51 protein-coding genes and 2 pseudogenes (1 of these 53 running past the window's edge) are annotated in these 57671 nt (G+C 60.7%); 21 read left to right on the top strand and 32 right to left on the bottom strand.

What is annotated here, in order from left to right; genetic code table 11:
- From AC1DUR_RS22345 to AC1DUR_RS22280, 14 genes are all read right to left on the bottom strand, one after another.
- Positions 1–477, bottom strand: the 5' portion of a protein-coding gene (locus tag AC1DUR_RS22345) for a type II secretion system F family protein (RefSeq protein WP_477718161.1). Its footprint begins 501 nt before the window's first position; 477 of the gene's 978 nt are visible here — the first part of the coding sequence; its start codon is at positions 475–477; the stop codon falls past the left edge of the window.
- A gap of 20 nt (positions 478–497) precedes the next feature.
- Entirely contained in the window at positions 498–1895 is a 1398-nt protein-coding gene (locus AC1DUR_RS22340; RefSeq protein ID WP_477718162.1) for a CpaF family protein, read from the bottom strand.
- Positions 1896–1936: 41 nt separating this feature from the next.
- Positions 1937–3100 (bottom strand): CpaE/TadZ family protein, encoded by a 1164-nt coding sequence (locus AC1DUR_RS22335; protein ID WP_477718163.1) that lies wholly within the window; start codon positions 3098–3100, stop codon positions 1937–1939.
- Positions 3101–3142: 42 nt separating this feature from the next.
- Positions 3143–3679 (bottom strand): TadE/TadG family type IV pilus assembly protein, encoded by a 537-nt coding sequence (locus AC1DUR_RS22330; RefSeq protein WP_477718164.1) that lies wholly within the window; start codon positions 3677–3679, stop codon positions 3143–3145.
- 11 nt (positions 3680–3690) lie between these two features.
- Positions 3691–4176, bottom strand: a complete 486-nt coding sequence (locus AC1DUR_RS22325) for a TadE/TadG family type IV pilus assembly protein (RefSeq protein WP_477718165.1) — start codon at positions 4174–4176, stop codon at positions 3691–3693.
- Between the two features lie 5 nt (positions 4177–4181).
- Complete coding sequence (locus tag AC1DUR_RS22320) at positions 4182–5663, bottom strand: pilus assembly protein TadG-related protein (RefSeq protein ID WP_477718166.1); 1482 nt, start codon at positions 5661–5663, stop codon at positions 4182–4184.
- A gap of 36 nt (positions 5664–5699) precedes the next feature.
- Positions 5700–5984: a pilus assembly protein gene (locus AC1DUR_RS22315; RefSeq protein ID WP_477718167.1), complete on the bottom strand. Its 285-nt coding sequence runs from the start codon at positions 5982–5984 to the stop codon at positions 5700–5702.
- Positions 5985–5994: 10 nt separating this feature from the next.
- Positions 5995–7539, bottom strand: a complete 1545-nt coding sequence (locus AC1DUR_RS22310; RefSeq protein ID WP_477718168.1) for a type II and III secretion system protein family protein — start codon at positions 7537–7539, stop codon at positions 5995–5997.
- A 22-nt stretch (positions 7540–7561) separates the two neighbouring features.
- Complete coding sequence (gene cpaB, locus AC1DUR_RS22305) at positions 7562–8416, bottom strand: Flp pilus assembly protein CpaB (RefSeq protein ID WP_477718169.1); 855 nt, start codon at positions 8414–8416, stop codon at positions 7562–7564.
- A 127-nt stretch (positions 8417–8543) separates the two neighbouring features.
- Positions 8544–9869: an ATP-binding protein gene (locus AC1DUR_RS22300; RefSeq protein WP_477718170.1), complete on the bottom strand. Its 1326-nt coding sequence runs from the start codon at positions 9867–9869 to the stop codon at positions 8544–8546.
- A gap of 64 nt (positions 9870–9933) precedes the next feature.
- Positions 9934–10686 carry a methyltransferase family protein gene (locus AC1DUR_RS22295; RefSeq protein ID WP_477718171.1) on the bottom strand — a complete coding sequence of 251 codons (753 nt, stop codon included), beginning with the start codon at positions 10684–10686 and terminating at the stop codon, positions 9934–9936.
- Positions 10683–11288, bottom strand: coding sequence for an A24 family peptidase (locus tag AC1DUR_RS22290; protein WP_477718172.1), 606 nt, complete (start codon positions 11286–11288; stop codon positions 10683–10685). The genes AC1DUR_RS22295 and AC1DUR_RS22290 overlap by 4 nt, the downstream gene beginning before the upstream one ends.
- A gap of 9 nt (positions 11289–11297) precedes the next feature.
- Entirely contained in the window at positions 11298–11480 is a 183-nt protein-coding gene (locus AC1DUR_RS22285) for a Flp family type IVb pilin (RefSeq protein WP_477718173.1), read from the bottom strand.
- Positions 11481–11579: 99 nt separating this feature from the next.
- Positions 11580–11747, bottom strand: coding sequence for a Flp family type IVb pilin (locus tag AC1DUR_RS22280; protein WP_477718174.1), 168 nt, complete (start codon positions 11745–11747; stop codon positions 11580–11582).
- A 723-nt stretch (positions 11748–12470) separates the two neighbouring features.
- Between AC1DUR_RS22280 and AC1DUR_RS22275 the strand changes: the two genes are divergently transcribed.
- Positions 12471–13151 (top strand): LuxR C-terminal-related transcriptional regulator, encoded by a 681-nt coding sequence (locus tag AC1DUR_RS22275; protein WP_477718175.1) that lies wholly within the window; start codon positions 12471–12473, stop codon positions 13149–13151.
- A gap of 8 nt (positions 13152–13159) precedes the next feature.
- Positions 13160–14545 (top strand): sensor histidine kinase, encoded by a 1386-nt coding sequence (locus AC1DUR_RS22270; RefSeq protein WP_477718176.1) that lies wholly within the window; start codon positions 13160–13162, stop codon positions 14543–14545.
- A gap of 70 nt (positions 14546–14615) precedes the next feature.
- Here AC1DUR_RS22270 and AC1DUR_RS22265 read toward each other — a convergent pair whose 3' ends face one another.
- From AC1DUR_RS22265 to AC1DUR_RS22255, 3 genes are all read right to left on the bottom strand, one after another.
- Entirely contained in the window at positions 14616–15377 is a 762-nt protein-coding gene (locus AC1DUR_RS22265; protein WP_477718177.1) for a DUF1223 domain-containing protein, read from the bottom strand.
- 382 nt (positions 15378–15759) lie between these two features.
- The gene (locus AC1DUR_RS22260) at positions 15760–17331 is read right to left on the bottom strand and encodes a hypothetical protein (protein ID WP_477718178.1); all 1572 of its coding nucleotides are present in this window, start codon (positions 17329–17331) and stop codon (positions 15760–15762) included.
- A gap of 588 nt (positions 17332–17919) precedes the next feature.
- Positions 17920–18441 carry a hypothetical protein gene (locus AC1DUR_RS22255; RefSeq protein WP_477718179.1) on the bottom strand — a complete coding sequence of 174 codons (522 nt, stop codon included), beginning with the start codon at positions 18439–18441 and terminating at the stop codon, positions 17920–17922.
- A 223-nt stretch (positions 18442–18664) separates the two neighbouring features.
- Between AC1DUR_RS22255 and AC1DUR_RS22250 the strand changes: the two genes are divergently transcribed.
- The 6 genes from AC1DUR_RS22250 (at position 18665) to argE (ending at position 29249) form a co-directional block, all read left to right on the top strand.
- Positions 18665–21031, top strand: a complete 2367-nt coding sequence (locus tag AC1DUR_RS22250) for a Tex family protein (protein WP_477718222.1) — start codon at positions 18665–18667, stop codon at positions 21029–21031.
- A gap of 276 nt (positions 21032–21307) precedes the next feature.
- Complete coding sequence (locus tag AC1DUR_RS22245) at positions 21308–22744, top strand: O-antigen ligase family protein (RefSeq protein ID WP_477718180.1); 1437 nt, start codon at positions 21308–21310, stop codon at positions 22742–22744.
- 560 nt (positions 22745–23304) lie between these two features.
- The gene (locus tag AC1DUR_RS22240) at positions 23305–24192 is read left to right on the top strand and encodes a phosphatase PAP2 family protein (RefSeq protein ID WP_477718181.1); all 888 of its coding nucleotides are present in this window, start codon (positions 23305–23307) and stop codon (positions 24190–24192) included.
- Positions 24189–26477, top strand: a complete 2289-nt coding sequence (locus AC1DUR_RS22235; RefSeq protein WP_477718182.1) for a spermine/spermidine synthase domain-containing protein — start codon at positions 24189–24191, stop codon at positions 26475–26477. Before AC1DUR_RS22240 ends, AC1DUR_RS22235 begins: the two co-directional genes overlap by 4 nt.
- Before the next feature lie 202 nt (positions 26478–26679).
- On the top strand, positions 26680–27816 hold the full coding sequence (locus AC1DUR_RS22230) for a phospholipase (RefSeq protein ID WP_477718183.1): 1137 nt from the start codon (positions 26680–26682) through the stop codon (positions 27814–27816).
- A 215-nt stretch (positions 27817–28031) separates the two neighbouring features.
- Positions 28032–29249, top strand: a complete 1218-nt coding sequence (argE, locus tag AC1DUR_RS22225) for an acetylornithine deacetylase (protein ID WP_477718184.1) — start codon at positions 28032–28034, stop codon at positions 29247–29249.
- Between the two features lie 68 nt (positions 29250–29317).
- Here argE and AC1DUR_RS22220 read toward each other — a convergent pair whose 3' ends face one another.
- Positions 29318–30454 (bottom strand): iron-containing alcohol dehydrogenase, encoded by a 1137-nt coding sequence (locus AC1DUR_RS22220; protein ID WP_477718185.1) that lies wholly within the window; start codon positions 30452–30454, stop codon positions 29318–29320.
- 96 nt (positions 30455–30550) lie between these two features.
- Between AC1DUR_RS22220 and AC1DUR_RS22215 the strand changes: the two genes are divergently transcribed.
- The 4 genes from AC1DUR_RS22215 to AC1DUR_RS22200 all read left to right on the top strand — a co-directional run bounded on the left by AC1DUR_RS22215 (position 30551) and on the right by AC1DUR_RS22200 (position 33616).
- The gene (locus tag AC1DUR_RS22215; RefSeq protein WP_477718186.1) at positions 30551–31417 is read left to right on the top strand and encodes a 2-keto-4-pentenoate hydratase; all 867 of its coding nucleotides are present in this window, start codon (positions 30551–30553) and stop codon (positions 31415–31417) included.
- Complete coding sequence (locus AC1DUR_RS22210; RefSeq protein WP_477718187.1) at positions 31417–32379, top strand: alpha/beta hydrolase; 963 nt, start codon at positions 31417–31419, stop codon at positions 32377–32379. The genes AC1DUR_RS22215 and AC1DUR_RS22210 overlap by 1 nt, the downstream gene beginning before the upstream one ends.
- A gap of 26 nt (positions 32380–32405) precedes the next feature.
- Positions 32406–33263: a YbgC/FadM family acyl-CoA thioesterase gene (locus AC1DUR_RS22205; RefSeq protein ID WP_477718188.1), complete on the top strand. Its 858-nt coding sequence runs from the start codon at positions 32406–32408 to the stop codon at positions 33261–33263.
- A gap of 158 nt (positions 33264–33421) precedes the next feature.
- The gene (locus AC1DUR_RS22200; protein ID WP_477718189.1) at positions 33422–33616 is read left to right on the top strand and encodes a hypothetical protein; all 195 of its coding nucleotides are present in this window, start codon (positions 33422–33424) and stop codon (positions 33614–33616) included.
- Positions 33617–33652: 36 nt separating this feature from the next.
- Here AC1DUR_RS22200 and AC1DUR_RS22195 read toward each other — a convergent pair whose 3' ends face one another.
- Complete coding sequence (locus AC1DUR_RS22195) at positions 33653–34576, bottom strand: NRDE family protein (RefSeq protein ID WP_477718190.1); 924 nt, start codon at positions 34574–34576, stop codon at positions 33653–33655.
- Positions 34577–34617: 41 nt separating this feature from the next.
- A complete protein-coding gene (ygfZ, locus tag AC1DUR_RS22190) occupies positions 34618–35571 on the bottom strand; it encodes a CAF17-like 4Fe-4S cluster assembly/insertion protein YgfZ (protein ID WP_477718191.1) in 954 nt (317 codons plus the stop codon).
- An 86-nt stretch (positions 35572–35657) separates the two neighbouring features.
- Here ygfZ and mltG point away from each other — a divergent pair, with 86 nt between their 5' ends.
- The 6 genes from mltG to AC1DUR_RS22160 all read left to right on the top strand — a co-directional run bounded on the left by mltG (position 35658) and on the right by AC1DUR_RS22160 (position 40612).
- Entirely contained in the window at positions 35658–36665 is a 1008-nt protein-coding gene (gene mltG, locus AC1DUR_RS22185; protein WP_477718192.1) for an endolytic transglycosylase MltG, read from the top strand.
- 2 nt (positions 36666–36667) lie between these two features.
- The gene (gene tmk, locus AC1DUR_RS22180; protein ID WP_477718193.1) at positions 36668–37345 is read left to right on the top strand and encodes a dTMP kinase; all 678 of its coding nucleotides are present in this window, start codon (positions 36668–36670) and stop codon (positions 37343–37345) included.
- Positions 37342–38502, top strand: coding sequence for a DNA polymerase III subunit delta' (locus AC1DUR_RS22175; RefSeq protein ID WP_477718194.1), 1161 nt, complete (start codon positions 37342–37344; stop codon positions 38500–38502). The genes tmk and AC1DUR_RS22175 overlap by 4 nt, the downstream gene beginning before the upstream one ends.
- 125 nt (positions 38503–38627) lie before the next feature.
- Entirely contained in the window at positions 38628–39008 is a 381-nt protein-coding gene (locus AC1DUR_RS22170; protein WP_477718195.1) for a PilZ domain-containing protein, read from the top strand.
- 138 nt (positions 39009–39146) lie between these two features.
- A complete protein-coding gene (locus tag AC1DUR_RS22165; RefSeq protein WP_477718196.1) occupies positions 39147–39944 on the top strand; it encodes a TatD family hydrolase in 798 nt (265 codons plus the stop codon).
- Positions 39941–40612 carry an ankyrin repeat domain-containing protein gene (locus tag AC1DUR_RS22160; RefSeq protein ID WP_477718197.1) on the top strand — a complete coding sequence of 224 codons (672 nt, stop codon included), beginning with the start codon at positions 39941–39943 and terminating at the stop codon, positions 40610–40612. The genes AC1DUR_RS22165 and AC1DUR_RS22160 overlap by 4 nt, the downstream gene beginning before the upstream one ends.
- A gap of 179 nt (positions 40613–40791) precedes the next feature.
- On the opposite strand, the gene AC1DUR_RS22155 is transcribed toward AC1DUR_RS22160, so the two are convergent.
- The 6 genes from AC1DUR_RS22155 to AC1DUR_RS22130 form a co-directional block, all read right to left on the bottom strand.
- Positions 40792–41775 carry a Bug family tripartite tricarboxylate transporter substrate binding protein gene (locus AC1DUR_RS22155; RefSeq protein ID WP_477718198.1) on the bottom strand — a complete coding sequence of 328 codons (984 nt, stop codon included), beginning with the start codon at positions 41773–41775 and terminating at the stop codon, positions 40792–40794.
- Positions 41776–41911: 136 nt separating this feature from the next.
- Entirely contained in the window at positions 41912–42511 is a 600-nt protein-coding gene (locus AC1DUR_RS22150; protein ID WP_477718199.1) for a malonic semialdehyde reductase, read from the bottom strand.
- A gap of 32 nt (positions 42512–42543) precedes the next feature.
- Positions 42544–43494, bottom strand: a complete 951-nt coding sequence (locus AC1DUR_RS22145; protein WP_477718200.1) for a Bug family tripartite tricarboxylate transporter substrate binding protein — start codon at positions 43492–43494, stop codon at positions 42544–42546.
- Complete coding sequence (locus AC1DUR_RS22140; RefSeq protein WP_477718201.1) at positions 43491–44297, bottom strand: citryl-CoA lyase; 807 nt, start codon at positions 44295–44297, stop codon at positions 43491–43493. Before AC1DUR_RS22140 ends, AC1DUR_RS22145 begins: the two co-directional genes overlap by 4 nt.
- Positions 44298–44310: 13 nt before the next feature.
- Complete coding sequence (locus tag AC1DUR_RS22135; protein ID WP_477718202.1) at positions 44311–45204, bottom strand: dioxygenase family protein; 894 nt, start codon at positions 45202–45204, stop codon at positions 44311–44313.
- 35 nt (positions 45205–45239) lie between these two features.
- Positions 45240–46391: a CaiB/BaiF CoA transferase family protein gene (locus tag AC1DUR_RS22130; RefSeq protein ID WP_477718203.1), complete on the bottom strand. Its 1152-nt coding sequence runs from the start codon at positions 46389–46391 to the stop codon at positions 45240–45242.
- A gap of 149 nt (positions 46392–46540) precedes the next feature.
- On the opposite strand from AC1DUR_RS22130, the gene AC1DUR_RS22125 reads away from it, so the two are divergent.
- The 3 genes and pseudogenes from AC1DUR_RS22125 to AC1DUR_RS22115 all read left to right on the top strand — a co-directional run.
- A complete protein-coding gene (locus tag AC1DUR_RS22125; RefSeq protein WP_477718204.1) occupies positions 46541–47455 on the top strand; it encodes a LysR substrate-binding domain-containing protein in 915 nt (304 codons plus the stop codon).
- Between the two features lie 789 nt (positions 47456–48244).
- Positions 48245–48508 (top strand): hypothetical protein, encoded by a 264-nt coding sequence (locus AC1DUR_RS22120; RefSeq protein WP_477718205.1) that lies wholly within the window; start codon positions 48245–48247, stop codon positions 48506–48508.
- A gap of 53 nt (positions 48509–48561) precedes the next feature.
- A pseudogene (locus tag AC1DUR_RS22115) lies at positions 48562–48765 on the top strand (hypothetical protein); the annotation flags it as partial.
- Between the two features lie 109 nt (positions 48766–48874).
- On the opposite strand, the gene AC1DUR_RS22110 reads toward AC1DUR_RS22115, so the two are convergent.
- The 6 genes and pseudogenes from AC1DUR_RS22110 to AC1DUR_RS22085 all read right to left on the bottom strand — a co-directional run.
- Complete coding sequence (locus tag AC1DUR_RS22110; protein ID WP_477718206.1) at positions 48875–49312, bottom strand: YciI family protein; 438 nt, start codon at positions 49310–49312, stop codon at positions 48875–48877.
- A gap of 211 nt (positions 49313–49523) precedes the next feature.
- Positions 49524–50744: an EAL domain-containing response regulator gene (locus tag AC1DUR_RS22105; protein ID WP_477718207.1), complete on the bottom strand. Its 1221-nt coding sequence runs from the start codon at positions 50742–50744 to the stop codon at positions 49524–49526.
- A 54-nt stretch (positions 50745–50798) separates the two neighbouring features.
- A complete protein-coding gene (locus AC1DUR_RS22100) occupies positions 50799–53945 on the bottom strand; it encodes a response regulator (protein WP_477718208.1) in 3147 nt (1048 codons plus the stop codon).
- A gap of 4 nt (positions 53946–53949) precedes the next feature.
- Complete coding sequence (gene cheB / locus AC1DUR_RS22095) at positions 53950–55041, bottom strand: chemotaxis-specific protein-glutamate methyltransferase CheB (protein ID WP_477718209.1); 1092 nt, start codon at positions 55039–55041, stop codon at positions 53950–53952.
- Positions 55042–55056: 15 nt separating this feature from the next.
- Positions 55057–57363, bottom strand: coding sequence for a hybrid sensor histidine kinase/response regulator (locus AC1DUR_RS22090; protein ID WP_477718210.1), 2307 nt, complete (start codon positions 57361–57363; stop codon positions 55057–55059).
- A 14-nt stretch (positions 57364–57377) separates the two neighbouring features.
- Positions 57378–57671, bottom strand: a pseudogene (locus AC1DUR_RS22085) (chemotaxis protein); the annotation flags it as partial.

Here is a 57671-nt window from a genome sequence, read left to right as displayed (position 1 = left end):
ATCCAGTGCATCGGGAAGTTGATGCTCGATGCGATCCAGGCGCTTGCGCTTTGCTCTCGTCACATAAAGAAATGGGAGAAAGGCAGCAGCGCCCGCCAGCGCCAGCCGCAGCAGCCAGGGCATGGCGAGGTAACTACAGGCGAAGAAAACAACCAGGAACGCCAGCAGCGCCATGCCGAAGAACTCGCCCACGCTCCAGGACAGCCCCGATTGCTGTAGCAGACGGTCCAGCCTGCCAACACGCGGAATCTCCAGTAAAAGGCGCTGCATGAACGGCGTTCCGCTCAGCAGCCGCTCCTTGGTGATGGAAATGCTTGGCGCATCGCCATGTCCGCCTGCCGACATGACGCGAAGGCGACGCGCCACGCGCTCGGCTTCAGGCCCTTTGGCAGAGTTCCAGCTGAGGTAGAGGCCCTCAACCAGAAGGACCACCGCAATGAAAATCAGCGTGGCAAAAAGGTAGTAAAGGTAGTCCATGGCCGTTCAGTAGTGCTGCCTCAGTGGTATTGCCGTGTGGGGTCAAACAGTTTTTCGGATATCGAGATACCGAACGCCTGCAGTCTCTCCAGAAATCGCGGGCGGACCCCGGTGGCGCAGAAATAACCGATAACGGCGCCGTTTTCGCCTAGCCCCGTCTGCTTGAAGGTAAAGATTTCCTGCATGGTGATAACCTCGCCTTCCATGCCGGTGATCTCCTGGATGGAAATCACCTTGCGCTTGCCGTCGGTCAGCCGTGCCACCTGCACCACCACGCTGATCGCGGAGCTGATTTGCTGGCGCATGGCTTTGGTGGGCAAGGTCGCAACGGCCATGCTGACCATGTTCTCCAGCCGGGTGAGCGCGTCGCGCGAGGTGTTGGCGTGTATGGTTGCCATCGATCCTTCATGGCCGGTATTCATGGCCTGCAGCATGTCAAGCGCCTCGCCGCCACGCACCTCGCCCAGAATGATCCGGTCCGGGCGCATGCGCAGCGCGTTGCGCACCAGTGCCCGCTGGGTCACCTCGCCCTTGCCCTCTATGTTTGGCGGGCGTGTTTCCAGGCGCACGATGTGCGGCTGCTGAAGTTGGAGTTCGGCGGCGTCTTCCACCGTCACGATGCGTTCGGCCATGCTGATAAAACCCGAGATTACATTGAGCATGGTGGTCTTGCCACTGCCCGTGCCACCCGAGATCAGGATGTTGACCTTGGCCTTGCCCAGCCCCTGCAGGATTTCCGCCATTTCAGCCGTAAGGCTCTTGTATTCCACCAGATCGACCAGGCGCAGCGGTTTGGCGGCAAAACGGCGAATCGACATGATGGGCCCGTCAATGGCCAGAGGCGGGATGATGGCATTGACGCGGGAGCCGTCAGGCAGGCGCGCGTCCACCATGGGGCTGGACTCATCAATGCGGCGGCCGACGCGCGAGACGATCTTGTCGATGATCTTCATCAGGTGCGCGTCATCGGAGAATGTCACGTCGGTCAGTTCAAGCTTGCCATACCGCTCCACGTAAACCTGCTTGTAGGTGTTGACCAGTATGTCGGATATGCTGGGGTCGGCCAGCAGCGTTTCCAGCGGGCCAAAACCGAGCATCTCGTTCTGAATGTCGCGCGTCAGGTTCTTTCGCTCGGTCTCGTTGATGACGACGACTTCCTCTTCGAGCAGGCGTTCCACGAGCATCCTCAGCTCATCCCGAATCTGCCCCTGCGAAAGGCGCTGCATGCTTTCCAGGTCGACCCGGTCAAGCAGGGTTTGGTGGATGTGATGCTTCAGTTCCTGATAGGCACGGTTGTCGATGCCGCCCGGACGCTGGCCGGAAAATGGCGCGTTATTGGTCTGAGTGCCGTTGACATTGCCGCCACCACCGTTACCGGTACCCAGACGTTCCCGAATTGAGATGTTCTCTGCATTCATGGCGATATCTCCGTTGACTGGCTAATCCTGAACTCCGTACATCAAGCGCGTTGAAAAACCCGCGAGAACCATCCCTGCGATGCCTGGTCTTCTTCTCCCGCCAGCCATTTGGCAAATTCCTGCAGGGACTTTGAAATCGGGCTGTTTTTCGCGAGCTTTAATATGGGTACTCCCTGGTTGACTGAAGCCGCCGCGGCTTCGTAGTGGTTGGGGATGCTTCTGAAGACCTCCATACCGTAGGCGGCCTCCAGATCCTGCCGCCTGATTTCGCCGCTTTTCTCGTGGCGGTTCACGATCAGATGAATTTTGTCCTTGCGGTAATCGAGAGAGCGAAAGACGTTCAGGAGCCGCTTGCCATCCCGTATGAAGGGCAGGGTGGTTTGCAGAATTGGAAAAATCATGTCGGCCTGGTCCAGCGCGCGAATGCTCACCGCGTCCAGGCTCCGCCCCATGTCAAGCAGGATGAAGTCGTAATGGCGCCTCGCGAGCTTGAGGATCACGTCGATATGCTCGGGCTTCACGTAGCTCGCGTGTGTCGGGTCCTCGGGGGCCGCCAGCACGCCATAGTTCGGATCGATGTTGAGCATGCTCGAGGCAAGAAACGAAGGATCCAGCCTGTGTATTTGCTGGCAGACTTCTGAAAGGGTTACCTGTGGTTTTTGATCAGAGACGAACAGCGAGGCGTCACCGAACTGCAGGTTCAAGTCAATAAGCGCAACCCGCTTTTTTTCCTGCACGGCCAATGTGTAACCCAGGTTGGTCGCCAGGAAGGTCGCGCCGCTGCCTCCCTTGCAGGAAACGAATGCCAGCACTTTGCCGTGGGCTTGGGCGCGACTTTCGATCTTTTCTTCAATGCGTTGAATGGCTGCGACCAGGTCGCCAGCGTTCACGGGCGACGACAAGACCTCGCGCACCCCGGCGCGCATGGCCTGAAGGAGAAACTCGGGCGTATGCTGCTGGCAAAGAAGAATGAATGCCATGCGCGGATACAGGTGGCTCAGGCGCTCAAGCCGCTCCAGGTCACCGCCTTCTACCGATGGTTGGTCCAGCACCAGTACGTCCGGCGACGAAAGGTCGGCGATACCGGCCAGCTTTTCCAGTGTGCCGGAAACGACATCCACTCCGTCCGAGGAGTTACGCTCGCGGAGCAGCCTGGCTATCTCCGTGAGATGTTTGTCGTTCCGGGAGACAACTGCGATTTTCAATTCAAGTCCTTGGCTGTGTAGGCGGGTTGTAATGCATGTCTGCTAGTTAAGTTCAAATCCCATGCTTTCTGCATGCATGATGACAACAGAGGTCGGGAGCCCGATATTCAGAAAACTGAACAGGCTGACCATTGGGCTGTATGTCACGTTGTCTATCGAGACACGCACGCTGTAAATGCAACTGGCTGCTCGGGTGGCGTCTCCACAGGCGGAGAAGTTGTCGCTGGGATCGGTCGGGAATGGGTTGACCACTGCGCCGGTCTTTGTCAGGTAGGTGACGGTGATGTTGGAATCCGCGACTTCATCACCGGCCGGAAGCGATGTACCACCGAACAAGGCGATGTTTTTAATCGCCGGTACCTGGTCAATCCAGCGAACCACAGCCGCGCGTGCGCCACGCCGGGTCACTTCCTGCATGGTGTTGTAAACGTAAAGCATCCGCCCGAACTCGAGGATGGCAAAAAGTATGGTGAAAAAGAGCAGGGAAATGATGGCGAATTCGACAGCGGCAACACCCCCTTGCCGCGTGAATGGGGATGGATGCGCTGATGGATGTGCTGGTGAATGTAAGGTTCGCATTTTTTCACTCCTCACAGCATGTAGCGCATGGTGGTGTGCGGTGAGAGGTTTGCCGTGTACGAAGAACTTCCGCCAAGCAGGAAAGGAATGAACTGACCGATGGTCATGGAGTAGCCAATGATCTGAACCCGCACGCCGCCCGGTGCGGTGCCGTTGGTGCAAGAGGCATCAGCAAAAGTCGCATCGAGGCAAGTCACACTGACGTTTGCAGTCGTGAAATTGGGCACGCCCGCATCTGTCACTGCATTAGCTACTAGTGTTTTTGCATTCGCGACGCCTGGCGTGTCGATAGTGGCCTTGTCTGTGACCGACATCAGGCGCGCGCCATCCCGCGTGGCCTTGGTCAGCGCATCGTAGTACCAGAACGCGCGGCCAAATTCAAAAATTCCGGCGAGGATACTGATCAGCAACGCAAGAATGAGGGCGAATTCCACGGCGGCACCACCCTGCTGGCTGTTGGGTTGCCGTCTCGCTGGAATGGGTTTTGCGGGGATCATTTGGTTCACCGGTACAGCTTGATGTCTGAAATGGGGATCGGCTCCACGAGACCGGCAAATTCACCGTAAACCTTCTTCGGGTTTCCCGTCAGATCCGCCCGCGACTGAAGAAAAAACCGGCCTATTCCTTTAACTGGCAAAGTTGCGCAAGACAAGCCACCACCGCCGATGCCTGCGCAATCGACAATCACCAGTTTCATCAGGCGACGGTTTCGCGTGCCGGGAGGATGTGTGGGGGGGGGCTGGAAGTATCTAAAAGTCGAGCCGGAGGCTGTCTCGTTGTACGGGGAAGCCGAAGTTCCCACGGGGAAAGGCGGAATCGCCGCCGAGGTGGGATAGCCCGCCGTGGCGGAAAGCCCTGGGTTGTAGAGCGTTGGCCAATCAGCTGGTGAAAAGGGCGCTCCCACTGTAAAAGTGGGCGTTGCACCGGCTGCCTGTACCGCGTGGGAGTGCGACCATAAAACGCCAAAGTTGGCTGCGGTTGGTGGATTCCCCGGAAAACCCACCGGTTTTTGCGTGATCGGATCCACGCTGATCGATTGCTGGGTGGGCGCTGGACTCATCCAGTCGGCTGGAGCACTCGGTGGCGACACGGTTGGCGGCAGTGTGTAATCGTATTGTTTGACATTGATGTCTGGCGGCGAAGTCGCCGGGTCGCAGGCAGACCCACCTGGGAACTCATCAAGGCGCGAATTGAATGCTTTTTCAATGGCGCCCGCCGAATAGCCGGTATTCGCATAGACCTGCAAAGTAGAGCCCACAATTGTTGAACTGCCCTGGCAGATAAAAGGCGCGGTAAAGTTTGCGCTGGAATGGCTGGGGTCGCAAGCTGCGGGTGGGCTGTCTACCGGATTGAGCAGCATCGGCACACCGCTTGCGCCCAATGGGCCCAGTTCAGGAATGTTGTAGGTGATGCCACGTCGAAACCCCAGTTCCACCAGTTCGTTGGTACCGGGCATAACGTTTGTCAGGTTCACCGGATCCAGGGCGCAGACACCCAGGGGGGTCACATCAACCACAAAATAGCCAGCAACAGCAAGACCCGATGTACTCACTGTGTCGACGCCTGCGACGCGCATCAGATAAGTGCCAAGCACTTTGAGCCCGGTATCTACCTTGATGAAAGTCTTGCCTTGCGGGGCAGCCTGTGCCGCGGCAACGCTGGACCAGGGGCCGTCCGGGCTGGGACCAAATTCAATGTTCGCCAAGGCCAAGGTCACGTCGGTAGCAAAGTTGTACTTGTTTTTCGCCGATATGGCTTGCGCCTTGCTGACCGCACCGTTGATGCCGGCAGTGGTTTCGTTGAGGTCCTTCGCACCGGCCAGCGCTGCGGCATCGGCGGCGTTCTGCAATTCCGCTTTGGCGATATAGAGATGGCCGAGGTCAAGAACAACGCCGCCCATCGCAAACAGGACGACAACGGTCAGGCCGAAGACGATGGCAACGGCGCCACGTTCACTTTTTCGATATTCCGATGTCGTTTTCATTGCCTTCACCTCCCCAGCGGGGTTTAACACAACGCCCTATTTCCCTACGGTGATGCTCAAAGGGGTGAGCGGTGCAGGCGCCTGATATGACTTCTGGTATTCGTCATAACCGCTCTTGGCTGCCTTGCCGTTCATCCCTTGGACTGGATCGGTATTGCGCGACGCCTCAGGGTTGAGTATTTGCTGCACTTTGAGCAGAGAGACAGACTTGCCAAAATCATGGTCCAGGCGCGGCGTTGGCGACACGCAGCCTGTGACTGCGAGCAAGATTCCGAATAACCCGCAAAAGGTGCAGGCGGTAGAGAGGTGAGTGCGTTTCATGATGGCTCTCCTATTTGACTTCAAAGCCGGTTGCAGAACCATCCGGTTTCTTGTCTTCCGGTGGCGCGGCGCCTTCCATTTTTCCGCCCAGGAAGAACTCGGAGCGGCTGGGCTCGACGTACGGGTCGGTCGGCAGTTTGTAATCTGACGGCAACGGCTTGACCAGGTGCGGGGTCACAATGAAGACCAATTCAGACCTGTCGGTCTGAAAATCGCTGCTGCGAAAGAGCGCGCCAAGCACAGGTACTTCCCCGAGCAGCGGGAAGGCATTGATGTTGGCTGTGACGTTGTTCTTGATCAGGCCGCCGATGGCGAAGCTTTGGCCATCGAATAGCTGGACGGTGGTGCTTGCGCGGCGTGTGGTGAAGGAAGGCAAAATTGCCGTGGTGCTCGAACCAGTGGCCGAAATGCCAACGCCCTGGCGGTTCAAATCCGACACCTCGGGTGCGACCTTGAGGTTGATGCGGCCGCCTTCCAGTACGGTGGGCAGGAACTTCACCGAAACGCCGAATTCTTTCTCTTCCAGCGAGATTTCACCGTTGTTGCCAGTCTTGACCGGGATGAAGATTTTTCCACCTGCCAGAAAGCTGGCTTCCTGGCCACTGATGGCCATGATCGTGGGTTCAGCCAATATCTTGAGCAGGCCATCACCTTTTTGTGCATCAATGGTCAAAAAATTCCCGCTGTTCTTGAAGGCTCCGACACTGCTGGCGGCGCCGGTGAGCAGGTTGGACAGCAAGGTGTAGGTCCAGCTTCCGGTTGTTTTGCGGCCGCCGATGCTGGCTCCCAACTGGTCTGCCAGCGTCTTGGAGACCTCGGCCACCTTGACTTCCAGCATGACCTGCTGCGGCGCAGCGATGGAGAGCATGTTGACGACCTTGACATTGTCGGACTGCTGGCCACCCGTCGAACCTCCCGATGCGCCGCCAGTCTGGCCGCCGCGCGAGCTGCGCTGCACGTAGGCATTGGCGACCGAAAGGATCTGGTCAGCCTTGACCACATCGGAAACCATGCCGGAGAGGATCAGGGTGTCGGCGGCCGTCGTGATCCTGAGATCTTTTTCGCTGGCGAACATCTGATCGAGCCGCGAGCGCAGCGCCACGGTGTCCATGCCGACGGCGATGTCGATGATGGTCGCATCGTTGGCTTTGTTCCAGAGGATGAGGTTGGTGGAGCCAACAGATTTGCCGAGCATGTACAGCTCGCTGGGGTTGAGCAAAATCACGTCGGCGATTCGCGCGTCACCCACGGAAAGCCGTGTTGCCGGGGAGGGCAGGCGCATCAGGGTGGATTTGCCCTCCGAGAGGGTGATTTGCGGCGCCAATTCGACCTTGCCGGTGATCGGAGCCCTCGCTTGAGTGACCACGGCCTTGGGCTGGGCGGTTGCGGCTTGTTTCCCTGGCCCGGAAGTGGCTGTCGGGGGATTTTTCGCCGCGAGATTGCCTGCCTCGATAGCGACCTGGCCATGCGCCAGTGTTGAAGCCGCCATCACGCCTGTTACGGCAAATGCCATGCGAATTAAAGCCGGCCTTGCCTGGGTGCGGAGTGTGCTCATCAAATACCTCCTTCGGGTTTTCTTAAAATTGTTGGGTGCTGCGTTCCAGACCTTTGATCACCTCAACGCGGTCTGGAGTAGTGGGGGCAGGCGCGGCCACCCGCTTTGCTACGGGTCTCACTGCGACCTTCGGCGCGGATGCGGGCCGGACTTCGGGCGCTGGAGCCTTGACATCAAGCAATGTTGTCTTGGTCGCACCTTTTGTATTCACCGGGTTCGGATCGATCTGGTTCCTCAGCACCAGCGAGAGGGAGCCAACGCTGCGTGCCAAATCCAGTTTTTCAGCTTGATCGGGCGTCAACTCGAGGGTGACAGCATTGACGACCTTGGGCTTGGTTTCATCGCGGCTTGATTCCTGGGCAATGGCCAGCACCAGAATGCGTTCCAGCACGATCTTCGAGATGGTCAGGTCCTTGCCTCCGCCGCCTTTTCCTGCTTCGTCCTGGGTATTGACGAGAATGTCCACGAAATTGCCGGGCAGGGCAAACCCGGCTACGCCGACGACGTCATTGACGCGTACCGTCATGGCACGTTTTCCATCGGCAACCACGGCAGAAAGGCCACCTTGTGTACCGGGCGGCGCAAGCTTGCCCTCCATGATGGGTTCGCCGCGCTGGATGCTGGTGCGCGTGACGCGGGTTTCGACCTGTTTGGCATCGGTGATGGCGCCGGGCGGCATGGCACTCGCCGGCCAATCGACCATGCGGACCATCTCCGGGCTCAGCCTGGCGCCGAGACTGATGTCAACAGTGGCAACCGCAACCTTGCTGGTGTCTGCTGAGGCTTGGGCACTGATCCAGCGGGCAGCCACGACGACTGCTCCAAATGCGAGGACGACCGCCACGGCGATCATCACCAATGCACGTGTGTTTCTCATTTCTCACCCCCTCTGTTTAGTCCAACATAGTCCAACATGGTCCATCACCTCTTCATTACCTATTCATTACCTATTCATCACTGCTGTTGATGATTCCGGTATGAGTTCTTTTTTCAGAGCGTTAGCGTCACGAACCCACAAAGTAGTTATTCCAGGCCCAGTCCAACACCCCGGCATCGAGAACAGGCGCCTTTCCGTCATACCGCGCCAGATCGCGAACCTGCGCGAGGATGTCACGCGGATAGCAGGCAAGCAGTGGACGCATTTCCTTGTAATGAAGCTCATTCAGCAGGTAATGGAAGGCCTCTGCTGTGTAGGGCACGTGGAACTCCTCACACACCTGGCGGAATATTTGTTCATATTGCAGCTCTGTCAGCGATCCGACGTGGATCTTGTAGCCCAGCCGCCGCAGGAATGCGCCATCAGCCAGTTGCTCGGGCGGCATGTTTGAAGAGAACACCACAATCACATCGAAGGGAATCTGAAACTTGTAGCCGGTGTGCAGCGAGAGATAGTCCACACGTCGATCCATCGGAACAATCCAGCGGTTCATCAACTCGACTGGCGAACAACGCTGACGGCCCAGATCGTCAATAACGAAAATGCCGTTGTTGGCCTTGAGATGGGGTGGCGCCTGGTAAAAACGCGTGCCATGGTCAAACTGCAGATCCAGCATCTCTAGGGAGAGCTCACCGCCAGTGACCACTGCCGGACGCATGGCACGGACCCAGCGGGTGTCAAGCGGAGTGCGTTTGTCGAGTCCACTTGATTTTTCTGACGCGTCGTTCACGGGCCTGTGCACGATCGGGTCGTAGATCTGCACGACTTCACCATCGACCACAATGGCATAAGGCACCGATATGTTGCCCTTCAAAAGGCCGGTCATGCGTTCGGCCAGGTAGGTCTTTCCGGCGCCGGCAGGACCGTGAATAAAAATAGCCCGCCCGGAGTTGACGGCGGCACCCAGTTGTTCCAGCAAAATGGGACTCACCACAACACCGGTGAAGTCATTGGCCATGTCCTCGCGGGTGATGCACATCTGCGCAACGCTTTGTGCATTGATCTGCGCGTTGTACGCGGCCAGGGTGACGGGAGCGGGGCCGGTATAGGCGTTGCGGCTCAAAAATTCCGCAGCCCTGGCGCGACCAAGGTCGGTGAGGTTGTAGGTGAGGTCCGCATCGGTACCGCTGTCGCCCCGGCGCGTGACTTCACACAGCTTCTCGGCGCGCAGGAACACGATCAGCGGGTCCAGTACGCTGACGGAAAGCTTGAGGTGGGCAGAAAGCTCGACCAGGCGAACCTGCCCGCGCACAAAAAGCATTTTGGCGACAAGCTCGACCAGAAACAAAAAAGGCAGGCCGGTTTCTTCCGGCGTGCGCGGCGCACGGGGCAAGGGAGCAACGGCCGATTCGAGGTTGATCACGGTGTGTTCCGTATTGGCTTCAGCAAGCATTTTTTACTACTCCCTGTTTTTTTGTTGGCACGATTTTTTTGATCGAAAAAAGTATCAACAATTATCAAAATACATATGGAATTACGCGAAAGCGCACTCGCTTCGCATACTCGGCATAAACGGGATCTACGGCAAGGTGTTTTTCTTCCCGGACCAGGCGGACAAACAGGAACCCCAGCGACATCATGTAAAGAAGGAGGTTCCACCACGTGGTGTTTGAAAGGATGTATCCGGTGAATAGCACCAGGTAACTCGCGTACATGGGATGACGCACAAATCTGTACATTCCCTTTGTTTTGATCTTTCGCTTGGCAGCAACGAGCGCATAGCTGCGATTGAGCGAGAGCAAGCCGAAAATCTGCAGGGCGGTGCCGAGGACAACAAGGTACTTGGCTGCTGGCAGCAGTCCCCACGATGCAGGTATGAATAAAAGCGGCGTGAACGTGCCGGCCAGCGCAAAAAACCAGTCCAACGGATCCGTTGAAACGGTGACCGGGGCGCTGCGAAAAACGAAAAGTGCGGCCGACAGCATTTCCGAAACAGAGATCACCACATAAATCCATTCCCCACTGTTTTGAAACGCCAGCATGTGGCGATAGGCAAACAATCCCCACAGCGCGGCCATGACAAATCCGGCCAGCAAGTTAACGACCTTCGAATCGAGCAACTGCTGTGGCTGCCTGGTCCCAAGCCGGTTCGCGGGCGACGCCTGGTCTGAACGAGACACTGGCGCGTCATCACCAGCAAAAGAGATTACTGGCTCTTTGGGATTCATGGTGCGCAACATCAGGTGCGCTGATTTTGTGTTTGTGTTCATACAAAGAGCGCATGCCCGCTGTGCGCCAAAACAAGGTGAATAAAAGTCCCGGCTGCTATGGCAACCGCATAGGGAAGGTTGCCCGCTAAGGTTGGTAGCGCATCTATTCGCGCGCTGCCGCCATGCAAGGCCTTGAACATCGTGTCCACCATCAGGAAGCGAACATTTGCCAGGGTGTGCCGTAAAGCGCCGCTCCACAGTGCGACCGCAATGGCAAGAACGCCTCCAGCGACGAGGGTCGTCAGGACGACATCAACGGCTGCGGCGGGACCGAGAAACCCGCCAACCACGGCCATGAGCTTGACGTCGCCGGCGCCCATGGCGCGCACCATATAAAGGGGAAGAAACAGCCCGAATCCGGCCAGGGCACCCAAGCCCCAGACAGAGGCACTGCCATTGCTAAACAGGAGTTGAATGCCAAGGCTTGCAATGAGGCCGGTCAGCACCAGCCAGTTGGGGATTCGCCTCGACTTGATGTCGAACCAGGCCGCAACGCCGAGCAGGGTCATCAAGGTGACCACGTTGACCTCAGTAAACAGGTCGCCGAACAGGGATAGCGCTTGCGGGGTCATGATGGTCCCTGAGTTAGTGAGGGTGTTCACATGGTGTTTTCAGGGGCAACTGCCGCCGCTGGTTGCCGCCGCCTCAACGCACCTTGAAACCATGTCCCACAAGCCAAGCGTTTTGCTGCCAACCAGTGCTACCGCACTCAAAATGACAACGGTGATCAATGCGCCCAAAAGGGCGTATTCAATGGTCGTGACCGCATCCTCCAGCGGCACCAAGTCGCTCATGAGATGAGTTCTCATTGTTTCGCTCGACCTTTATTATTGAAAAATGCTCCCGGTACCGACTCTCGCCAGGAGCATTTTCAAACGACAACATGAAACCGCTTAACTCGAAGCCAATGCGGTTCCGATAGAACCGAATACTTTCGCAAGCTGGGTTCCGACAATCGTCACGCTGGCAATGATGACCACAGCGATAAGTGCAGCAATCAGGCCATACTCAATGGCCGTTACGCCGTCTTCTTCGCGAATGAATTTCTTGATGAAGTTCATGATGATTTCCTTTTCAGATCAAAGAGTTAACGTTTCCCAAGGTTTGCCGCAAACACGCCTCAGTGGAAGGGCCTGGATGAGCGACATTACTGGCGACCGCCTCGCAGACTTCTCGGTTGTCTTACACCCTGTCCCATCGCCGTGGCGAGGAATGAGGCTTAGATAACCCCCTGAGCGACACCGCTTGCGTAAGAAGCGCGCCTGATGGGCTTACTTCACACTTTGGCGTTGTCTGGGGTCAGTTTGCGCGTTACAAGCAGTTGCGCCAATAGCTTTAATTGGGTACCCTGTTCCCTAGTGTTTTCAGCAATATTTTTTGGACTATGAAGTCAGCATCCATGGCTAGCCGGGCTTGATCTGCTATCAAATTAGGAGGGAAGTAAAGGGATGAAATCGGTAGTAACAAAACGTATCAAATAGACTAAAAAGCAACAATTTTTGTAGGACAGCACGAAATTTCTTTTAATCTTTTCCAGAAACGTAAAAAAATCACACCCATAAAAAAGGCTTTTGCGTTCAAATGGCTGTGTGAAATAGTCACTTCAGTAACAAGACGTATTCTTGACATGAGCCTTGCTGTTTGAGTCAACAGCCGGGCCAAACGGTGAAAGCGAGGGACTTATGGACAACTCAAGCAGGGGCGGCTCCACGTTATCGCCCACACTTGGTGGAGCCTACGGTCAGCCCCAGGCTGCACGCTCATCGCAGGAGGCTACTCCCTCGATGTGGCCCGCTTTTCTGGCAGGCCAGCCTGGCAAGCCGGTACGTGTTGTGCTGATTGATGATGATGTGCACATGCGCAGGGTGATCTCTCATGAGCTGCTGGGTGATTTGCGTACCGATCTGGTGGCCCAGGCTACCAGCATGCGCGAGGGCCGCCGGCTGATCTCGCAGCACGAGTTCGACGTCATGCTGGTTGACCTGAATCTGGGTGACGGCAACGGCCTGGACCTGATCGATCACATGAAAACCGTTCGCCCCCTGGCAGAAGCCGTGGTGATCTCGGCCATGGAAGACGAGCAGCACGCGCTGCGCGCATTTGAGCTGGGTGCCACCGGCTACCTTGTCAAGAACTCCTGGTTCGGAAACTTTCCCCAGGCCGTACTGCAGGTGGTCAACGGCGGCGCGTCAATCACTCCCAACCTTGCACGCAGGCTGCTGCATCGGCTGGAGCACACACAGGAAGCGGTCCGCCAGACTGCGGAGCAGAAAGACAAGCTCTCCGATCGCGAAAAAGAAGTGCTCAAGGCGGTTGCGGCGGGTTACACCAGCGGTGAGATTGGTTTGCGGCTGATGATCAGTTGCCAGACGGTCAACACCCACATCAAAAACATCTACCGCAAGCTGCAGGTTCGCAGCCGGGCGCAGGCCGTCAACTTTGCGGCCCATCGCGGTCTTTTGTAAAGCCCATCATGTTCAACGCGGCGCAACAGGGTCTGGCGCTGGCAGCTGCCGCGATCGGCATACCGCTGGCGTCTTTGGCGCTCAGCGGCTCGCGTAAAGCCTGGCGCCACCATCACAACCCTGTTGATCTGGCCATGGGTACGGCGGCGGGTCTATGGCTGGTGCATTTGCTGGTGACCACGTCCCTCGATTTCGTGGCCGGCAACTTTCCTTCTGTCGAGGTTCCCTCGATTTATGTGGCGCGGCTGGGCTATCAGGCGCTCATGATCGGCGTTGGTTTTTTTCTGTTAACCAGTGCCGGCGTGGCCAGTGTACGGGTGTACCTGTTGCTGGTCGTGCAGGGTGTGGCAGGCGTGGTGGCGCTGCACTGGCCTCATTGGACCGGGGGCGCGCCAGCGCCTGCTTACGAGGCCTGGCTTGCCATCAACCTCCTGTCTGCCATGCTGCTGAGCGCGGCAGTGGCCTGGCGTGTGTACCTGAGCCGCAGTTACGCCGCTTGGCTGGCACTGGCGGGCTGCGTGATTGGCCTGGGCTTGTGCATTGACCAGATAACGCTGGCTGACAATGCTCGGCGCTTTGCAACGATGTCGGATGACTTATATGCGGCTTTTTTGATGGTGATATGGCACTTGATGACGCAGCGCGTGGGATCACCTGAAACGCGCTCGGCCTCGATGCATGATTTTCAGCACAGCACCGGCTTTGAACCTCTCACAGGTTTTGGACCGGCGCACGATGCAGCCGTGGTGGCCCTGGAGCGCCGCCGCATTGCGCAGGACCTGCATGATGGTGTGGGCTCTCAAATCGTGAATATCCTGTCGTCGCTTGACAGCCATGCACCGCAACAGCAGGCCGTGGCGCTGGCGCTGGAGCAATGCCTGGTCGACCTGAAGATGACGGTAGACGCCATTGACAGCGCCGACGACAACGTGCTGGAGGCGCTGGGCCGTTTGCGCTACCGGATCCAGCACACCCTGGACAAGCTCGGCATTCGCATGGTCTGGAAGGTGGATGTCTGCGACGAGCTGGAAGCCGTGCGGGGGGTGCAGGCACAGCAACTGCTGCGGATTGCGCAGGAGAGTCTGTCCAATGTCATGCGCCATGCCCATGCCTCGGTGGTCGAGGTTGTGTGCCGCTTTGTGCCGGAAACGCAGCAGCTGGTGCTGGAAGTGCGCGACAACGGCGAGGGCATTGCCCGTGGCAAGGACGGGCGCCCATCCGGCAAGGGCCTGGAAGGCATGCGCCGCCGCGCCCAATGCATTGGCGGTGAATTGGTGATTTCAAGCAAAACTGGCAGGGGCACCCGTGTGCGCCTTGTCCTGCCGCTGGCAGGAGACCGGATCTTGCCCAAGCCCCAGCCCCTCGCTGTGCGGGATAGCGCGCACGCCCACTGAAGGCCACTGACGCCCCTGACGCCTACTGACAAAGCGGGCAATAGCGAGGGTAATCTCAAGTGTTCAAGTGTCAGCTCGCGCACTGCAGGCTGACAGCCTGCATCGTGTTTCCGGTTTTCGTGTCGAACACCACCAGGTTCACCTGCCGTGCGTGGCCTGGCGCAGGTGCAATGCTGCGAAAGGTCAGCTTTTGCGGCGCCGCGCTGCCAGCCTTGTAGTCGCCGGCCCGCGCGTACTGGCGCACCACAAAATCATGCTTGAGGAATTCACCGGCGTTCTCACCGGCTTGCACCCTGGAGCTATGGCCATGCTCGGTGATGGTCCAGTAGGCGGACCAACTGGCGATCGGTTGCTGTCCGGGGATGTTTGCGGGGAGGTTTGTAACGGGTGTCACGCTGGCTTCGAACTGGTCTGCACCCAGTTGTTGCACGGTGATGCTGGCGCGAGCAGGTTCCCTGGCACTGGGCTGGTTAAGCCAGGCGGACGAGTTGGACCAATTGGGCCAGTCGCGGCCATTGAGCACGACTTGAGGTGTGTAGATGTTGCGCAGATTGTTTCGGGCTGCCACCTCGCGCTGGCGGTTCGTGTAAGCCGGCGCGGCAAAGCGATCGACCCAGCCTATGTAGTCCCAGTAGCCGACATGAAAGGCCTGGATCACCACGCCCTTGTCTTTGAGGCTCGATGCCCATCTATCGGCGGGTGGGCAAGAGCTGCAGCCTTCGGACGTGTAGAGCTCAATCACCGGTGTGATGGTGGCGCCGGAGCTTGCGGCGCATTGGTATTGTGCTGAAAAAGTACTGGAGGCCACCATCAACAGGGCAGTGGTCGTCATGAGTTTTGTAGCGGCCGGCAGCATGGTTTACTCCGTGGTTGAGCTACGCGCCAAACCGAACCTGGCAGAAACCCGTGACCAGCGGCGGTAGCCCTTATTGGTCGCTCATCAAGCCGCTTTCTTACTCCTTCCCGCCTTTGGGGGAAGGTAGGGATGGGGGCTCTGTGGACTTCTTTCAGGCAAAGCATGTGCGCTTGCTGTGCCTTTCGCCCCGTTTTGCGTCGGCTGACAAATGCTTGCCTCGTCTGCCCCCATCCCAACCTTCCCCCAGAGGGTGAAGGAGCCACGAGAGGTTCATCGGCGGTAAAGCCACTCAAGTTTCAAATTCCAATGAAAAAATTGGCTCAAGAGATTGAGTTTTATTGGCGTTAGCAAGGAAGGTTCATTCCTTCTTTAGTGAATTGGAATTAGCTTGAGAAGAACTTGCCTTACTTGAAACTGTACCTGGGTCGACAAGGGTTCTTACATGAACCACGGCCATTTCGTCGGCATAAAGGCGGCGCCAATTGGGAAGGTGATCAAGCAAGGCAACCGCTGGGCTACCAGGCTGTAACAGGGTCCACCCTATCTTGTACTTGGCCAGTAGATCTTCCAGGCCAGCCGACTTTGTCAGGGCGAGCGCATCCAGATACTCCTTAAGAAAATCGTCCTTGTACATGTCGGAACGACCGTCTATGAAGGGCGGAATACCTGCATAAATGAGATAGCCGCCCCAGCCGTTGTAATTGAGCACGGGCCCTTTGACGCCGGCTTCATGAACTGTCCGGATCGCCTTAGCCAGGCTGGTGGAATCTGGCGGTTGCGGTGGGCGGGTATGAGCAATCCATTGGGTAAGTAATAGCAAGAAGCCGAAGGCCAGCATGACTGCCCACTTACCTGCGGGCGTCGCCAGTTTATGGAAAAATCGGTCCACGGTTTCTACGTTCTGCTGGGCCTGCATGGACTGGCGCCACTGGGCTGCAAAAGGTGTCGCAAAAATGAGGGGCGCGAGCAAACCAAGCAACTCGATGTTGCGAACGTGTTTCAAGGCGAGATGCAGCAAGCCGAGAAGCAACAAAAGCCTGATCGGCGGAAGTTTAAAACCCTTGTGTATGACCAGCGCTAATCCACATAGCAACCAAATTTCCAGAGGTTGGAACATGTGAAAATCTGGCGACTGCCATTCACTGATGCGCGCCAATGCATAGCTTTGCTCAAACAGGAATTGCCAAGTGAAAGAAATGCCTTGTATCCCATGGGGTGTGATGAGGGCACTGGTTATTGCAAGGACGATGAATAGGGCCCACGACCTCGCTGTGCTTGCAAAGTAATGTGTGTGTTTGCAGGCGAGTAAGGCTTCCAGCGCAAAAACAAAAGCGAGTGCGAGCCCCAATGTGAAGCCGCCGTGCAAGTTTGCCCACAGTGTCATCACGGGTAGCAACCACAGGCGCGGTGCACGGCCAGATTCACTGGCATGCATCAAACCGACGACCCAAAGCATCATCATCGGCATGGCGAGTATGTGTGGTCGAGCATGCAGGTGACTTGCCGTCATGAAAAGAGCTAAAGCCGCAAACATCACGGCATGAACTGGCTCCAGAGACTTCAGCAAGGTCCGGGTCAGCAGCGCCAAGGCTGCCGCAAACGCTAAAGCCGTGATGGCGACGACACCCGTCCATCCCCCTAGGTCATGGGCACTGGCCAGGAGGACTTGGGACAACCACTCATGTGCCGTCCATGGTGTGTTGGGCATCGTGTGTGAAAACGGATCATGCGTAGGAATGGACCGGTGCTGAAATATCCACTGACCGGTGGCAATATGCAGGTAAGTGTCGTCATCTCTGAGCAGCCCATAGCCGCGCAGAAGAAGGAAACAATAAACCAGCGTCCCAACAATCAGCGGCCAGGAAAAAAGCCAGGCGGCGCGCTGCGCCGGAGTTCCAACATCGACAACAGTTGTGGTTTTTAAATCCATAGAGCAGGCCCCTTGGTATATCGAACCCCTTTCCTCGAAATGTATATCAAGGGCTTGGCGAACGTTCAAGGGACGTTACCCGTGGACTGAAAAAGAATGCTCCCCGGGCGTTACTGTCTTGGCGCTGGTCAATATTTACCTTAGCCGATCAAGGCTGACGGCACGGGTTCGTACAGGTTTGTCCATGGGGGCGGTAAAAGGGTGAGAAACCTCGTGCAACAGGCCTGAGGCCATAAAAAGACCGCTTGCACAAAACTACGCTGCAATCATCCCGAGGGGTCGCTTTGACGGTTCTTATTCAGCGCAGCCTTCAGACGAAGCTCGTGCTCGTGCTCGTGCTCGTGCTCGTGCTCGTGCTCGTGCTCGTGCTCGTGCGCTTGTCGCGCCTTTCGGCCTGCCTTGCGTCTGCTGACAAATGCTTGCCTCGCTGGCCCCCATCCCAACCTTCCCCCATAGGGTGAAGGAGCCAAACCAGCAGAAAGTTGATCTGGTACAAAACAGACCTGCTGAAGGCTCTGGCTACCTGTTTTACTCCTTCCCGCCTTTGGGGGAAGGCGGGGATGGGGGCTCCCCAGGGGGGCGAAGGAGTCAAACCAGGGGAGTGTTGACGCTGTCGTCCGCGTGGCTGTTGTACCCGTCGGCGCGCCGCTCCAGGCGATCTTCGAGCTGGCCCATATAAGCGGCCAGCGCGTTGTCTGACTGTTCGATGCGATCCAGCAAGGCCCGCTGTTGCTGCGCAAAGCGCTCTGCCAGTACAGTGTCTGCGGCCGCCTCGCGTTGCTGGGCGGCGATGGCCTGTACCTCCAGGTAATTGCGCAATTCGGTAAAGCGCGAGGCTTCGGCCCGGTCGGCCAGTTCGCGCTGGGTGTTCAGCTCACGGGCATATCGCCGGGTTTCGAGCAGGTTGGTGCTTTGCATGTAAAGCGTGCTGGCCAGAAAAACAACCGTGGCAACCACCAGCAGCAACAGCATGACAAGGCCTAGCGGAACCTGGATGGTGGTAAAGCCCAGGCTCAACACGCTGACACGGGTGAATTCATCCACATTGAGCGCAACAAATGCTGCCAGCAGGGTAATGGCCAGAATTAACAGAAGGGTGCGTAAACGCATGCGTGTCTCCCGGAGTGGTTGCAAAAACAGTTGTGAAATTTTGTGTCCAGGTCTCCGGTGAGTATGGATGTCCCGACGGTTTTTGGCTGTGGGACAATGCCGACCCTCAGCGTCAGTTTGCGGGCGCTGGCCCGTCCCACACCGGCTCTGGCCGCCGGTGGTCGTCGAGCCAGCCCACATTCATGGCTTTCTCATGGCTTTCGCCCCCATCTTCTTTCTCAACATGCAAAAAATCATCCGCCAGATCGCCACAGAAATCAAAGTCCAGGAGCATCAAGTCAAGGCAGCGGTGGATCTGCTGGACGGCGGCGCCACCGTACCCTTTGTGGCGCGTTACCGCAAGGAAGCCACCGGCGGGCTCGACGATATCCAGCTGCGCGAACTGGAGTACCGGCTGGGCTACCTGCGCGAACTCGAAGAGCGCCGCGAAACGGTTCTCAAAAGCATTGAAGAGCAGGGCAAGCTCACCCCTGAACTACGCGCGGCCATTGAGCTGGCGGCCACCAAACAGGACCTGGAAGACCTGTACCTGCCCTACAAGCCCAAACGCCGCACCAAGGGGCAAATTGCGCGCGAAGCGGGTATCGAACCCCTGGCTGACAGGCTGTTTGCGGATCCCTCGCTGAATCCGGCGGAAGAGGCCGTGGCCTTTGTGAAGGCCGAGAAGAACGAAAGCGGTGACGATTTCACGACCGTGCAGGCCGTGCTCGACGGCGTGCGCGACATCTTGAGCGAGCGCTGGGCCGAGGACGCTGCGCTGGTGCAGTCGCTGCGCAACTGGCTCTGGAGCGAAGGCCTGTTTTCATCCAAACTGGTGACGGGCAAGGACGAGAACCACCCCGACAACGCGAAGTTCCGCGACTACTTTGACTACGACGAACCCATCGGCCGCGTGCCGTCGCACCGCGCTCTGGCTGTGTTTCGCGGCCGCGGGCTGGAGATTCTGGACGCCAAGCTGGTGCTGCCGGAGCCACCCGAGTCCGGCAAACCCACGGGAGCGAAGGCGACCCCTACGGTGTCTTTGGCCGAAGGCAAGATTGCGCTGCACCTGGGCTGGAGCCACAAGATGCGCGCGGCTGACGACCTGATCCGCAAATGCGTGGCCTGGACCTGGCGCGTCAAGCTCAGCCTTTCCCTGGAACGCGACCTGTTTACCCGCCTGCGCGAAGAAGCCGAAAAGGTCGCCATCAAGGTGTTTGCGGACAACCTGCGTGACCTGTTGCTGGCGGCCCCTGCTGGCCCGCGCGTGGTGATGGGACTGGATCCGGGCATTCGCACTGGCGTGAAGGTGGCGGTGGTCGATGCGACCGGCAAGCTGGTCGAGACCGCCACGGTTTACCCGCACGAGCCGCGCAAGGACTGGGACGGCTCACTCCATACCCTGGCCAAGCTCTGCGAAAAGCATGGTGTGAACCTGATCGCCATTGGCAACGGTACGGCCAGCCGGGAGACCGACAAGCTGGCAGCCGACCTGATCAAGCTGATGGCCAAGGTCGAGCAGGCAATTGAAAAGGTTGTGGTCAGCGAAGCCGGCGCCTCGGTCTACTCCGCCAGCGAATTTGCCTCGCAGGAGATGCCGGACGTGGACGTGAGCCTGCGCGGTGCGGCGAGCATTGCGCGCCGCCTGCAGGACCCGCTGGCCGAACTTGTCAAGATTGACCCGAAATCGATTGGCGTCGGCCAGTACCAGCACGACGTGAACCAGAGCGATCTGGCGCGCAGCCTGGACACGGTGGTCGAGGACTGCGTGAACAGCGTGGGTGTGGACCTGAACACGGCCAGCGTGCCGTTGCTGGCGCGCGTCTCCGGCCTGAGCCAGACCGTGGCGAAGTCCGTGGTGCGGTGGCGCGATGCCAATGGCGCGTTCGCCAGCCGTGCCGACTTGCTGAAAGTGACGGGGCTGGGCGCCAAGACTTTTGAGCAGAGCGCCGGCTTTTTGCGCCTGCGCGGTGGCAGCAATCCACTGGACATGACAGGCGTGCACCCTGAAACCTACCCGGTGGTCGAGAAAATCATGGCGCACACCGGCAAGCCGGTCACCGAGCTCATGGGCCGCGCCGAGATGCTCAAAACGCTCAAACCCGAGCTGTTTGCCAACGAAAAGTTCGGCGTGATTACCGTCAGGGACATCATTGCCGAGCTGGAAAAACCCGGCCGCGACCCGCGTCCCGACTTCAAGGTCGCGCGTTTCAATGAGGGCGTGGAAGACATCAGGGACCTGAAGGAGGGCATGACGCTGGAGGGCACGGTGAGCAACGTGGCTGCGTTTGGCGCCTTTGTGGATATCGGTGTGCACCAGGATGGTCTGGTCCATGTCAGCCAGTTGGCCAACAAGTTTGTGAACGATGCGCGTGAGGTGGTCAAAACCGGCGACATCGTCAAGGTGCGCGTGACCGAGGTGGACGTGGCACGCAAGCGCATTGGCCTGACCATGAAGCTGGGCGACGCGCCGCAGAGGCGTGACGGTCCACGCGACAACCGCTTCGAGGGCGCGGCGCGCGGCCAGCAGTCACGTGGCCAAACCCAGGCTGCGCCGCAAAACACGGCCATGGCCTCGGCCTTCTCCAAACTGCAGGGTCAGCGCAAGTAGCTGCGGCGTTTTTGTAGCAGTTGTGCCCCTGAAACAAGGGACGTGCGACTGTGGCTGTAACTGTAGGCAGGGCGTCCGCAAGATTGGCGGTGCCGCACAAGGCACCCGCCGGGCGGCGGGCGCAGATCGCGCACGCCGTGGCTATGATGCTGGCATTACTCAAGGTTTTCGAAATCAGGGGCAATACGGTTCAGTTAAACACCGCAACCCGTTCGGGCTGATCCTGGCCAGGGCGAGCGGCCGAAAAAAAATGATACTGGCTACAGGAGGAGCAGCGTGACAATTGACATCCGTTGGCGATCGGTTTTTTCTTTTGTGGTCGCGACGTGTCTCGTCATCAGCCCCTTTTTAGTGTTTCCTCTGGTGCGAGGCGCTGCTTTTTACGACAACCAGCGATTGATCGAAGTTTTTTGTGGGGTTCTCGCGCTCGCTGTCATCGCTTGTCAGCTGGTGAATGGCTCTTCAATCCCTCTGCTATTCAGTCGCCCGATCGCAATCCTGCTGGTGTTGTTTTTTTTATTCGGATTTGTTTCCAGCAGTACAGCCTATTCGCCACGTCATGCATTTTTTGAGTGGGCAAACTTTCTTTTGCTGCTAGGCGTTGCATGGTTGATTGCGCGGGAGGTCAGCATCAGGAAAGACGTGTTGCTGGACAAGCTTCTCATGGTGTGTGGGCTCGCTTGTGCGTCGTACCTGCTGATAACAATCACCATCTATATCTCAGTGCTCAAAGCGGGCATTCAGCCATTGCCATTGCAGCTTATTGTGGGGTATGACAACTACCGCTTCTTTAATCATGTGCAGACCATCTCCTTGCCACTGCTGGGGCTGCTGGCGGCACGCATGCCTGACCGGGGTCGCCAAGTCATTTGGTGGGTGATCACCGCCTTATGGTGGATGCTTCTTTTTGTGGGCTTCGGGCGCGGCACTCTTGTAGGCCTGACCGTCGGAATAGCCATCGTCTGGTACGCCATGCCCAAGGTTGCTGGCGCCTGGTGCCGTGCCATGGCACTTGCCGGAGTGGCGGGCCTGCTTGCCTATCTGTTTTTCTATGTGGCACTTCCACTGATTCTGGGCATGGAGCCATTCGGTCTTTTCCTCATCAGCGTGGACCGCACTGCGGAAAACCCGACATCGGGACGCCTCTTGCTTTGGGCCCGCGCCATAGCAATGATTCAAGCAAATCCCTGGCTTGGAGTAGGTCCCGCGCATTTCGCGCACTATGGGCGCGGTATACAGTATGAGGCTGCTCCGCATAGCTGGGTGCTACAGATTGGCAGTGAGTGGGGAATACCCGCATTGCTATTGCTGAGCGGGGCACTCGCACTTGCCATGCTGCAGCTTTGGCAACTTCGAAAGGTTATCTCTACCGAAAATCAGGACATGCTCACCGCGTGGCTGGTCACGGGATGGGCCATTTCATTGGATGGTTTGGTGTCTGGGCTCATTGTGTTGCCGACCAGTCAGCTTTGGATCGCCTTGTATGTTGGTTGTGCCTGGGGATGGGCATCCTCACTATCATCAACAGTCAAAACCATTAACTGCCGGCAATCTTTCGGGAGCCGAATCACGATCACATCGGTGGCATTTCTATTAATTTATGCCGTGGCACACGGAATCTGGCACGAGTTGAAAGAAGAAAAATTTCAAAGTAATCGCTATTCAAAAGAGATTCTATATAGTCCCAGGATGTTTCACGACGGGAGTTTTTGAACTTCACCTTGTCGGGTTCTGGTAGCCGATAGGCTCACCCGATCCAGTGGGGCAAGTAAATTCACCCCGCTCGGCAACCTTCGCATGGAGGCGGTGATGGATCTTTAGACGAACCGGCCACGGCGTGAGGCTCGCGGGTTGGTGTTGGGGCGCTTTTACGGGGTAGGGTGCCCAAAACGCAGGTGACGGAAAGAAAGCGGGGAGCGCCGCCTCAATGGCCAGGCTTAAATCAGAAGTGCGGTCGAATCGCTGAAAAGTTTGCACTGAACCGGAAAACACCACAAAATAAAACGCAACGGTCGAACTGTAACTTTTCCAACGGGATATAGCGACGTGCCCCTCAATCTCCAGGTTCTCCAGGTAATTTCGCTCCAGGAACCAGCGAAGCCGCAGGCAGCGAAGCCATGTCCGGGCCCGGGTATCTTGCCGGAGTCGGTGCAGCTTTTTGGTGTCGCTGGCGGGTCCGACACCCGCTATGGGCGGCCTTGATGGCACACAAGCAAGGCACACCGAGCGCGGGGTTCCTTCAGTCCGGACTCCGGGTCGCGAGGCAGCTAGGCATGGCGTGGATGCTTGCCTGGGTCGTGCTTTGCATCGACGCCATTTGGTTGTTGCTTGCGGGGTGGTCGGTTTCCGGGCGTGGCGTCGCGGTGATTGTGTTGGCGGTGGCAGCCTTCCGTGCGCCGCTGATGATCAGCCGCTATGGAAATGATCGGCGCATTCGCACCACAGCGGGGGCTGCGGCGCTGCTCATCATGTTCATGGCAGGAGCGGCGACGCTGAGCTATCTGGTCGTGAGCACAAATGCCCCTCTGGTCGACGCACAACTGGCCGCATGGGACCGCGCGCTCGGCTTCGATTGGCTGGCGATGTTTTCCTGGCTCCAAAGCCACCCGCCGGTACAGGCAGTGCTTCGCTTCGCGTATCACAGCGGGCTGATACAGCTGGTGCTGGTCGTTCTATTCCTCGGCTTCAGTAACCGGCCTGAGCGACTGGAGGAGTTCATGCGCCTGTTCATTGTCGGGACCCTGCTTACGATCCTGCTGTCGGGCCTGCTCCCCGCGGCCGGGACCTGGAAATACTTTGCGCCGGCAGGTTCATTTGACCTCTCGTCCCTGTCGCACTTCGAGCCGCTGCGTGACGGCCGAATGCGCGATATTCCGCTGCGGGAGATGCAGGGCCTGATTGCGATCCCCTCACTGCACACCGTGATGGCCGTGCTGTTTGTCTACGTGATGCGCGGGACCCGGCTTGTTGTTCCCGTGTTCGTCGTCAACTTCGCCATGCTTGTGTCTACCCCGGTTGATGGAGGCCACTATGTCGTCGATGTGCTGGTGGGTGCTGCGCTGGCCATCGGGTTGATTGTGCTTGAGCGTCGTCGCAGCACGCAGCTCGGGGAAATAGCCAAGCCTCTGCCGACAGCGGATTGGGGAGCCGCGCGCCGATGAATACGCCAGCTACCGTGGTGTCAGGCAATCCGTTGCGCCTGGAAACGGCGCAGAGCCGGCAAGTTCGCGTGCTGTGCGCGCTGTTTTTTTTCTCGGGTTTCCCGGCGCTGATCTATCAGCTGGTCTGGCAGCGCGCCTTGTTCCGCATCCTCGGTGTCAACATTGAATCGGTGACGATTGTAGTGACCGCATTCATGCTCGGCCTGGGCCTCGGCGGGCTGGCGGGAGGCTGGCTGTCGAAGCGCCGGGGCCTTCCGCTCCTGCTGCTGCTTGCTGCCATTGAGACGCTGACCGGCGCGTTCGGGCTGTTTTCACTGTCCATTTTCGAGCGCGTTGGCGACCTGGTTCTTGGTGCACCGTTGCCGCTGACCGCGCTGGCAACGCTGTCCCTGGTGGTGGTGCCGACGCTGCTGATGGGCGCTACGCTGCCGCTGCTGGTGGGCCACCTGGTGCTGCGCTCCGGCAACGTCGGCAGTGCGGTGGGGCAACTCTACTACGTCAACACCCTGGGCGCAGGTGCTGCCTGCCTGGTGTGTGCGGTGCTGTTGTTCCCGCTGCTTGGCATGCAAAGCTCGGTACTGATTGCCGTGGCCTTTAACGCAGCGGTTGCGTTGGGGGCTGTCGCGGCGCATGAGGTTGATCGTCGCCGTGTACGTCGCGCGGTCGCGCAACCCGAGCCGTCGCCAGCAACCCATGCACCTCGCACCAGCCTGCCGTTCGGGGTCGTGCTGGCGATGGCGGGCGCAGGGGGCCTTGTTTCGCTGTCGTACGAGATTTTCTTTTTTCGTGCAATGTCCTACGCCAGCGGCAGCAGTTCGTTCGCGTTCGCGACGACGCTGGGCGCCTTTCTGATCGGTCTGGCTTCCGGTGCCCGGCTGGGTGGCGAAGCCTGCGCGGGGCCGGGCGGCGAGGTGTTGATGCGCCGAATGCTGCGCGGCCTGCTCATCGCCAGCCTGGTCGGGTTCGCGTTCCTGCCCGTACTCGCGCACCTGGCGTGGCTGAATGGCGCGATTCTCGGCGTTGGCCTGCTGTTCGTGTACCTGCTGGCACGCCAATGGGGTCTGGTGCTGCCGTGTCTGGCGCACCTCGGCGTTGCCGCCGACGCGCAGGCCGGCATGCGAACCGGGCTGCTGTACCTTGCAAACATCCTTGGTGCTGCATCGGGTTCGGTGCTGACGGGCTTCGTGCTGATGGACCACCTGAGCCTGGTGGAAGTCGGACGGCTGCTCGTCGTTGCGGGGCTGGGTTGCGCGCTTATCCTGGGCTTGGCGATCCCGACGTCGCGTCGCGCCAACCTCGGACGTATGGGCGCCATTGCTCTGGCCGGTGGGCTGGCCGTGCTGACCTTGCCTTGGGCCAGTGACAAGCTACTGGAGGCGCTTCAATGGAAAGGCGGGCCCGAGGCCAAGGTCGCATTCGCACAAGTCGTGGAAAATCGCAGCGGCATCGTCACGGTCGATCGCTCGGGCACTGTCTATGGCAATGGGGCCTACGACGGTCACTTCAACGTCGAGTTGACCCGCGATGTGAATGGCATCGTACGCCCGTATGCGCTCAGCCTGTTCCATGCGGCGCCGCGCGAGGTGTTGATGATCGGGCTCGCGTCCGGATCATGGGCGCAGGTGGTGGCCAACAACCCGGATGTGGCCTCGCTGACGATCGTGGAAATCAATCCTGGCTATGTAGGCCTCGTGGCCGGCAACCCGAGCGTGGCGTCGGTGCTGACCCATCCCAAGGTTCGGCTGGTGACAGACGATGGCCGCCGCTGGCTGCGGATGAATCCCCAGCGGCGCTTCGATGCGATCGTTGCCAACACCACGTATCACTTCCGCGCCAATGCGACGAACTTGCTGTCGACGGACTTTCTGACGATACTCAAGGCGCACCTCAATCCGGGTGGGATCGTGTTCTACAACACCACCGACTCGAGCCGGATCCAGCGCACTGGTTGCATGAGCTTCAATCACGGAGCGCGGTTTACCAACCACCTGCTGCTGTCTTCTACCCCAATAAACTGGGACTTCACACGGTGGCGGCGCACGCTCGAAGCCTACCGCATTGATGGCCGGCCCATGCTTGATCTGTCACGCCCGGAACACGCCGAGGGACTGGAGCGTCTGATGGCGCTCGAAAGTCAGACGCAGCCCGATGCGGTGCACGCCCGGAGCGGCCCGGACGACTGGATTGAGCCCTGTGAGCAAGTTCTGGCGCGCACGACCGGCCAGCCCCTCGTGACAGACGACAACATGGGAACCGAGTGGCGCTATTTGTGGGATAAGCAATGAATACCGCGAAGGGATACCCCTATGGACGTCTTGCCCATGACAGGCTGGCGGCTCCAATAGTGCTCAAATAGGTCCCCAGCCCCATCAGGATTTCTCTGGGGCCGTTATTCGCTATTTGTTGTTGCTATTAATTGCATAGCAGCCTTCATGTCTCACACTGTAGGCGGCATGACAAAACGGTGATACCCGTCAAAGACATCCCATGAGAGCCCTTCGCCTTTACGCCGGTCCGCAGGCTCGCCGGCACATTGAGCAACACGGCCTGCGCCCGCAGGACGTGCGGGTGGTGCCTGCTGCGGCCGGCGGGCCAAAGGGCCTGGTGCTCGGGCCGCTGGACCGTTTTATTTTTGGCGACTGGCTGGTCTCCAGCTCGCAGCCGGTGCATCTGGTGGGTGCCTCGATAGGCGCGTGGCGCATGGCGACCGCATGTCTGAATGATCCGGTGCAAGCCTTCCAGCGCCTGGAGAGTGGCTATATCCGGCAGCACTTTGAGGTGCAGCCGGGCCAGAAGCGACCCAATGCGCAGCTTGTCAGCGAGCAGTTCAGCCAGAGCCTCGAGGACTTCTACGGTGGCCGATTGCAGGAGGTGCTGCAGCACCCGCGCTACAAGCTGCACATCGTGACGTCACGCGGCCGCCACCTGCTCGGGCGTGAGCACCATTTGCGCACCCCGCTCGGTTATCTGGGCGCCTTCGTGACCAACACCGTGCATCGCAAGGCCATGGGCGCATGGCTGGAGCGGGTGGTGTTTTCCAGCCAGGGAGCACCCTTGCCATTTGCCACCAGCGATTACCGGACACGCCAGGTAGCGCTCAATGAAGCGAACTTCAATCCGGCGCTGCAGGCCAGTTGCTCCATCCCCTTCATGCTCAATTCGGTCCACAACATTCCCGGCGCGCCGCCTGGCGCCTACTGGGACGGCGGCATCACGGACTACCATCTGCACCTGAACTATGCTTCTGATTTCATAGCAGGCGGTGAAGATAAGACACGAGCCAAGGGGCAAAACAGCTCTGAACCCTCAGCACAAACCGGCCTGGTGCTGTACCCCCACTTCCAGAAAGCCGTGGTGCCGGGCTGGCTCGACAAGGGCCTGAAGTGGCGGCATAAAGCCACGCATTTTCTTGACAACATGGTGCTGCTTGCGCCCGACCCGCAGTGGATCAAAACGCTGCCCAACGGAAAACTCCCCGACCGGACAGATTTCCTGCACTATGGCGCCGATCTTCAGGCGAGGATGAAGGCGTGGAGCAGGGCGACTGCAGCGAGCCAGCAACTGGCGGATGAGTGGCAGGCCTGGCTGGTGCGGCCGGACATGACACTGGTCAGCAGCCTTTAATTTTCGTCGGCCTGTTGTATTCAAGCCGGTTCAGCTGTTCATCGCCATTGCTGCCAGCGGGATTCTGCATTTCCCGCCCCAGTGGGTATCATGTCCGTAGCGGGGCAGGCGCCGAGGCCGTCCGCGTCAGCGCTGACACTCTTGGCTCCTGACCCCCGACCAACATTCCCCAAGGGGTTGTCCGCCAGCATGTTTCCTATTGAAGGCAATCGATCATGAGCACCCCAACCGATACGACGACCAGTGAAAAACAGCCATCTGCCGAACTGATGGCCATGATTGAACGCCTGATCGCATTTCCGACCGTGTCGCGCGATTCGAATCTTGGGCTGATTGAGTGGACCCGCGATTACCTTGCGCAGATGGGCGTCAAGTCACGGCTGACTTACGATGCGACCGGCAAGAAGGCCAATCTGTTTGCTACGCTGGGCGCGGGCAGTCGGCCGGGTCTGGTGCTGTCTGGGCATACCGACGTGGTGCCGGTCGATGGCCAAGCCTGGGATACTGATCCATTCCAGGCAACGCTGATCGGCGACAAGCTGTTCGGCCGCGGCGTCGCCGATATGAAAAGCTATATAGCCGCTGCGCTGGTCGTGGCGCCGAAATTCCTTGCCGCCAAGGCGGATGCGCCGCTGCACCTGGCCCTGTCTTATGACGAGGAGGTGGGCTGTATTGGCGTGCGCAGCCTGATCAAGGATTTGACGGAGATGGGCCTGAAGACCGCCGGTTGCATCGTCGGTGAACCCACATTGATGCAGCCGATCATTGCGCACAAGGGAACGCACCGCTTTCGCTGCTGCATCACGGGCCGCGAAGCGCACTCCAGCTACACCACGCAGGGCGTCAATTCGATTGAATATGCCGCCCGCATCATTGTCTATATCCGCCAGATGGCGGACCGGCTGGCCCAGCTCGAGAGTCGTGATTATTCGTTCACCGTGCCGTTCACCACGCTGCAGACCGGCACCATCAAAGGCGGGCTGGCATCGAACATTGTGCCCAGGGATTGCGAGTTTCAGTTTGAGGCGCGTACCATGCCGGGCGCCTCAGCGGACCGGCTGTACCAGGAAATCCAGGACTTCGCGGCGACCCTGTTGCCGGAAATGAAGCGGGTCGAGCCGAATGCCGCCATCCAGTTTGACATGCTGGCTTCCGCGCCAGGCATGAGCACGCAAGAAAGCGCAGCCATCGTCAAGCTGGCAGCCTCCCTGGCACGCAACAAACCGAATGGCGCAGTCTCGTACGGCACCGAGGGCGGGCTGTTCCAGCAGGCCGGCATACCCACGGTGATTTGCGGCCCCGGAAATATCGAGCAGGCCCACCGTCCGAACGAATTTGCCACCCTCGAACAAATTGCGCAATGCGAAGCATTCATGCTGCGCCTGATTGAATCGGAATCGGAATCTGATTCGGCACCCGGAAAGACCGTCTGAGCGGCCATTCATCCGGGTGCTGGCAGGTGCTGGCCGCAGGGCGCTGACCGTGGTGCCGGTGTCATGCGCTAAAGCGACGTTTCCAGCATCTCCCTGTATTCCTCGGCACTTGCCAGGCGCGGGTTTGTCTTGTGGCAGTGATCGGCGAGCGCGCCCACGATGACGCGGTCAAACCAGTCGCGCTGCACGCCCATGGCGGCGAGGCCTGTGGGCAGGCCGAGGCGGGCATTCATGTCCTTGATCGCGTCGGGAATGTCACCGCCGGATCGCAAGCCCATGGCACGGGCCATGCGGTCCAGCCGGTGCTCTTTTTGGACTGACTCGGCACTGGCATTGAAACGCACCACCGCCGGCAGGAACATGGCATTGAGCGTGCCATGGTGCAGCCGCGGGTCGACGCCGCCCAGGCTGTGGCTGAGGGAATGGACGCAGCCCAGGCCTTTCTGAAAAGCCATCGCGCCCTGCATGGAGGCGCTCATGAGGTTCAGGCGCGCCTCGCGGTCGCCGCCGTCGCGCGTGGCACGCTCGATATGCGACCAGCCCCGCTCCAGGCCGTCCAGCCCGATGCCGTCGGCCGGCGGATTGAAGGCTGGCGACATAAAGGTTTCCATGCAGTGCGCAATCGCGTCCATGCCGGTGGCGGCGGTCAGCATGGCCGGCAGGCCCAGCGTGAGTTCGGGGTCGCAAATGGCCGTCTTGGGCACCAGGTGCCAGGAGTGAAAACCGAGCTTGCGGTGATCGTCGACGATGATGATCGCGCCGCGTGCCACCTCGCTGCCGGTGCCGCTGGTGGTGGGCACGGCGATCAGCGGAGCGACGCGATCCGAAATCTTCGGGGAACCGCCTTCGATGGTGGCGTAAGTGGTCAGGGGGCCCTCGTGTGTGGCCGCAATGGCCACGCCCTTGGCGCAGTCAATGGCCGAGCCGCCGCCCACGGCGATCAGGCCATCGCAGCCGCCGGCCTTGTAGAGCGCGGCTGCCGCGCGCACCGCCGCTTCGGTGGGGTTGGAGGGCGTCTGGTCGAATACCGTGACCGCGATGCCGGGCAGGGCGTCGAGCGCTTTTTGCAAAATACCTGCCGCTTTGACACCCGGGTCGGTCACGATCAAGGGCCGGGTGATGCCCACGCGCTCGCACTCCTGCTTGAGCAGTTTGACCGCGCCAAATTCAAACTGGATCTGGGTAACGTAGTAAATAAGGGCCATGTTTTGCTGTCTTTCTGCGTTGTACGATGCGGGTGTGATTTTGCAAACTGGTTTAACGTTACTTGATTAACGCTACTTTACTGGCTGGAGGCACACATGAGTTGCAAGCAAACCCTGATCGCGGCCACCCTGATGATCGTCGGCCTTACTGCCGGAGCCGAGTGCCTGAGCGATGCCCAGGTAGGCGACATGGCGGAAAAAATCGCCGCGAAAACCCCGGCCGCCACCCCGGAGGGCCTGAATGAGGCCGACGGTGCATGCAGCCGCGCCAAGCTCAATGCGCTGCTTGAAAAACGCTACGGAAAGGTCATTGGCTACAAGGCCGGTCTAACGAATCCGGCGGTGCAAAAACGCTTCAACCATGACCAGCCCGTCTGGGGCAAGCTGTATCAGGGCATGCTGTTGCCCAGTGGCTCCCAGGTGGAGGCTGCGTTTGGCGCCCGCCCGCTGTTTGAGGCGGACATGCTGGTGCGGGTCAAAAGTGCAGCCATTAACCAGGCCAGGACGCCCATGGATGTGCTGCAGGCCATCGACCAGGTCATCCCTTTTATCGAATTGCCCGATCTGGTGGTCCAGGCGCCGCCCAAACTGAATGGGCCTGCGATCAGCGCCATCAATGTCGGGGCCCGGCTGGGCGTGGCAGGTACACCGCTTGCCGTGCCGGTGACGCGCGCCGAGCGTTATGCAATGCTGGACGCCTTACGTGACATGACGGTGGTGCTGACTGACGATAACGGCGCCGAGCTTGGCAAAGGCGTCGGGGCAGACGTTCTGGAGCATCCGCTCAATGCCGTGGTCTGGCTTGCGGGCGCCCTGGCCAAAGAGGGTCTGGCGATGAAGCCCGGCGAGCTGATCAGCCTGGGCTCGTTTTCGCCGCTGCTGCCGCCTAAACCGGGCCTGAAAGCCACGGTAACTTACCGGGGCTTGCCGGGTGCGCAACCTGTCTGGGTGTCTTTCAAATAATGCGGAATTCGGGCGCCCCCCACACGCTGCTGACGCCCGCCATGCGGGACGTGCTGCGCCGCATGGCTAAGGCCGACCGTCCGCCGTTTCATACGCTCACGCCCCAGCAGGCGCGCGCGGCCTATGCCGCGGGTGCCGATGTGCTGGAGATTCCCGCACCCCGGCTGACGCGGGTGGAGGATTTCACGTTGCCTGCCCGCGATGGCCACACGATTGCAGCGCGGCTGTATGCGCCTTCCAGCGATCTGCTGCCGGTGCTGGTGTACTTTCACGGCGGTGGGTTCACCATCGGCGGGATTGCCACGCACGATGTGCTGTGTCGCCAGCTCAGCCATCTTGCGGGTTGTGCGGTGATTTCGGTCGATTACCGCCTGGCGCCGGAACACAGGTTTCCGGTTGCCAGCGACGATGCCTGGGATGCATTCCACTGGATTGCCACCCATGGCGCCCGCAAAGGCATTGACCACTCGCGCATTGCGGTAGGCGGTGACAGCGCCGGCGGTACCCTGGCCACCATGTGCGCGGTGCTCGCGCGGGATGCGGGTCTGCCTCTGGCCCTGCAGCTGCTGTTTTACCCGGGCTGCGCCGCCCATCAGGACACCCCCTCGCACCACAAGTTTGCGCAAGGCTTTGTGCTGGAAGAACCCCATATCACCTGGTTTTTCAACCAATACGTGCGAAGCCCCGCCGACCGCGACGACTGGCGCTTTGCGCCGTTGAACACCCCCGACGTGGATGGCGTGGCGCCCGCCTGGGTCGGGCTCGCCGAATGCGACCCCCTGGTCGATGAAGGTGTGATGTACGCCGACAGGCTGCGCATGGCCGGCGTGCCGGTGGACCTGGAGATCTACCGCGGCGTCACGCATGAGTTCATCAAGATGGGGCGAGTCATTCCCGAGGCCCGGCAGGCGCATGCCGATGCGGCGCAGGCCATCCGGCGTGCTTTTGGGCAGGTTTCTTAACCGGAATTTTTGGACATGAAACGAGTATGAAACGTCAAGACTTTCGTTTCTTTCACCGCCTGCGTGTGCGCTGGGTGGAAGTGGACATGCAGAAAATCGTGTTCAACGCGCATTACCTGATGTATTTCGATACGGCGATTTCTGACTACTGGCGCGCGCTGGCCCTGCCTTACGAAGAGGCCATGCAGCAGCTCGGCGGCGATCTCTATGTCAAAAAATCCAGCGTCGAATACCACGGGTCGGCGCGCTTTGACGACACGCTGGAAGTGGCGCTCAAATGCGCGCGCGTTGGCAATTCGTCCATGACTTTTTCCGGCGCGATTTTCCGGGGCGACGAATTGCTCGTCACCAGCGAGCTGATTTATGTGTTTGCAGACCCCGCATCGCAAACATCCAAACCGGTACCGGATGCACTTCGCACCTTGCTGAGCCGCTTTGAGGCTGGCGAGGCCATGATTGACGTCCGCGTGGGCGACTGGGCCGCCCTGGGCACGGACGCCGCCAAACTGCGAACCGCCGTGTTTGTGCAGGAGCAGGGCATTGCGCCGGAGATGGAATGGGACGAGGCCGACGGCACAGCCGTGCACGCGGTGGCCTACAACGCAATGGGGCAGGGCGTCGCCACGGGGCGGCTGATCAGGCATGCGAACGGCGTGGGCAAGATAGGCCGCATGGCGGTTCACCGGGTGCTGCGGGGTTCGCATATTGGGCAAGAGATTCTTCGCGCACTGATGGACGCCGCCAAAAGCCGGGGTGATACCGAAATCGTGCTGCACGCCCAGCGCAGTGCCGAAGGTTTTTACCGGCGCCTGGGCTTTGCGCCGCGTGGGGAGCCCTTCGAAGAGGTGGGCATTGCACACCTTGAAATGGTCAGGATGCTTTGATTCGGGTCTGGTAAATCATCCACAAATCGCCAGCAAATCAGCAGCGTTTTGTCTGGATGGTTTTCCGCCTTCGACCACAACTACCAACTCCGACCAGCTCCGACCAGCCTTGCCCATGACAAGGAACAAACGGAAGATAGCCGGCGCATCCCCAGGCCATGGAATTGCGAAACCAGGGTTGGCCCGACCAGCTGATTGACGGGCTGCTCAAGCTGGGCGATCTCTACGCTGCGCAGAAAAAGGAAGAGGCCAGGGCTCTGGCGTCTTACCGGGCCGCCCTTGAGGCCGCACCGAACCATGCGAGGGAAGCGGTCCGGCAAAGAATCCCCGCGGCCTATCTTCCCCGTCTCTAATTTCCCCGTCTCTACCCCATCTCTAATCTCCAGGCTCTAAACACCCGCTTGCAACCAGGTCATCTGGTAGCTGCTGGCCAGCGAATGGCCGGCGGGGTGCCTGGACGCATTGGTCGTGGCTTGCGCGTCTGCCCGGGCATGCGTTCGTTCCTCCACCTGCAGATCCCAGCGCCTTTCGCCTTTGCCTTTGCCTTTGCCATGGCCATGGCCATGGCCAGCGGCGCTGGCGAGCAACACCGTGCTGGAGCGTGTGCCATAAGCGTTTTCGGGAAAATCCACAAAGGCGCTGGACAAGGCCTCCTCAATGAGCAACGGCACGCCGGTTGCAGGAAGGCTGGCAAGAGGGGCGCGCTGGCGATTGTCCAGGGCCGCCCACAGTGGCGCCAGCAGTGCCTCCGGCTGATGCGCATCGGAGCTGGCCGCCAGGGCCGTGGCCAGGGTCTGCTTCAGCTCTATGGTTTTTGGCCATGGCGTGTCCAGTGCCGCATTCGAGAGTCCATAAACGCCCGCTTGCAGCGGCTGGGCATGCCAGCGCGAATTGGCCATGGCCCGGAACGCGGCTGTCTTGTTGGTCACCCAGGTCCACGCATCCCGCTGAAAATCACCCAGCACAAGATTGAATCCGCCGTAGGCTGCACCGTCTTTTTCCAACTCATTGATAAAGTCGCCGGCCTCGCAGTCCGTTTCCAGCCAGCGCATCACCAGCTCACCCCTGGAGCGCGGTGCGGCTTGCGGACGACCTTCGCGTACATTGGTCAGAAACGCCATCCGCCCGCCGGATGTCATGCCCAGCCAGGTTCCACCGGCATGCAGGTCGCGGCCCGAAATGATTTCCTGTCCGGAAGCATTTGTCCAGCGGGCCAGCGGCAGGCTCGGACGGTCCAGATACTCATCGCGGTTGGCAGCGATCACCAGCGGCCAGCGGGCAGAGGCGTTGATGGCAAATGCGATCAGGCACACGGTAAAACCTTTAAATTTCCTGGCGAATCGCGAGGAACAATTCAGATATCTTCGAGCAGCGGGTAGGGCAGTGGCAGCAGTGCCAGCGGCGCACCCGCGGCACTTCCCAGCGTGAGGCGCCCCTCACCCGCATCGGCGGCGGCTGACGTCTGCATAGACACAATGGCATCAAAACCTCCCGAGGGGTTGGCTGCGGAGGCGGCCACCAGACCGCAGGGTTGCTCGGCGTCCGAGGCGTGAAACACCTCTTGTCCGACTGCCGGTACGCCGGTGGTATGTGCCAGGTAGGCCCGCCTTTTCAGCGTGCCGCGAAACTGGCTGCGTGCCACGATCTCCTGCCCGGGGTAGCAGCCTTTCTTGAAGTTCACGCCGCCCACGGATTCGTAGTTGAGCATTTGCGGTACAAAGGCCTCAAAAATCGGCTGGGTGATCATGGCAATACCGGATTGCACCTCCAGCCAGTTCCAGCGTGCAATGTCCAGGGACGAGCCCTCGGGGCGGGGCGAGCCGGCGGGTGCGCACCAGAGCGCGCGCGGCTGGCCGGCACCGGGGTGTAAAAACACCAGGCTGGCATCGCCAATGTCGGACTTTGTCCAGACAGGGCGGTTGCCACCAACGATCAATTCAATGGCATTTCCCGCCACGCCGTACAAGGTGAACTCGGCGGTGGCATCGCTAAGCCTGGCCTTGGCGCGCAGGACGAACATCGACAGGCGCTTGAGTGTGGCCGGCAAAATGTCGCGGCTGCACACCAGCAGGACCTCCTCGGGGCTGCGCTTGAAAATCACAAAGCTGGCCTGCATGCGGCCTTTCGCATTGCAAAAGGCGCCCAGTCGGGCCTCTGAGAGGCTCAATAGGGCCACGTCCTGAGTCACTTGGCCCTGCAGGAACTTCACAGTATCTTCGCCAGCCACACGAATCACGCCCAGGTGCGTCAGGTCGGCCACTCCTGAGACGGACATGGAAATTTCGGTGGCAGTTGTAGACAGGGTCATGGGGGCTGTTGGAGTGGTTGTGGGGATGGCCTGAATTATCATAGCCCTGTGTTCTTGGGTTCCAGTGTGGAAAAGGTAGCCGGGTTGTGCGTCGTGTCTTTACAAGTTTGCTGATTTTGGTATTTGCCGGCGCCCTGCTGTTGTTTGGTGCGGCTTTGTGGTGGCTGCATGAACCGATTCCGTTGCGGCTTGTCCCCGGCACCCAGGTGCTGGACCTCGAAATCGAGCCGGGCACACCCGCCAGTGGTGTTGCGCAGGTGGTAGCGGACAGCGGCGCCCAGGTGCCTGTGGTGCTGCTGCATGCGTGGTTCCGTTTCTCGGGGCAGGCCCGGCAGATCAAGGCCGGCAGCTATGAGCTGGTGCCGGGTACCACACCTCGCCGATTGCTGAGCATGCTGGTGCGCGGCGAGGAAACGCTCAAAAGCGTCACGCTGGTTGAGGGCTGGACTTTCGCCCAGGTCCGTACAGCGCTGCAAAAAGCAGAGAGTCTGGCGCCCGATACGCTCGGGGTGGGCCCGGAAGCCATCATGGAACAACTGGGCCGGCCGGGCCTGCACCCGGAAGGCCGGTTTTTTCCGGACACCTATACCTACGCCAAGGGGGCCAGCGACCTGTCCGTGCTTAAGCGCGCCGCCCGCGCGATGGACAAGCGGCTGGAAGCCGCCTGGGCCCAACGCAATCCGGACACGCCACTCAAAACACCGGCGGAGGCCCTGATCCTGGCAAGCATTGTGGAGAAAGAAACCGGCAAACCTTCCGATCGTCCCCAGATTGGCGGCGTCTTCACCAATCGCCTGCGCCTTGGCATGATGCTGCAGACAGACCCCACCGTGATTTATGGCCTGGGCCCGCAATTTGACGGCAACCTGCGCAAGCGCGACCTGCTGACGGATAGCCCTTACAACACCTATACCCGGGCTGGCTTGCCCCCCACGCCGATCGCCATGCCCGGCAAAGCCGCTTTAATGGCCGCAGTGCACCCGGCGGCGACCCAGGCGATTTATTTTGTTGCCCGGGGCGACGGCAGCAGCCAATTCAGCGCCAGCCTGGACGAGCACAACCGTGCCGTCAATAAATATATACGGGGTCAATAAACATGCATGGCCTGTTCATCAGCTTTGAAGGCATAGACGGTGCGGGCAAGTCCACGCATATTGCAGGACTGGCTGACGCCTTCAGGGCGCAGGGTCGGGCCGTGACCTTGACGCGTGAACCCGGGGGTACCCCCTTGGCCGAAAAGCTGCGCGACCTGGTATTGAACGATGCCATGGATTCGCTGACCGAGGCGCTGCTGATTTTTGCGGCCCGGCGCGACCACCTCGTGCGCGTGATCGCGCCGGCGCTGGTGCGCGGCGACGTTGTGCTGTGCGACCGCTTCACCGATGCCACCTTTGCCTACCAGGGGGCCGGACGTGGTTTTGACCTGGCTGTGCTGGCCACGCTGGAGCAGTGGGTGCAGTCCGACGAAGGGCTGCTGGGCGATCCGGCCGGCAACTTTCCCATGAAGCCTGAAGTCGAGACAGTCATCGAACCTCACCTCACGGTCTGGTTTGACCTGCCGCCCGAAGAAGCCGCCCTGCGGCTGCAAAGCGCACGCGTGCCCGACAAGTTTGAAGCCCAACCGCTGGAGTTTTTCCGTCGCGTGGCGAAAGGCTATGCCGACCGCCAGCAAGGTCATCCGGAGCGCTTTGCCCGGATAAATGCCTCGCAACCGCGCGAGGTGGTCTGGCAGGCGGTGCGGCAGGTCTTTGTTGCCAAAGGATGGCTGGCATGAGTGATGCCAGTGACGCCATCAGTGAGGCAAATACCGGCAATACCGTAAATACCGTGGTCAAAAAAGTACCTCTGGCGCCCTGGCTGCAGACCCAGCTGGAGAGCCTGCTGGCCCAGCGCGGCCACGCCTGGCTGCTCAGCGGCCCCTCAGGGCTGGGCCAGTTTGAGCTGGCGCAGGCACTGGCCCGCGCCTGGTTGTGCGAACAACCCACTCCACAGGGCGCTTGCGGTCATTGCGGTAGCTGCCACGCGGTGGACGTGCATACCCACGCGGACCTCTGCCTGCTGGTGCCTGAAACCCTGTCGCTGGCCTTGGGCTGGCCACTGGACGAAAAAACACAGGACGAGCTGGACAGCAAGAAACGCAAGCCCAGCAAGGAAATCAAGGTGGATGCGGCGCGGGAGGCTGTGTCTTTCACCCAGTTCACGCGTTCGCGCGGCACGACCAAAGTCGTGCTGGTATTTCCGGCCGAGCGCATGAACCACATCACGGCCAACACCCTGCTCAAAACGCTGGAAGAGCCGCCCGGGCCCGTCAAATTCATTCTTGCAACCGATGCGGCCCACCAGTTGTTGCCCACCATCCGCAGCCGCTGCCTCGGCCACAGCATGCTTTGGCCGGATTTTGCGCAGGCCTCTGCCTGGCTCCAGCAAGAGGCTGCCAGCCCGGGCGAAGGCGAGGGCAGTACCAGGAAAGGGGCCCGGCCGGCCGCGTCTCCAGACGCCGCCGATCTGCAAACATTGCTGGTGGCGGCCGGGGGGCGTCCCGCCGATGCCCTGGCCTGGGCGCAGAATGGCGCCCCAAGCGAGGCGGCCCGGCATTGGCAAAGCCTGCCCAGGGCAATGGCTCGCGGTGATGTCAGCGCGCTGGCGAACTGGTCGCCGGCTCAGGTCGTCGATGCCTTGCAGAAGCTCTGCCATGACGTTCTGGCTGTCCGGATGGGCGCAGCTCCGCGATTTTTCAGTACCGAAGACCTGCCGGAGCCGGTTGCCGGCAAACCGGGCAGCACCCCCGCACCCGGGCCGGGTCTTTATGCACTGGCCAGCTGGTCCAGGGAACTGGCCGTCACAGCACGGACCGTGGAGCATCCCTACAACCCGGGATTGATGCTGGAGTCGCTGGCCAGCCGGGCCCAACTGGCGCTCAACTCAAAATAGTCCAGGCCGGGCGGCAAAGGTGGCAACGGCAACTGGCCTCCTGCTCGCCCCACCAGGCGGGGGCCTTGAACAACAGGTCACTGGTTTTATTTGTGCCTGCAAGCGGGCAACACTACACTAACGCCATGAGTACAACACCCTCCGCCAGTTCGCCTGCAGCAGCCACGGCCCGCCCCAGTGTCGTTCAGTTGGCCATCAAGGAAAAGGCGGCACTTTATGCCGCGTACATTCCGCTGTTCAAGGAGGGTGGCGTGTTCATTCCCACGGCGCGCGAGTACAAGCTGGGTGATGATGTCTATGTGCTGCTGACGCTTCCGGAAGATATCCAGCGCTATCCAGTGGCCGGCAAGGTGGCCTGGGTCACGCCGGCGCGCGCGGCGGGCAACCGCACCCAGGGCGTGGGCGTGCGCTTTCCCTCTGACGAGAAATCGCGCCTGCTCAAGATCAAGATTGAAGAAATCCTGGGCGCCCATCTCGCCTCGGACAGGCCGACACAGACCATTTAAACGCCTGCCAGTCGGGGTTTTCAACCTCCAAACCAGCAGGGGTCTTGCGGCCCGCCATATTTTTAATAGTTTTAATAGCTACCTGCGCCCGTTTTGCTGGCGCTTCAGGTGGTTCTCTTCATCAAACGGTTTTTCTGAATGTTCACAGATTCTCATTGCCACCTGAGCTTTCCAGAGCTCCAGGCGCAGTTGCCGCAGATTCGCCAGGCTATGCAGGACGCCCGGGTCGACCGGGCGCTGTGCATTTGCACCACGCTGGAAGAGTTCGATACCGTCCATGGGCTGGCCACCCGCTATGACAATTTTTGGGCCACCGTGGGCGTGCACCCCGACAACGAAGATGTGCGTGAACCCAGCCTTGATGACCTGCTCGAGCGCGCAGCCCTGCCCAAGGTGGTGGGCATCGGCGAAACCGGCCTCGACTATTACCGGCTGGGGGACCGCACCGTGGCCGATATGGAATGGCAGCGCGAGCGCTTTCGGGTACACATCCGCGCGGCGCGGCAGACCGGCAAACCGCTGGTCATTCATACCCGCAGCGCCTCGGACGACACGATAGCCATCCTGAAAGAAGAGGGCGGCCAGGCCGGGCAGGCAGGGTGCGCCACGGGCGTTTTTCATTGCTTCACGGAAACCCGGGCGGTGGCGCGTGCAGCGCTCGATCTTGGGTTCTACATCTCGTTCTCCGGGATCCTGACCTTCAAGAATGCCGGCGATTTGCGCGAAGTTGCCCAGTTTGTTCCGCTGGACCGCCTGTTGATCGAGACCGACAGCCCCTACCTCGCACCGGTTCCTTACCGCGGCAAAACAAATAACCCGTCTTATGTCCCGTTTGTGGCGCAGCAGATTGCCGAGCTGAAGCAGCAGCCGGTGCAGGCCATTGCCGAAGCCACCAGCCATAACTTTGAGCAACTCTTTACCGGGGTGGTTGCATGAAAAAATACCTCATAAATTACATTAAAAAAGCAATATACCTACTTGTTTTTATTGGATTTAATATTGCCTTCGCCGGATCGTACGATGATTTTTTCGTCGCTATCAAACAAGATGATTCCGGCAAGATCAAGGAGCTCCTGGCGCGCGGTTTTGACGCCAATACCATTGACCCCAAAGGACTGCACGGCCTATACCTCGCGCTTCGCGAACCTTCGCCCAAAGCCGCACAGGTATTGATTGACTGGCCCAAGACCAATGTCAACGTCCTGAACGCCAAGGACGAAAGTCCGCTCATGATGGCAGCGCTCAAAGGCCAACAGGATCTGGCTGCCAGGATGATCAAAAAGGGCGCCGACATCAACAAGACCGGCTGGACGCCCTTGCATTACGCCGCCAGCAGCGGGCACCTGGCCATCATCAGCCTGCTGCTTGAGAACAGCGCCTACATCGATGCCGAATCACCCAACGGCAGCACGCCCCTGATGATGGCCGCCATGTACGGGACGCCCGCGGCCGTCAAGCTGTTGCTGCAGGAAGGTGCCGACCCGCAACTCAAAAACCAGCAAGGCCTGACCGCACTGCAGTTCGCCCAACGCGGCAACCGGGCGGATTCAGCCGATGCCATCGCAGCGGCCATACGTGGCAAGCGGCCTGCCGGCCAATGGTGAAGCGCTTGGTTTGCTCCATGCTCATGCGATCCGCCGGGCGCTGGTACCGGGGGACGGCTAGTCAGTCCCCTTGCAGCTCCTGGGCAACAATGTGCTGCAAACGCTTGCTGGGGATTTATGCGCCTCATGGTGGTGCGCCCGTGGTGCGTTCGCGGCATGAACGACAACCAGCAGTGAGGTCAATCGACCCGGATATTCTTGGACTTGACGATGCGGCTGTAGATGTCCGCATCACGGCGCACGAGTGAAGCCATCTCTGCCCGTGTCACGCCCAGGGGCTCACTGTTCAGCTCCCGGATGCGCTTTTGCATGTTCGGATCCTTGCTGCCCTCGACGAACACCGCATTGACGCGGTCGACGATGGCGGTCGGGGTCGCCGCAGACGCCCAGATGCCATGCCAGGACATCATCGTGAGGCCGGGCACCAGCTCGGACAGCGTGGGCACGTCCGGCAAGGTGGCGAAACGGCTGGGACCCGAGTAGGCCAGCGCCTGCACCTTGCCGCCGCTGATCAGCGGGAAGGCGGTGGCGATGGGCTCCATCACCGTGTCGATCTGGCCGCCCATCACATCGGGCACCGGGCTGCTCCGGTAGGGCACATGGACCATCTCGATGCCGGTTTCTTCCTTCAGCCACTCAACGATGAGGTGCGACGGGCTGCCGGCGCCATAGGACGCGTGCGAAATGGTGTTGGGCTTGGCCTTGGCAGTGGCCACCAGATCCTTGGCCGACTTGACACCTATGCCCGGCTTGGCGATCAGCACCAGGCCCTGGCGCATGGTGGTGGCCACCGGCACCAGGTCCTTCTGGGGATCAAACGGCAGCTTGCTGTAGATGAATGGGTTGATGGTGAAGGCGGTGGACAGGTTATACAGGAATGTGTAGCCGTCGGGCGCAGCCTTCGCCACCGTGTCGGAGGCGAGGTTGCCCGCAGCGCCCGGCTTGTTGTCGATCACCACCGGCACGCCCAGCCTCTTGGACGCGTAGTCGCCATACAGGCGGGCGAAGATGTCCGGCGGTGTGCCGGCGGCAAACCCGACCACGATCTTGATGGGCTTGGTCGGCCAATCCGGATTCTGGGCCCCCGCAAGACCACACAAGAGTCCCATGAAAAGACCCAGAAAGAACTTGATTCCCGTGTGTATGTGATGCATGTTATGCATGTGATGTCTCCTCTCGTGGACCGAAGCCCGCTTATCAATAACAGGTTTGGTTGAACTACAGCTGAACTCGCATCGTGTTGAATGAACCGATGGCATACCCCTTTCGAGACTTGAGATCGCGGACTGCATTGCAGCGTTACGCGATCACGCAGGCCTGTGAAAAACCGAGCCTGCTTCCTCGCGGACGGCCGGGTGGTCCGGCGGGGTAGCCCAGGTTGATCAGGAAGTCGACCTGCCAGCGCCCATCGCTGAAAAAGCTGCGGTTGACCCCCTCGGCGTCAAAGCCGCTCATGGGGCCGCAGGCCAGCCCCATCGCACGGGCCGCGACGATGAGATAGGCGCCGGTCAAGGTGGCATTGCGCACGGACGTCGCCTGCGCTAGCGAGGGCTGGCGCTCGAAGTTCTCCCGGGCTTCGGGTGCGTGCCAGAGCGCGGGCATCCACTCGTAGAAGCGGGTGTCGCGCGCCACGATCACGGTCACCGGCGCCGAACGCACCTTCGCCTGATTGCCGGCTGCCACATGGGGCAGCAGGTGTTTGCGCCCGGCCTCGCTGGTCACGAACACAAACCGCGCGGGCTGGCAGTTCATGGACGTCGGCCCCAGACTGGCCAATTCGTACAGCCGCTGCAGCAGCGCGACGGGCAGGGGCCTCGGATCGAACTGGCCGTGGGTACGAGCCTCGGTGAAAAGGCGGGCAATGGCCGCCTCGTCCAGGGCCTCATGCTCAGTACTCATGGTGGCGCTCATGGTCATCCTGCGGCAACGGGTCAGTCGACCTGGGCGCCCGACCGCTTCACGGCCTCGCCCCACTTGGTGATTTCGCTCGCGCCGAAGCTGGCCATCTCGGCCGCGCCCATCTCGGACAGCTCTACGCCTTGGGCCGCGAGCTTGTCGTGCACCTCGGGCTGGGCAAGCACCTGGCGCGTGGCCTCGCGCAGGCGCTCACGCTGCGCGGCTGGCATGTCGGCCGGGGCGTACAACATGAACCAGGCCACCAGGTCGAAGCCGGCCACGCCCTGCTCGATCAGTGTGGGAACCTCGGGCGCGGCGGTGCTGCGCCGGGCGCTGGAAACGCCCAGCGCGCGCAGCCTGCCCGCGCGGATGTGGGGCAGCACCGCGGCCGGGTGGTAGAACATGAACTGCACGTTGCCAGCCATCAACTCGGTCAGCGCCTGCGCGCCGTCGCGGTAGGGCACGTGCACGAAGTTCTTGCCCAGGCGGTTGCTGAGCAGCTCGCCGGCGAGGTGGCCCGAGGTGCCGTTGCCGGCGGAGGCGAAGTTCACGTCCTTGCCTGCGGCCCGCCCGAGGTCGGTCACCGATTTCCAGGGCGAGGCCGCGGGCACCACCAGCAAGGTGGGCGTGGCGCCGACGAATCCCAGCGGCATGAAGTCGCGCAGCGGCTGGTAGGCCAGGCGCTTGTAGAGCGAGGGGTTGATGGCGTGCGTACCCACCGTGCCCAGCAGCAGCGTGTGGCCGTCCGCGCCGGACTTGGCCGCCAGCTCACTGCCGATGGCGCCACCGGCGCCGGGCTTGTTCTCCACGATCACCGTCTGCGCGAGCTGCTTGCCCAGCGCGTCGGCCAGCAAGCGGCCCACCACGTCGGTGGAGGTGCCGGCGGCAAAGGGCACGATCAACCGCAGCGGGCGCGCGGCGTTGATCTGCGCCAGGGCACTGCCGGCAGCCAGCAGCGCGGCGGTAACCAGAGCGCGCCGCTTCATGCCGCTGCTCCGAAGCCGTCGGGCACGTCGCCGTCGTACTGCAGTTCGCGCGTGGCCTGGTAGGACAGCGCGAAGCCGCTGGGCGACTCGGCCTCCTCGGCCAGATGGGCAATCAGCCCCGCCGTGCGCGCCAGGATTGGAACGCCCCTGAGCGAGGTCACGGGAAAGCCCACGCCCAGCAGCACCGCCGGAATGGCGGCCGAGACGTTCATGCGCAGCTCCTTGCCCACGATGGCGGGAATGGCGCGCTCCAGCGCCTGGGCGATGCGTACGTAGCGCAGGTCGGCGCCGGCTTGGGTGGCCACGGCGATCAGGCGATCCACGCGCGGGTCGCTGGCCTTGTGCAGCGGGTGGCCGTAGCCCGGGATGGCGCGGCGTTCGGCCTTGAGCGTGCGGATGGTCTCGGCGGCCACCGCATCCAGCGGCTCGCCCGCGTCCACGCGGGCGGCCACGTCGGTGAACAGCCGGCCCGCCGTTTCGGATGCGCCTAGGATGACCGAGCCGCAGCCCAGGATGCCGGCGGCCACTGCACCCTGCAGCGAATCGGGCGCTGCGGCATAGGTCATGCGGCTGGCCTGCACGCTGGGCACCAGGCCGTGTTCGGCGATGGCCACCAGCGTGGCGTTGAGCACGGCGGTGCAGGCCGCGTCGGGCCGGCGGCCGGTGAGCAGCAGGAAGAAATAGTCGGTGAAGGACAAGTGCCCGATCAGGTCCTGGCACAGGTCCTGCCCGCGCACGACGATGGTGTGTTCGTCCGACGTGCAGATGGCGGTGCGCGGGACGGTGGATTTGCCGATTTTCATGAGGATGTCCTGATCAGTTGGCTTGGGGTTCGAGGCGGAAGTCGTAGTGGGCCGACCAGTAGGGCCGCGCCATCTCGCGGCCATCGGGTGCGCGGCCAGCGGGGTGGGCTTCGTAGTCGACGATCAGGCTGGGCCGCACGCCGAACACGGCATCGGAGTCAATGTAGGGGCTGTTGGCCACGAACAGGTGGGTGGTGAGCGGCGCGTGGCCCGGCGCCGACACTTTCATGTGGATGTGGCCGGGGCGGTTGGGGTGGCGGCCCATGCCGCCCAGCATGCGGCCCACCGGCCCGTCCACGGGCACCGGGTAGTAGCTGGGCTTGATGGACCAGAACCAGTAGCGGCCTTCGGCGTCGGTCTGGATGCGCGCGCGCGCCGCCATCCCGCCGCCCTCGACCTGCATGTCGTACACGCCGTCGCCGTCGCCGGACCAGATGTCCAGCAGCGCGCCCGTGAGCGGCTGGCCGTGGGTATCGGTGACGCGGCCGCTGTAGAACGCGGGTTCCCCGTTGACGCCTTGCGCAATGTCGGCGCCCAGCGGCACCTGCGGCGCACCCTCCCAGTAGTAGGGGCCCTGCACAGTGGCTTCGGTGGCCTCAGTCATGCGCAGGCAGCCCTTGGCGTGCGCGGCCGCGCGCAGCTGGTCCAGCATCACCACCATCATGGACGCGCCCAGCGTGTCGGACAGCAAAATGAATTCCTGCCGCTTGTCGGCGCAGGCTTGGCCCACGGCGGTCAGGAACTGGATGCCGGTCATCCACTCGTCGGGCTTGAGATCCACCTCGCGGACGAAGGCGTGCAGGTGGGTGATCAGCGAGCGCATGATCAGCGCGAAGCGGGGGTCGTCGGCACCGCTCAGGCGCTCCAGCACGGCCTGGGTCAGTTCGTCTTCGGTCGATGGGTTCATGGGTGTCTCCGCGTCGTTATGGTTGGGGGAAAAGTTCAGGTCGCCTGCTTCAACCGCCGCCGTATGGGCTCGACGATGTCGCCGTTGTCCGCGCCCAGCACGGGCGGTGCGCTCACCTCCAGGGCGCGCGCGCCGTCGTAGCTCACGGGCGAGCGGATGGTGCGCCACTCGCCGCCCATGGGGTGCGCCGTGCCCACCGCCAGCTGCAGGTGGCGCACCTGCTCGTCCTCCAGCGCCTCGCGGGTGTCGTACATGGGCGCGTGAGGTACGTCCTGGGCCTGCAGGCGCTGGCACCAGGTGGCGCGGTCATGGCGGCGGAAGATGCCGCCCAGCAGCGCGATCAGATCCTCCTGGTGGGCGATGCGGCTGTCGCGGGTGGCGAAGCGCGGGTCCTCGAACAGGGCGGGGCGCTCGATGGCGTTGGCCAGGCCCTGCCAGAACTTCTCGGGCGAGGACATATGCAGCGCAATCCACAGGCCGTCGGCGCATTCAAGCACATAAGACTGCGAGACGCTGGGCCGGCTGTAGGGCCCCATGATCTCGTTCTCGGAAAAGTAGTGGGTGAAGGCGTCCAGGTTGAAGTGGCACATGGCCTCCAGCATGGACACCTCCACGCTGCGCCCCTGGCCGGTGCGGCCGCGCTCGACCAGCGCGCCCAGCACGCCGTAGGCGGCGTAGAAGCCGGTCAGCGCGTCAGCCAGCGCCGGGCCCACCACGCGCGGGTTGGCCGGGTTGACCAGCAGCTTGAGGAAGCCGCTGGCGGCCTGGGCCACGGTGTCGTAGGCCGGCCGGCCAGCGGCCGGGCCGGTCTGGCCGAAGCCGCTGATGGCGCAGTAGATCAGGCGCGGGTTGAGGGCGCGCAAGCGTGCCTCGCCGGCACCCAGGCGTTCGGCCGCGCCGGGCCGGAAGTTCTGGATGTAGACATCGGCGTCCTTGACCAGCTCGTCGAACACCGCCGCGTCCTCGGGCAGCTTGGGATTGAGCGTGACGCTGCGCTTGTTGCGGTTGTAGGTCTGGAAGTGGGGGCTGTACAGACCATTGCGAAACGCGCGGAAGGGGTCGCCCGAACCCGGTTGCTCGATCTTGATGACCTCGGCACCGAGGTCGGCCAGGAACATGCCCGCCGCCGGCCCCGTGATGAAGGTTCCCTGCTCCAGCACCTTGATGCCGCTGAGGACTTTGAACACCGCTTGTACTCCTCTGTTTGTGGTGGTGGCGGACCTACTGCATAACCGCCACCGAATAGGAGCGAACTGTAGTGGGCCCGAACAAGATTTGGAAATGATCATTTTTCATCGTTATCATCGACCTCATCGATCATTCAAGGAGACACACGGTGGAACTGCGACACCTGCGCTACTTCATTGCCCTGGCCGGTTCGCTGAACTTCACCCGCGCCGCCGAGCGCGTGCACGTGACGCAATCCACCTTGTCGCACCAGATCCGTCAGCTGGAAGAAGAGGTGGGCGTGGCGCTGTTCGACCGCGTCGGCAAGCGCGTACTGCTGACCGAGGCCGGTGACGAGTTCCTGCACTACGCCACGCGCGCGATGGGCGAGATCGACCAGGGGCTGGGCGCGCTCAGGCAGAACTCGTCGGAGACAGCGGGCGAGTTGCGCATAGGCTCCACCCACACCTTCAACCTGGGCTTCATCCCCGATTGCATCGCCACCTTCCTGCAGCGCCACCCGCAGGTCAAGGTGGTGGTCGAGGAGTTATCGGCCGAGCAGATCGGTGTCCGGCTGCGGCAGGGCTCGCTGGACCTGGGGATTGCCTACCGGCCACCCGATCAGGACAAGCTGCAGTTCGAGCCGCTCTTCAACGAGGAGATGGTGCTGATCGTGGCGCGCAACCACCCTCTGGCGCGCCGCAAACGGGTGCGCATGGTGGAGCTGCACCACCTGCCCATGGTGCTGCTGCCATCGACCTTCGCCACCCGCAACATGCTTGACGAATGCTTTCAGGCCTGCGGTGCCGAGCCGCAGGTGATGGCCGAGATGAACACCCTGGCGCCCATGATGGGCGTGGTGGCCAGGACGGCTCTGGCGTGCATCGCGACCGCCAGTGCGGTGCCCGCCAATTCGGGTCTGCAGATCGTCCGACTGGAAAGCCCCACCCCGGTGCGCACACCGGGCATGCTGTGGTCGACCGAGGCTCGCCGGGCGCCGGAGACCCGGGCGTTTTCAGCCATTGTGCGCAAGCTGGCATTTCGAAGCAGCCTGCTGGATGCCACTAGGCGAACGGGCGGCTGATCGGTGGCATGGCCGGCCGATGCCCCAAAGGTTCTGGGGCAGTGGCCTGACCAGTTGGTTGTTAGCTGCTATCAAATCAGGAGAGTAAAGGGGCTGACGGCGGGACTGGCTAGGCACTCGGCAAAGCTGCGGCTTCGGGTCACCAGACCCGCAGGCCCATTTCCTCCAGCATTCCGCGCTGGCGCGCATCCAGGCCGAGGCTCATAGCTTCAGACTCATGACCAGGCATGCTCGCACTGGGGGTTAACCCGCCGGGTAGTAGTTCCTGCGCTTGCCGACAAGGCAGTAACCGCGGTGCTCGTAGATCCACAGCGCCCGCTGGTTACTTAAGAAATGTTCGAAGGATTACCTTTGGGGGTTTATTTTAATGTTCCACGATGTATATTATGTTAAATCGTATGGCGCATCGGTATTATCCACGCTTGACCCCAGGCTCACTTCATTTGTAGAGCTTTGTAAAGTTGTGGCAAATGTTTCGCGCCACCCACACCCCGCCGCTGTCCGTTCTGCTTGATGACCTGCTGACCAAAACCCTGAAACGCTGGATGCCGCCAACGAGGCACCACGGGCCGCGCTGCTGGCGCTGTTTTATGAGTCTCGCTGGGGGTTAGCCTGCTGGAAACCACGGCCCACAACGGCTACATGGTCGAGCTACAGCACCGGAAAAGCCTGGAGTGTGAAAACGCCATGCTCAGGACGCGGATTGCGGGCCTGGAGGCTATCGGAGATTTTGGGGCCGCGAACGCGCCCGCGATGGGCTATCGAGGCATCTAATCCCGGTATGACAAAATGTCACACAAAGACACAACTCAGGCCGCCATGCGCTCCATTTTCAGCTATGACTATCCGGCCATCGGCCGCAATTTTCTGGTGCACACCAGCAACGTGGCGCGGCACTATCGCAGGTTCTATTTCCCGCGCTGGGGACTGGTCGGAACCCTGACGGTGCTGTTTTTTGTGCCGCTGCTCATCTCGTTTTTGCTCCTCCTGGCGCTGAACAGAATCGTCAGCCCTGAGGTATGGGACCGCGACTTCAAAGACTTTCTAGGTTAGCCGGTCAGTGATTTGCGCAGTCGCAACGGCTGGCCGTCAGCCAGATGGTGGAAGAAGGCTCGTTGGCCGTCATTGACGTAACTCCCGCCCTGCCCCAAGTAAGCTATGTCGCCATGTACAAAGGAGAGCATCGAAGCACGCTCCTTTCGTCAATCATCATGCTGGCCCAGCAATGTTGCGACTTCACGCGCATGTTTCAGGCCGGCAAGGACTTGAATGCTGCAGGGGGCGAAAAAGGAACCGATTCCACCATCTGATGAAGGACGAAACAGTTACCGCTCGTTGGTGCATGCGGTCCCCCTATTACCTGCAGATTGGCAAAGCATCGAAGCCGCCAGTCGCTCCCGTTGTACCAATCTGAGCAATCTATTCTCGCGCCTGCCACACCGACGCGCTCCAGGTGGGCGCGGCGGAGTTGATGATCTTAAGGATCTCGGGCGGGATGTCACCTGCCCCCGTCAACTGGCGAATTTCCAGCACGTCGTCGGTACCAAGTCCGGAGGGCGCCCGGAGTGCCCACTGGATGGCTTCGTCGAGCGACTTCACGTCGATGATGTAGAAACCGCCGACCAGCTCCTTCGACTCGGCGAAAGGGCCATCGACGACATAACGCTTGCCTTTGGAAACCGCGACGCGGGCACCCCGTGCCGCAGGGTTCAGGCCCTCGGACGCAACCAGGACTCCGGCCTTGTGCATCTCCTCGTTGAACGCCATGTAAGCGATAAAGAGTTTCTCGTCGAAACTCGCTTCCATGCCCGCTTTCGGTTCGTCCGTGCCTGCTTGTGCCGTGATGATGAATCGCATCGTAGTTTCTCCTTGTGGATTGGTGCCTCTACTACCACGACGAATGGCGACTCGTCAGATCGACACGGCCAGCGGTCTTTTTTCAGGTTTTCCGAATTCACTGATCTGACTTGGTTCCCTGCGCTTGCGATGGCAATGCGGTTTGCCAATGACGGGGCACATGGCTAACGGCAGTAAGTTTGACCATTTCCGGCGAAGTAACGTTGACCAGCTAGCTGGGAGAAACAGTACCTTGCAGGTCCGGTGGTTTCCAACCCCGAGCCCAATCGAGGTAGGCCCCTGCCTCCATTGGTCTTGCGATGAAATAACCCTGTGCGAGGGCGCAGCCGAGCTGGCGCAGCAAGTTCCAGTCTGCCTGCGTTTCAACCCCTTCGGCTACCGCTGTGATGTTGAGCTTCTTCGCGATGTCGAGGCTCGATTCAAGGACCACCCTGGCCGATGCCTGTTTGGTTGCGTTTGTCACAAAGGATTGATCGATCTTGAGCTCGGTGAAGGCGATGCGCGTGAGCTGCTGCATTGAGGCGTAGCCGGTGCCGTAATCGTCAATCGACAAGCCGAAGCCCTTCATGCGCAGGCGCGCGAGGTTCTCGAGTGCCCTGCCAACATTGGTTGTGGCCACGGACTCGGTTACCTCGAGGACCATATGGCGTGGCTCCAGCCCCTGGTCGAGCACAAGCTGAGTCACGCGGTCGGCAAGGTGCACGTCGCCCAGCGATTGGGGCGACAGGTTCACTGACACGGTGGCCTGCAGCCCGGCATTGAGCCAGGTCCTGCACAATGCCGCTGATTTTCTCAGCATGACTTCCATGAGCGTATCGATCATCCCCTTCTCTTCGAGCAGGCCGATGAACGCGTGGGGAGCGACGACGCCCCGATCAGGATGGCGCCAGCGTGCGAGTGCTTCCGTCCCCTTGATTTTCCCGGTGGCCAGTTCTACCTTGGGTTGAAGGAAAGGTTCGAATTCATTGTTCTTCAATCCTGCCACGATCTCTTCCAGCGTGAACGACGGGGCAATCGTCGGCGGGGCCCGCCGGGCCTGCACTGCCCTGTGGCGTTCGATCAACAGCCCCAGCTTTCCGGGGTTGAGCGGCTTTTCCACGACGCCCAGCAACTCGATACCGTAGGCCTCGGTCATGGTCTCGACCGAGGCGATCAGGTTGCGCTCCAGCGCACTGGCGATGATGACCGACACCGGGGACTCGCACTCGCCCAGGCGGCGGATGAATTCCATGCCGTCCATGCCCGGCATATCAAGATCGCAGATGACGATATCGATGGGACGGCTGGGGTCGCGAATGATCGTCAAGGCAACATGGCCGTCCGCCGCTTCATGGACACTCCTCGCACCCAGGCCGCCAAGCATCCTCACCAGCGTGCTGCGCTGGAAATCATGGTCTTCGGCAACCAGAAAATGTAAGTTGGTGATCGACATTTCGTTATCCTTTCGTCTGCGGCCTTTCCTGGTTTCTAGCCGGGTACCGAGCCTTCAAAGGGCGTCCAAATAGGTGTTCAGGCGTTGCAATTCGTGCTGGAAGGTGCCCATGTGGGCCTCGACCGCCGCCCAGTCACTGGTGCGGCTCGCGTGCTCGATGCGTTCGCAAACCCTGGCAAAGTCGAGCGCGCCTATCATCCTGCTGGCACCCAGCATGCGGTGGGTAGACCGGGTGATCTGCGAACTGTCACTGGTAGCCACGGCCCGCTTGAGCATGGCCGCATCCTCGTCGTTGGCGGACCGAAACTCTGTGAAGATGTGGCGCTCGGTGGACGCATCGCCGCCCGAAAATTCGGCAATGACAGACCGGTCGACCGGGGCGGTCGCTACCGGTGCCGCCAGGTGTTTGCCGGATGTCCTGGGTGGCGCCCCCGGCGTGACAGTGACCTCCGGAATGGGTAGCCATTGATCGAGCTTTTCCCCTAGCTGGCACAACTGGACCGGCTTCACAAGGTAGTCGTCCATGCCGGCGGAAAAGCAGATATCGGCCTCGCCACTCAGGGCGTTGGCCGTACACGCGATAACCGGGGTATGTTTGCCTCCGGTGGACTCAAGCCGGCGAATGCCGCGCGTAAGTTCATAGCCATTCATCTCCGGCATGTTGCAGTCGGTGATGACAATCCCGAACCGGCCCGACTGCCATTTGGTCAATGCTTCGGCACCGTTCTCGGCGCTCTCCGCGGCATAGCCCAGCGCATGCACCTGCCGCATCAGGAGCATGCGGTTGATCGGGTGGTCATCCACCAGCAGTACCAGCGTTCCCTCCGTCTCGGCCTGCACAACGGTTGGCGCGTTGCGACGCGCTGCGTCGGCGGCTCGGGCTGAATCCTGCAGTTGCGCACGGTTGTTTTTTGCCAGGTCCTTCGGATCGGCGATCGGCAGTGACAAGGTGAGGATCATGGTCGTGCCTTTGCCCAGCTCGCTGACCATCTCGACCGTGCCGCCCATCATGTCAGCGAGCCGCCGGCAGATCGTGAGCCCCAGTCCGGTGCCTCCGGCACGCCGCGCCGCATCGCCCTCCCCCTGGGTGAACGGCTGGAACAGCCGCTGTTGATCCTCAGAGGAGACGCCCATGCCCGTGTCTGCAACCACAAACCGCACCTGCTCTTCTCCGTTGGTTCGTGCTATGAGCTCTGCCTTGATCTCGACCGAGCCCTTGGGGGTAAATTTGAGCGCGTTGCTGACAAAATTGTTGAGTATCTGGCACAGCCGCAATGGGTCAAACATCAGCGCGGGGCTGATGTGCGGATCGGTGCTGTGCTTGAGCAGCAAGCCTCGGCTGCTGGCGTTACCGGCGTACATGTTCCTCACATGCTCGATAGCGTCCTTGATCGAGGCGACCTCGGGATGGACCTTCAGTTTTCCTGCTTCAATCTTGGAAAAGTCGAGAATGTCGTCAATGATGCGCAGCAGCGACTGGCTCGATTCACGCACGATCGCGAGCGTGGCGCGTTGTTCGGCATCGAGCCGGGTCAGGCCCAGGAGTTCGAGCATGCCGAACATGCCGTTCATCGGCGTCCTGATCTCGTGGCTCATGGTGGCCAGAAAAGTGCTCTTGGCGCGGTTGGCGGTATCGGCTGCCTCCCGGGCTGCAACGAGCTCGGTCGTCCTTTGCACCACGCGCTGCTCCAGTTCCTTGTTCAGGTTCAGGGTGCGTTCCTCTATCTGCTTGCGCTCGGTGATGTCACGCAAAAATGCGCTGAACGTCCACGCCCCCTGAAGCAGCATCGGGGTAATGGACAGTTCGACCGGAAACTCGTGGCCGTCCCGGTGCAAGGCTGTGATTTCGAAGCGCCGGCTTAATATCGGTCCCTCGCTGGTGGCCAGGAAATGCTTCAACCCGCGCACATGCGCTTCACGATGTTTCAGCGGAATGACAAGTTCGGCCAGCGGCTGGTCGATGGCCTCTTCGCGCTTCCAGCCAAAAATGGTTTCCGCCTGGGCATTCCACTCTCTGACCAGTCCATGGGAATCCATGGCCACCACGGCATCCAGTGCCGTGTCAATCGTGAGCCGGGTACGCGCCTCGCTCTCGCGCAGCGCCTCGACGACCGCAGTCAGCTGCTGGGTTCTCTGGTTCACGCGCGCTTCCAGCGCGAGCCTCAACTGGTGCAACTCGGAATTACTCCGCTGCAGGTCTTCCTGGCTTTTACTGAGCTCTTCGTTGCGCTTATGCAGCGCGTCTTCCAGCTTCTTTTGTTCGGTGACATCTCTGGAGATACCCAACAGGTAGAGCGGCCGGCCCTTGCTGTCGAGGATGGGGATTTTCTTGGTGTGCAGGATCCGGTCGCCTTTTTTGCGCGTGTGGATCGGCTCCTCGGGGATGTCCACCACCACGCCGCGCGTCAGCACCTCATGGTCTCTGGACGTGAAGGCGTCGGCCTCTTCCTCGGGGAAAAAGTCATAGTCATTTTTGCCAACCAGATCATCCCGGGAATAACCCAGCAGCTCTTCGCCGGCGCGGTTGAATCTGACAAAGCGCAGGTCGGTCGCATCTTTTACAAAAAGCATGTCGGGGATGGTTTCGATCACCGAATCGAGAAATCTGTTCGCCGCCGCCACCTCGGCCGAACGCTGCCCCAGTGATTCCTGGCTTTGGGTGAGGTCCTTGTTGCGCTGGACGGCGGCGTCATAGGTGGACAGCAGGAGGTTGAGGATCTGCGAACGATCGGCGGTGATGAAATGCCTATGGTTATTGAAGTAAATTTCCACCCCTTTGCCCAAATCCTGCTTCCGGTGTATTTCCCGATTGACGAGAACATAACGTACGCGAGCCAGCATATAGCGCTCGTCATAGGGCTTGAGGACGAAGTTATCAGCCCCGCACTCCAGTCCACGGATCACGTCCTCCGGATCGGACATGGTGGTGACGAGAATGACCGGTGTGTTGCGAAGATCGGGCTGCGCCTTGATTCGGCGGGAAAGTTCGTAGCCGTCCATTTCCGGCATTTTCACGTCGCTGATGATCAGTGCGGGCCGGAACTGGGGCATCATTTCCAGCGCGATTCGGCCATTGCGGGCAACGCCTACTTCGTACCCCTGCTGTTCAAGAATATGCTGCAGCCGTTGGGCCTGGGTCGGGCTGTCTTCCGCTATCAGGATTTTCACAGGTGGATCGGACGATGGCGTACTTGCATTCATGAGCTCAGCTCCTCCCTATCTGACGGTCATGACCATTGCCTTGCCTGACCAGCGCAATCAGCGCATCGGCGATCTTGTCTGCCGGTAATACCTGTGTGGCGGCGCCCAGGGCAATGGCGGCACCCGGCATGCCGTGCACCACCGAGCTTTCCTGATTTTGAGCGATGGTGACGGCCCCTTTGGCCTTCATTGCATTCAATTCCTCGGCGCCGTCCTTGCCCATGCCCGTCAGCAATACGCCCAGCGCGTTCGGGCCGTACACTTCGGCCAGCGAGCGGAACAAGAAAGACACGGCCGGCCGCAGATGATTCTCCGGCGCCTCCCGGGTCAGGATGATGTTGCCGCCGATGCCGATGCCCATGTGGAAATCGTCCGGCGCCAGGTAGACATGACCTGGCAACGGACTTGTTCCGTAGGAAGCGATGTGAATCTGCAAGCTGGTGGTCTGGTTCAACCACTCGGCCATTCCGGCCAGAAATCCGTGTGCAATGTGCTGTACAACGAGCACCGGCGCGGGAAAGTCCTTTGGCAATCCTGAGAGGATGGTTTGCAGCACCGGTGGTCCACCGGTGGAGGCGCCGATGCCGATGAGTTTGATCTGCGCTGGAGTACGCTGCCGCTGCGCGCCCGGGGCAGGATGGACCGGCAATGGAGCCGTCCGCCTGTGGGCTGTGCGGCGCACGACCTTCACCTCGGACATCAGCTTGACCGTTTCGAGCAGATGAGCGGCCGTCGCCTCAAAATCGCCATGCTCGGCAGCAAAGGGTTTTTCAATGCAGGCGATGGCTCCCGCTTCCATGGCGCGGAACGTCACGGCGATGTCGGTGACGTTGCTGTGGGCACTGCAGATGACGATAGGCACCGCATGCGTCTCCATGATGCGGCGCGTTGTCTCGAAACCGTCGAGCCGCGGCATGTCAATGCCCATGAGCACGACATCGGGCTTGTTGTGATTGATGAAATCGATCACCGCCTGGCCGTCACCGACGGCGCCGACAACCCGGATCTGCGGATCCGATTCGAGCAGGTGCACGAGCAGCATGCGTGTGACCGCCAGGTCTTCCGCCACCAGTACGTTGATCTTGCCATCAGTCATGAAAGACTCACTCGGTTAAATCAGCCGCCGTACTGCCTCGATCAGGTTGCTCTGGTCGAAGCTGCTCTTGACAATATACGCATTGGCGCCAGCGTCGATGCCGCGCTCGCGGTCCTCCCGCGTTTCCAGCGCCGTCACCAGCACTACTGGTAGTTCTGCCAGTCTGTTGTCGGCGCGTATCCTCGCCGTCAGGTCAAAGCCGTTGAGCCGCGGCATTTCCACATCGGAAACAAGCAGGTCGAACTTTTCGGCGCGCAACAGGGTGAATGCATCCATTCCGTCCACGGCTGTTTTGACGTCGTAGCCGGCGGATTCCAGGATGCTCTTGATGAGCATTCGGGAGGTGATGGAATCCTCGGCGACGAGTACCATCCGGGCCTCTACCGGTTTCGCTCCAGCCGCAACGCGCAGCGGCACCCTGCCCGCTCTCCGGGCAGATTTGAGGAGGTCGGTCACATTGAGAATGGGTGCCACCTGACCGGAGCCAAGCACTGTGGCACCGGCGATATTGCGCACGCGCAACAGCGGTTTCCCCAGGCGCTTGACCAGTACTTCCTGTTCGTCCAGCACAGCGTCGACCGCAAACGCGATACGCTGATCGGCCGCGCCGAGGACAACGACCGGCGTGCTGGCGGGCAGTTCGCCGTTGTGCGGCATGGACGGCAACTCAAGCACCTCAGCCAGCCGCACCAGGGCAATGGCGCGCCCGTCCAGTGCGATGGTTTCGCGCCCCTCCACCGCCAGAATATTGTCGGCCTTCACGCGTGCCACACGTTCAACGTGGGAGGTGGGCACAACAAACAATTGCTCCTGCACTTCGATCAGAACTCCCCGAAACGTCGCGAGCATCGATGGCAGCACGATGCGGAAACAGGTTCCCCGGTGCGGTTGACTCTCGACCGTGACAGTTCCTCCCAGTTTTTGAGCCTTCTCGCGCACGATCGCCAGGCCCAATCCACGACCGGACAGTCGGGTAATCATCGCGCTGGTGGACACCTCGGCCTGGAAAATCAGCGCCTGCGCCTGCGCGTCGTTCAACTGGCGCGCCTCGTCCGCCGAGACAATCCCCTGCTTGATGGCCGACTCCTTGACCTTTGCTGTGTCGACGCCTGCGCCGTCGTCGGACATGGAAATTTCCACCTTGCTGTCACTTACCTGGGATACGGTGAGCGTGATCGCGGCACGGGAAGGCTTGCCCAGGCGCATGCGTGAATGGGGCGTCTCGATACCGTGATCAACGCTGTTACGCAGCAGGTGGACAAGCGGGTCCTTGATCTCCTCCAGGATGCGCTTGTCGATCGCAATCTCCTCGCCATGGACCGTGAGGTCGGCTTCCTTGCCTTGATCGCGGCACAGGTCGCGCACCAGTTTCGGAAATGATGTGGAAATGGTGGCAAACGGCAACATGAGCAGTTGCTTCGAGTCCTCCAGCAGGTCATCCACCAGTTTGCCAATGGCATAGCGGTCGTGCTGCGCCGTTCGCTCCAGTGCCACGGCCTCGTCTTCCACGGTTTTGATGTAGTCCATGCTCCAATCAAAGAAATCCAGCACCCGGGCCAGCTCCGCAGAGGAATGTGTCGGGGAGCCTGGCTGATCGGATAGCAGACGCAGCTGCCGCACTTCCGGCTCAACCGCGCCCCAGGCATTGCGCCAGGCTTCAAAGCGGCCAGACAGTTCGCGCAAATCAGTCACCCGCTGGCCGACAGTCAGTTTGGCCATCAGCATTTCCTCGGCCTCCAGTAGTCGCGCCTCCAGTTTCGAGACAGCGACGCGCACGGTTTCCTGGTGGCCCATTTCCGTCGCGACGGGTGCAGGCAAAGGCACAGCAGGTTTCACAACTTCGATGACGGGCGGCGCCGTCGCTGCGTCGTCGCCGTTGGGCGGCCGCCCGGCAGCAGCGGACTCCCGAGGGCTCAAAGAAGAAGCCGTTCCCAACTGGCGCAACGACGACAAGGCAGACTGGTCACCGGCGCCGCCGGAACTTATGGGCGCGGCCAGCGCAGAGGCGATGGCATCGAGTGCGCGATGCAGCGCGTCGAGCGCATCGGGCGACGGCAAGCTTTCCTGCCGCTTCCAGCTGGAAAACACGTCTTCCATCGACTGGCACAGCAACTCGATCTCGGTGAAATCCACCGCCCGTGCCGCCCCCTTCAGACTGTGCGCGGCGCGGAATACCGTCTCCACGATCTGGCCGTGGGCCTGCGCAGAAGGCGTTCTTTCCAGCTCCAGAAAACCGGTCGAGATCGTCTGCAAATGCTCTTCGGCTTCGACCTTGAAGGTCGCGCGGAGTTGTCGGATAAATTTGTCTTCTTTGGTGCTCATGACGATGTTGTTGATTACACCTTGTAGCGCTCAGCCATCTGCTTGAGCCGCTGGCCGAGTTCGTCCAGGTTGCGCGCCGCAACCTCCAGCTGCCTGGCGCTCGCCACGTTCTGCGTGCTCGCCTGCTTGATGCTCTCCATCGCGCCCGCCACCTGGTCAACGCCCACCAGCTGCTGCTGGCTCGACGCCGCAATCTGCGTGGCCGCCTGCGCCGCCTCCGTCACGTTGCCCGCCAGCGCCTGGATCGATTCGCCCGCCATTTCACTCTGCCGGCTCCCCGCCTCTTCACTCTGCCGGCTCCCCGCCTC

Source organism: Polaromonas sp. P4_F4 (genome assembly GCF_056401355.1).
This window is presented reverse-complemented; position numbering and strand designations above follow the sequence as displayed.

Bases quoted from the DNA above. Each gene is read 5' to 3' on its own strand.
- AC1DUR_RS22340 (WP_477718162.1), bottom strand. From the start codon at position 1,895: ATGAATGCAGAGAACATCTCAATTCGGGAACGTCTGGGTACCGGTAAC.
- AC1DUR_RS22330 (WP_477718164.1), bottom strand. From the start codon at position 3,679: ATGCGAACCTTACATTCACCAGCACATCCATCAGCGCATCCATCCCCA.
- AC1DUR_RS22325 (WP_477718165.1), bottom strand. From the start codon at position 4,176: ATGATCCCCGCAAAACCCATTCCAGCGAGACGGCAACCCAACAGCCAG.
- AC1DUR_RS22320 (WP_477718166.1), bottom strand. From the start codon at position 5,663: ATGAAAACGACATCGGAATATCGAAAAAGTGAACGTGGCGCCGTTGCC.
- AC1DUR_RS22315 (WP_477718167.1), bottom strand. From the start codon at position 5,984: ATGAAACGCACTCACCTCTCTACCGCCTGCACCTTTTGCGGGTTATTC.
- AC1DUR_RS22310 (WP_477718168.1), bottom strand. From the start codon at position 7,539: ATGAGCACACTCCGCACCCAGGCAAGGCCGGCTTTAATTCGCATGGCA.
- cpaB (WP_477718169.1), bottom strand. From the start codon at position 8,416: ATGAGAAACACACGTGCATTGGTGATGATCGCCGTGGCGGTCGTCCTC.
- AC1DUR_RS22300 (WP_477718170.1), bottom strand. From the start codon at position 9,869: ATGCTTGCTGAAGCCAATACGGAACACACCGTGATCAACCTCGAATCG.
- AC1DUR_RS22295 (WP_477718171.1), bottom strand. From the start codon at position 10,686: ATGAACACAAACACAAAATCAGCGCACCTGATGTTGCGCACCATGAAT.
- AC1DUR_RS22285 (WP_477718173.1), bottom strand. From the start codon at position 11,480: ATGAGCGACTTGGTGCCGCTGGAGGATGCGGTCACGACCATTGAATAC.
- AC1DUR_RS22280 (WP_477718174.1), bottom strand. From the start codon at position 11,747: ATGAACTTCATCAAGAAATTCATTCGCGAAGAAGACGGCGTAACGGCC.
- AC1DUR_RS22275 (WP_477718175.1), top strand. From the start codon at position 12,471: ATGTGGCCCGCTTTTCTGGCAGGCCAGCCTGGCAAGCCGGTACGTGTT.
- AC1DUR_RS22270 (WP_477718176.1), top strand. From the start codon at position 13,160: ATGTTCAACGCGGCGCAACAGGGTCTGGCGCTGGCAGCTGCCGCGATC.
- AC1DUR_RS22265 (WP_477718177.1), bottom strand. From the start codon at position 15,377: ATGACGACCACTGCCCTGTTGATGGTGGCCTCCAGTACTTTTTCAGCA.
- AC1DUR_RS22260 (WP_477718178.1), bottom strand. From the start codon at position 17,331: ATGGATTTAAAAACCACAACTGTTGTCGATGTTGGAACTCCGGCGCAG.
- AC1DUR_RS22255 (WP_477718179.1), bottom strand. From the start codon at position 18,441: ATGCGTTTACGCACCCTTCTGTTAATTCTGGCCATTACCCTGCTGGCA.
- AC1DUR_RS22250 (WP_477718222.1), top strand. From the start codon at position 18,665: ATGCAAAAAATCATCCGCCAGATCGCCACAGAAATCAAAGTCCAGGAG.
- AC1DUR_RS22240 (WP_477718181.1), top strand. From the start codon at position 23,305: ATGGCGTGGATGCTTGCCTGGGTCGTGCTTTGCATCGACGCCATTTGG.
- AC1DUR_RS22235 (WP_477718182.1), top strand. From the start codon at position 24,189: ATGAATACGCCAGCTACCGTGGTGTCAGGCAATCCGTTGCGCCTGGAA.
- AC1DUR_RS22230 (WP_477718183.1), top strand. From the start codon at position 26,680: ATGAGAGCCCTTCGCCTTTACGCCGGTCCGCAGGCTCGCCGGCACATT.
- argE (WP_477718184.1), top strand. From the start codon at position 28,032: ATGAGCACCCCAACCGATACGACGACCAGTGAAAAACAGCCATCTGCC.
- AC1DUR_RS22220 (WP_477718185.1), bottom strand. From the start codon at position 30,454: ATGGCCCTTATTTACTACGTTACCCAGATCCAGTTTGAATTTGGCGCG.
- AC1DUR_RS22215 (WP_477718186.1), top strand. From the start codon at position 30,551: ATGAGTTGCAAGCAAACCCTGATCGCGGCCACCCTGATGATCGTCGGC.
- AC1DUR_RS22210 (WP_477718187.1), top strand. From the start codon at position 31,417: ATGCGGAATTCGGGCGCCCCCCACACGCTGCTGACGCCCGCCATGCGG.
- AC1DUR_RS22205 (WP_477718188.1), top strand. From the start codon at position 32,406: ATGAAACGTCAAGACTTTCGTTTCTTTCACCGCCTGCGTGTGCGCTGG.
- AC1DUR_RS22200 (WP_477718189.1), top strand. From the start codon at position 33,422: ATGGAATTGCGAAACCAGGGTTGGCCCGACCAGCTGATTGACGGGCTG.
- ygfZ (WP_477718191.1), bottom strand. From the start codon at position 35,571: ATGACCCTGTCTACAACTGCCACCGAAATTTCCATGTCCGTCTCAGGA.
- tmk (WP_477718193.1), top strand. From the start codon at position 36,668: ATGCATGGCCTGTTCATCAGCTTTGAAGGCATAGACGGTGCGGGCAAG.
- AC1DUR_RS22175 (WP_477718194.1), top strand. From the start codon at position 37,342: ATGAGTGATGCCAGTGACGCCATCAGTGAGGCAAATACCGGCAATACC.
- AC1DUR_RS22170 (WP_477718195.1), top strand. From the start codon at position 38,628: ATGAGTACAACACCCTCCGCCAGTTCGCCTGCAGCAGCCACGGCCCGC.
- AC1DUR_RS22165 (WP_477718196.1), top strand. From the start codon at position 39,147: ATGTTCACAGATTCTCATTGCCACCTGAGCTTTCCAGAGCTCCAGGCG.
- AC1DUR_RS22160 (WP_477718197.1), top strand. From the start codon at position 39,941: ATGAAAAAATACCTCATAAATTACATTAAAAAAGCAATATACCTACTT.
- AC1DUR_RS22155 (WP_477718198.1), bottom strand. From the start codon at position 41,775: ATGCATAACATGCATCACATACACACGGGAATCAAGTTCTTTCTGGGT.
- AC1DUR_RS22150 (WP_477718199.1), bottom strand. From the start codon at position 42,511: ATGAGTACTGAGCATGAGGCCCTGGACGAGGCGGCCATTGCCCGCCTT.
- AC1DUR_RS22145 (WP_477718200.1), bottom strand. From the start codon at position 43,494: ATGAAGCGGCGCGCTCTGGTTACCGCCGCGCTGCTGGCTGCCGGCAGT.
- AC1DUR_RS22140 (WP_477718201.1), bottom strand. From the start codon at position 44,297: ATGAAAATCGGCAAATCCACCGTCCCGCGCACCGCCATCTGCACGTCG.
- AC1DUR_RS22135 (WP_477718202.1), bottom strand. From the start codon at position 45,204: ATGAACCCATCGACCGAAGACGAACTGACCCAGGCCGTGCTGGAGCGC.
- AC1DUR_RS22120 (WP_477718205.1), top strand. From the start codon at position 48,245: ATGTCACACAAAGACACAACTCAGGCCGCCATGCGCTCCATTTTCAGC.
- AC1DUR_RS22110 (WP_477718206.1), bottom strand. From the start codon at position 49,312: ATGCGATTCATCATCACGGCACAAGCAGGCACGGACGAACCGAAAGCG.
- AC1DUR_RS22105 (WP_477718207.1), bottom strand. From the start codon at position 50,744: ATGTCGATCACCAACTTACATTTTCTGGTTGCCGAAGACCATGATTTC.
- AC1DUR_RS22100 (WP_477718208.1), bottom strand. From the start codon at position 53,945: ATGAATGCAAGTACGCCATCGTCCGATCCACCTGTGAAAATCCTGATA.
- cheB (WP_477718209.1), bottom strand. From the start codon at position 55,041: ATGACTGATGGCAAGATCAACGTACTGGTGGCGGAAGACCTGGCGGTC.
- AC1DUR_RS22090 (WP_477718210.1), bottom strand. From the start codon at position 57,363: ATGAGCACCAAAGAAGACAAATTTATCCGACAACTCCGCGCGACCTTC.